We start from the raw sequence: 57,045 nt of genomic DNA on the forward strand, positions 1-57,045 counted from the left end.
TATTTTTGTCTTTTATAATCATTTTTTTGAGAACAGAAGAAGAAACTCCAAAATCTGCAACGGGATTATATTTAGAAGTATTGATGCCAAGTTGTGTTCCGAAATTCAAATAAATATGATGTTTTTTATTCATTTCAAGTTTCGGATAATAGTTATAATTGATTTCGATTCCGGGAATTATAAAATCATTATTTTCCATTGTAATCACTTTGCCGTTTTCATCTTTATAAGATATTCCAGCTTGATTTATTCCATAATGATATCTGGAAAAGGGATCTTTTCCGCCGGCAATATTGCGATGAAACCATTCAATTGTTTCGTCAGAAGTAAAAACCGAAAAAGGATACTTTCCCCGATCCAGTGAATTGGCACGAAGATTAAAATTAAGTTCGTGATGTGTGTTAATTGGTAAAGAAAAAGTAAATCGATAAGAGCGAATAACACCGTCTGCTGTAAATTCCTTAGTTTTAGAAGGAACCTTATCCAAATCAAATGCAAATTCACGGGTGTGCCAGGGAATGCTTTTAGAATAAGCACGATTTGCCGGATCCGTTAGTTCGTATGATTTTACATAGGGAAGTACAACATTTCCGCTTGAAACTTCAAATCCAAAAGAATATTTCTCAGGTGAACGAACATTAAAATTGTGATTTAATCTCGATATATATATTCCGAGAGGATGTGTTGAAAGAAGGTAAGGTTTTATGATATCTGAAGAATTTTCTATTTCTTCATCCCAAAAATCGTTTTGATTGGATTGTGCCGAGGAAAAGGCGGTAAAAATTAAAAAGATAAAAAAGACTAAGCGATATTTCATTTCAGAATTTAAAATTTGGATAAATCTAATGAATTTTAAGATTAGATAAATTCTGAAATGAAATATTATACGATTACTTTTTATAATTGTTATGTAAGCTGTTCCTGTAGTTTTTTAATTTCGTCACGAAGTTTAGCAGCTTGTAAAAAGTCTAATTCTTTAGCTGCTTTTTCCATTGTTTTGCGCTTTTCGCGAATCATTTTCTCCAATTCTCCTTTAGATAAATAAGCTGTTTCAGGTTCTGCAGCGACAGGAATTGGATGTCCTAGTTCATATTCCACCAACGGATTTTTTGTAAAGGCACTGTCTATTTTTTTGTTTAAAGCCTGTGGCGTAATGTTATTTTGAACGTTGAAATTAATCTGTTTTGTTCTTCGGTATTCGGTTTCGTCAATAGTTCGCTGCATACTTGCCGTTATTTTATCAGCATACATAATCGCTTTACCATTTAAGTTCCTTGCCGCGCGGCCAATAGTTTGTGTTAAAGATCTGTGATTTCTTAAGAAACCTTCTTTATCAGCATCTAAAATCGCAACAAGAGAAACTTCAGGTAAATCCAAACCTTCACGAAGTAAGTTCACTCCGATTAGAACATCAAAAAGACCTTTTCTTAAATCCTGCATAATTTCTATACGTTCTAAAGTATCAACTTCAGAATGTATGTAGCGACAACGAATATTTACTTTTGTCAAATATTTCGCCAATTCTTCCGCCATTCTTTTGGTTAAAGTCGTTACCAAAACCCTTTCGTCCAATTCGCATCGAACCTGAATTTCTTCAATCAAATCATCAATCTGATTTAAGCTTGGTCTCACTTCAATAACCGGATCTAACAAACCAGTCGGACGAATAATCTGCTCTACATAAACCCCGTCAGTTTTTTGTAATTCATAATCAGCAGGCGTTGCAGAAACATAAATAACCTGATTTTGCAAAGCTTCAAACTCTTCAAATTTTAAAGGTCTGTTGTCCATTGCGGCAGGTAAACGGAAACCATATTCCACCAAATTTTCTTTACGGCTGCGATCGCCTCCGTACATAGCATGAACTTGAGAAACCGTTACGTGACTTTCGTCAATAATCATTAAATAATCACTTGGAAAATAATCTAATAAGCAGAAAGGTCTTGTTCCAGCTTCACGTCCGTCAAGGTAGCGCGAGTAATTTTCAATTCCAGAACAATAGCCTAGTTCGCGAATCATTTCTAAGTCAAAATTGGTTCTTTCTTCCAGACGTTTCGCTTCAAGATGTTTTCCGATTTCTTTAAAATAATCAACTTGTTTCACCAAATCCTGCTGAATCTGCCAAATCGCGCCTTGTAAAACTTCCGGAGAAGTCACAAACATATTGGCTGGATAAATGGTTAATCTTTTGAATTTTTCAATAACCTGAGATGTTTTTGCATCAAATGCTTCGATCTCTTCAATTTCATCTCCAAAAAAGTGAATTCTGTATGCGTCATCGGCATAACTTGGATAAACTTCTACTGTGTCACCTTTTATTCTAAAAGTTCCCGGATTAAAGTCGGCTTCAGTTCTGGCATATAAACTTTGTACCAGACTATGAAGTAATTTGGTTCTCGAAATAAGCTGATCCCGTGTTATTTCAATTACGTTTTTTTGAAATTCAACAGGGTTTCCAATACCATACAAACAAGAAACAGATGCGACAACCAAAACATCACGACGTCCCGAAAGTAGGGAAGATGTGGTGCTTAAACGCATTTTTTCTAATTCTTCGTTGATAGATAAATCTTTTTCAATGAAAACTCCTGTTACCGGCATGAAAGCTTCCGGCTGGTAATAGTCGTAATAAGAAACGAAGTACTCAACTGCATTATTCGGGAAAAATTGTTTGAATTCGGAGTACAATTGCGCCGCCAAAGTTTTGTTATGAGCCAAAACCAAAGTCGGTCGTTGTACTTCTTGTATAACATTAGCAACGGTAAATGTTTTTCCGGAACCCGTAACTCCTAATAAAGTTTGATATTTTTCTCCGTCGACTACGCCTTGCGCCAATTTCTGTATGGCTTGAGGCTGATCTCCTTTTGGACTGTATTCTGAAGTTACGTGGAAATTCATTTGTTACTGATGAAAATTAGGTTTGTAAAGATACGAAGTTTGTATGCTAATCTAAAAAATTAATAACCGCATCATTAATGATTTTAGGCTGATCGATGGTTAAAAAATGTCCGGCATCTTTTACCGTTTTGGTTTTACAATTGACAAGATATTTTTGTGCCCTTTCTAAACTTTCTTCTGAGTTAATTACATCTTTATCGCCAATTAAGACCAAAACCGGATTTTGAATGGATTCTAATTCTTTTTGAGAAAAAGGCATCATTTTTAGCATGCTCGAATTCGATTTGGAATATTTATTGGCCAAATAAAACTGTCTTTTATAAATAACACTGATGTTTTCCGGATGAGTAGAAAAAGTCTTTAATGTTTTTCCGAATTTCTTTTCGCTTGGGAAAAGTTTCAACATTAAAGCAGAAGATGTTTTTCCGACTTTATCAATAAATTTAAAAGTCTGCGCGGGACTTAGTAAAACTATTTTGTCTATCGAATTAGGTTTTTCTGTAGCTAATAAAGTAGCAATCCAGCCGCCTCTTGAAGCTCCAATTAGATCAAATTTCTTTAATTTATAATGATCAAAAACTTCATTATAAAAAGCAAGAATATCTTTTGATGAAAGCGATTTTGCTGTTAAATTGGATTTATTGGGTTCCATTATAAAGTCAATGGCATAAACCCGATGATTTTTGGCCAAAGCCTTAATATTTGGATACCACATCGTAGAGCTGGCGTCCATTCCGTGGAGTAAAACCAGATCTTTTCCGTTTTTTGGACCGGCCATAACGACATGTGCGGTTCCAAAGCTGGTTTTTACATCTTCTTCTGAATAGGGAATATTCCAAAGCTTTAAAGCCTTATCGTATGCGGCTTGATATTTTTGTTCTTCATTTTTGGTTTTAAAAACATAATCTTCAAATTTTGCTTTTTTAGAAGCACAACTTGTGATTAAAAATAATACGATAATTAGGCGGGAATATGGTTTTAGCATTTTAAATAAAATTCAATTTTGAACCTAAAGTTACGATTATCGTAAACAGAAAGCATATCAGAATTTTATTTTAAAATATCATAATTTTAAGATTTTTCGTTTTTGGAAGTCAGATAATAAATCTGTACAAAAGCTAAAATGGCATTTGGAATAATTACCGGCCAAAGCCATTGATTGAAATCTCGATAATCGTTTAGAAAGATGCCATAAATTACAAAGCAGATACAGCCAAACATATTAATAAATCGGATTGTTCTAAGGTTTTTCAATAAAAAACCGCCGACAATAAAAACAGATGCGAGATAACCAATGTATTCTGCCATAATATTGATTTTAAATAGTTTACAATAAATGTAGCAAAAGCTAATTATAAAATCAAGGTTTTGTTTTGGAAATCAGATTATTAGTTGATTGATTTTTTTTATGAACGATTACAATGTTTTAGGATTGCGGCTTGTATGTCGAATTCTTAAAATATGAATTTCTTTTGAGGTTATTTTATAAGATATTCTATAGCTGTAAATTTCATACGCACGATAATCTCCATTGTTTGAAATTTTCATTTCATCCAATTCATAAATTTCCCAGTTTGTTCTTAAGATTGTAACAGAGTTGTAAATTGTTTCTATTACCTTGTTAGAAATATTTTTGCTCTTCGATTCTTTAAATATATGAAAGTAGATTTTTTCAAGTTGATTTTGAGCTGTTTTAGACCAAATTATTTCTTTTTCCATTGCTCAATTTGATCCTTAATTTCATTATGAGAATAATAATTACCGTTTTGGATATCTTCTTCGGCAACTTTTAAATCTTCATTATATCTTTCAGAATAATTAATTGGAGTTTTACGACTGTCTAAAATTGTTTTTAATGCTGATAGGAATTGATTATCATCAATTTTTTCAATTTCAGAAATCAAAATAGTTTTAAGTTCAAGAGTGTTCATAATTGAATAATTTTATCGAAGTTACAAAAGAAAAACGTATCAATACTTTTGAAAATCTTAAAATTTCCATGACTTTTGTTCAGCATTACTTAAAAAACTCCAAGCCACAATACGACTCGTTTTTTGTCCCTGCGACATTTCGATTGTTTTAATCGAAACTGCATTTACTTTTTTTAACGTTTTATAAATAGCCGAAAGATTTTCTTTTTTAGAAACCAAAGTCGTAAACCATAAAACCTGCGAAGTGTATTTGGCACTTTCGTAAATCATTTGGGTTATAAATCCGATTTCGCCGCCATTGCACCATAATTCTGCATTTTGACCGCCAAAATTTAAAACGGGATTTGAATTTCTTTTTTCTTTTGGATTCAGATTAGAAACTTTTCTGGATGTACTTTTATTTGCTTCTTCGGCTGAAGCATGAAAAGGCGGATTGCACATCGTAAAAGCAAAACGATCTTCGGGTGTGATAATATTTTTGAAAATAAATCGAGATTCTGTTTGTTGTTGTAAACTTATTGAATCTATAAGTTTAGGATTGGCTTCGATAATTTTACTGCAATTTTTAATCGCTTTTTGATCAATATCAGTTCCAACAAAACTCCAGTTGTAAATTGAATTCCCTAATATCGGATAGATTAAATTTGCACCTGTTCCGATGTCTAAACCTAAAACATGAGAAGTTTCAGGAATTTGGTTATTGTTGGTTTCCGCTAATAAATCGGCTATATAATGAATATAATCTGCTCGTCCTGGAATGGGCGGACATAGATAATTTTTAGGAATATCCCAGTTTTCAATTCCGTAGTAAGTTTGAAGTAAAGCTTTATTCAATGTTTTTACTGCAAGCGGATTGCTGAAATCAATCGTTTCGATTCCGTGTTTATTGATGGAAACAAAAGCTTTTAATTCAGGACAATTAGAAATAAGTAATTCAAAGTCATAACGAGAACGGTGAAGATTTCTTGGGTGTAAATTGTCTTTTTGGGAATTGTTTTCTGCTTTCATTTTTATTGATTTCGGTGCAAAGATAGGTATTCCATTTTTTAGAAAATTGTATTATGAAAACGATTGCCCTAGCCCTGATGGAAGCGGTATCCTTTTTCTTGCTTCTTTAGCAAGAAAAAGATATAGCGGACAGCAGGAAATAGCTCCTAATCAAAACACTCCATTAAAAGCAGATCGCCTTCACGATGTGTTATCGTTATATTGCCATCTTTTTCTACAGAGTTGCTGCTTCCGGTTCTGTAGCCCATTGTTAGCGTATCGTTGTTTAATTCGTATTTTAAATTTGTCGAATAAATTCCGTTTACCACACCAATTGGAATTAATGAAATTGGCGTTTTGGCGGTGTACCACTTCTCAAATTTTGATGGTAACAGGAATATTTTAGAATGATCGTCAAGAATTACGATTTTTAGTAAATTTCTATAACGAACAATATTTGTTAGGTTTGTTATAGTATGATCAGCACGTTTTCCGGTTGCCCAGACTACATTTACGGCAGGAATTTTTCTTTCAATTAAATAATCAAAAGCTTTTTCTAAATCGGTTTTATCTTGATCTGGCGTGTGGACAATTTCGATAGGGAATTGTGAAGTTTTGTAAATTTCAGGATCAAATCCGCGATCAAAATCACCTAATAACACATCGACTTTTATGCCTAATTCAATCACTCTTTCTATAGCCGAGTCTAAAACAACAACCAAAGGAGACCATTCAAGTAATTGTCCTAATAATTCAGGATCGCAAGCGGCTCCGTTGGCAATTATTAAAGCAGGTTCCTGATCGTCGCGTACAATATGGTGTGAAGACATTTAGAGTTTATTTTAAATATGCCGCAAATGTACGAAAGTTATGGGCTTTGACTGGTCATCAGTTTATTTAATTGACTTTAAAAGCAACAGCATCAACTTCTATTAACATTTTGTCGAGTGCTAATCTTGGAACAGGAATTAAAGTACTGGCAGGAAAAGGTTTGTTTTTCCATGTTTTACTAATTTCTTCTTCCCATATTTTTAGTTTTTCGGCGGAATGATCTACTATTAGAACTGTAATTTTCAGGACATTTTCCGGTTTTAGGCGATAACTGTCTAAAATGGTTGTCAGGTTTTTTAAAGCCGTCTGAACCTGTTCCCTAAAGTCTGAGCTTAAAATATGTTCTTTGCCTAATCCGCCACTTTGACCGGAAATATAAACCAGTTCTCCGGGTGTTTTTACAGAAGCTGCATGACTAAAACCATATGGAGCAGGATTAAATAAAGAATCAGGATTTTTGAAAGTTTGCGCTTTTGCTTGAAATGCATAAAGACATAATGCATATACAATTAAATGTTTCATGTTTTAAAAATTAGAATTAAAAGCACAAAGGTTTCGCAATTCTAATTTTTAAAACATTTACATATGTTGAGGCTTTACTGTTTTAACCGTTTTTTGGTTAATCGAGTAATCTTCTATGGTAATTAATTTGTCCTAAATGATACGCTAAATGGGTTGAAAGGTGAACTAAAAAAAATCCAGTTGTCATTTCTTTTTCAAAAACAATCTGAGGATAAATTTTTTCTAAATCGGTTTCACTTAAAGAGTCCAGGGCATTATTTACTACAATGATTGTATTTTCAATTTTTTCAATTAACTCTGATCTTGGAATATCTTTTAAAGAAAACTCTAAGGGACGATTTCTGATATATGCTGTTTTTCCAATTTCGGCACCAATATAGGTATTTAGATTTCCCATTAAATGAAGGCAGAGATTTCCTGCTGAATTTGCTATGCTTTTGTCAATAATCCAAATAGAATTCTCATTTTCATAAGATTCAATTTCGAATTTTAGTTTATCCAAATCTCGATTGAAAAGTATTTTAAGTGTTTGAATTATCATAATCAATCTCTATTTTTTATAGGAATCCAGATTTCTTCTTCAGAATTAGGATCGTCTTTTTTGTACTTTTCGTCCATTACTGCAAAATGAGGTCTTTCATCTACAGTATAATCTGAATTTGGGAGCCATTCTGCAAAAATAGTGTGATAGGTTTTGTGTCCTTCACTTGCCGGACCTTTATGAATAAAAACAGCATATAATCCGTTTGGGATTAGTAAAGTCTCCATTTCATCCGGAACACTATCAAAATCTGTAACTTCTACAGCAGCCCATTTTTGAAAGGTTCTGCCAGAATCAAAATTATCAAAATAGTTTACAGGAAATACTTCAAGCGAATATAAGCAGGCGTCAATTTTATTTGTTATAACTTTTAGCTTTGGCATAAAACCGCTCCACAATTGAAAAGTTTTATTTTCAAGAAAAGACATTTCAATGTGCTTGCCAATTAGTTTTTTTTCAGTTGCGATTTTAATTTGTGCTTCCATTTTTTATTGTGCAGTTATTTTATATTTAACGGTGTAAGTTTCGCAAAGAGAAAAATAACCTAAAGGATAATTTTCTTTATTCGTCACATTAACAATATTTCCTTTTACAGTTGCCGGAGGAGATTGAAAAGGACCTCCAACATTGCTTCCGGCAACACTAACTAAAATATTCATATAATTGTAGTATTGCTTTGAGATTCCGAAATGAGTTATTTCGATTTCATTTCCAATTACTAAATCTTCATCATCAGAAAGACTGAAAAATTCATTACCATTAAAAAATTTATCCTCATCTGCGTAAAAGGTTGATTTCACTTTATTTGGATATACATATTTATACAAATAGAAATTATCCACATCGGCAGGATCATTATAGAATGCTTTTATTTCAATATCTTTTCCTGTAAAACCGCCTTTGTTATTTTGTTCTATTCGGGTAATAGGCGCTACTGATTTTAAAGTTTCAGTTGCAATGTATCGGTTTCCTCTGCTAATTACAGTTAAGGTGTATTGTTCTCCAATAACGGGTTTGAAGTTTGTGCATAAATATTGACCGGTTTTTTTGACTTCTATAAAATTAAATTGCTCGTCATGACTGTTTTTTATGTAAACAATTGCATTGGATATAGTTGGAATTACATTCTCAAAATAACCGGTAGTTGTAGTTAGTTTTATTCGTTGTTCATTTCCCTTTTCTCCTTTTTCCCAATTGATAGGTGCTTCAATTACTAATCTTGGTGGTGCTGTATCCAGATCAACATCAACAACTTCTTCGCAACTTGTAGCGAAAAAGGATATGAAAAACACGATAATTAAGGTTGTTTTTTTCATAACATATTTTTTTATTTCTTTTGAAAAGAGTGTTTTTCTTAGAATTTGAAATTATAACTTACTGCCGGAACAATTCCAAAAATAGACAATTGTACCGCTTCATTGACACCTGTATCAACATTTTGTCGAAAATTAATAGAGGCAGCATTCATTCGGTTATACAGGTTGTAAATACTAAAAACCCATTCCCCTTTCCAGTTTCGGTCTTTGTTTTTTCTTGGAGTCAGAGTTGCCGAAACATCTAAATGATGATATGCAGGAAGCCTGTTTTCGTTTCTTAATCCGTAACTTGGAACAGTAATTCCGAGATATTCATATTGTCCGTTCGGATACGAAGCCGGCTGTCCTGATTGTAAAGCAAAATTAGCCCCAAATGACCATTTTTCATTTAAATTATAAGCCGAGGTAATAGCTAAATTATGGGTTTTATCATAAGCCGAAGCATACCATTGTCCGTTGTTAATTCCCGTTTCTTCAGGCGTTCTGCCCGGAGTTTGCTGTTCTGATTTTGATAAAGTATAAGCAATCCAGCCGTTAAATTTGCCTTTATTCTTCTTTAGCATAATTTCCAGACCATAAGATCTCATTTTTCCATTCAAAATAACCTGCTCAATTGCATTATTAGCAATTAAATCGGCTCCATCAATGTAGTCGAGTCTGTTTTGAATTTCTTTATAGTAAGTTTCTATTTCAAAAGAATAATTGCCATTATGAATGTTTTTAAAATAACCAAGAGCAACCTGATCTGCAAGCTGCGGTTTTATATAATTATCGCTTGGCATCCAGACATCCAACGGAGTAGGAGAAGATGTGTTTGAAACTAACTGAAGATACTGCGCCATTCGGTTATAGCTCGCTTTTATGGCCTGATCATCATATAATTGATAAGAGATAGAAAATCGTGGTTCGAGATTGTGGTAATCCTGAATTACTTTGTTTTTTCCAAAGTATTTGGTCGAAATTGGAGTGCCTTTCTCATAAATCTGCATATCAGTGTTAAAAGTTACGGCCTGATTGTTTTCGTAATAATTAATTGTTGAGGCGCCCAATCTGTAAAACAAACTATAGCGTAACCCGTAAGAAATATTGATTTTGTTGGAAAGCTGACTTTCGGCATCTAAATAAACAGAAGGTTCGAAAGCATATTTTTTGTCCAATTGATCAGGATTAATTCCTGAATCTTCTCCGGTGGGTTTTATAGTTCCGGGATTAAATTGATAGTAAGTTCCGTTTATTCCGTAATTCAGTTTTAATTTATCAGAGAGATAATGCTTAAAATCATATTTGATATTGTAATTTTTAATTCCGGAATCCCAGTTGAAACCTATGAAATTCAGATCAAGTCCGTAATAATAATCGCTGTATATTAGAGATAAATTTGCAAATAGCTTATCAGAATACAAATGATTCCATCTTAGATTAAGAATGGAGTTTCCATAAGTATTGGTGAAACTTTTATTTAAACTGAAAACGTCACGTCCGAAATAGCCTGATAAATATAAATTGTTATTATTGTTAAGTTTGTAACTCAATTTAGTATTCAGGTCATAAAAATAAGCGGAGTTATCTTTGTTTTCTTCGGAGAATTTTAAAAATAAATGAGCATAAGAAGCTCTACCCCCAATTAAGAAAGAGCCTTTATCTTTTACGATAGGACCTTCGGCAAGAATACGGCTTGAAATTAATCCGATTCCTCCGTTCATATGAAATTCTTTACTGTTTCCGTCTTTTTGATAAATATCCAAAACAGAAGAAGCTCTTCCTCCGTATCGCGCAGGAATGCCGCCTTTGTATAATTTTAGATCTTTAATGGCATCCGGATTAAAAACAGAAAAGAACCCAAAAACGTGAGAAGAATTAAATATTGTAGCTTCATCCAAAAGAATCAGGTTTTGATCTGCACCGCCTCCGCGGACATTAAATCCGGAAGCACCTTCGCCTGCATTGGTTACACCCGGAAGTAATAAGATAGATTTTATAACATCTACTTCGCCTAAAACTACCGGCATTTTTTTGATCGTCGAAATGGAGAGTTTGTTCACGCTCATTTCGGGCGACTTGATATTTATTTTTTCTTTGTTGTCTGTAATCACGACTTCCTGAAGTTCTTCACCCGAACTAATAGAAAAGTTGCTCTTGGTATTTTGATTTAAAAGGATATTTTTCTGAATGGTTTGGTAGCCAACATAACTGATTTCAATTTCATATTCGCCCTTTGGAGCCGAAAGAGAATAAAAACCATATTCGTTTGTAGTAGTTCCAATTTTTAGACTTGGTATGTAAATATTAACTCCAATTAGAGTTTCGTTGTTTTTGCTGTCAATGATTGTACCGCTTAAAGTAAATTTTTCCTGAGAGAAAGAACTGAAAATCGTTAAAATAAAAAGAAAAAATGTGCAGGTATTTTTTGTAATCATTACATTGATTTTGATTTACATAGATAACAATTCTTGCTAAAAGTTTTTTCGAAACTACTGTTAAAGATAAGTTAAGATAAAAAAAGGACAACTTTAGAGCTGTCCTTTTTTGTTTATTCAAGAGATGCACTGCAGTGCTTCTAAATTATTTGATTTTAGCAATAATAGCGTTGAATGTTTCGCTTGGACGCATTGCTTTGCTTACCAACTCAGGAGTTGGCTGGTAGTAACCGCCAATACTTTGAGCTTTTCCTTGTGCACCAATTAATTCTGCATCGATTTTAGCTTCGTTAGCTTCAAATTCTGCTGCAATAGGAGCAAAGATTGCTTGTAATTCAGCATCTTTGGTTTGAGACGCTAAAGCCTGAGCCCAGTAGAATGCTAAATAGAAGTGAGATCCACGGTTATCAATCTGACCCACTTTACGAGCAGGAGATTTATCATTTGCTAAGAATTTATCATTAGCCTGATCTAAAGTTTCAGATAAAACAATTGCTTTAGAGTTGTCTAAAGTTTGTCCTAAATGCTCTAATGAAGCACCAAGAGCTAAAAATTCTCCAAGAGAATCCCAACGTAAGTATCCTTCTTCTGTAAATTGTTCAACGTGTTTAGGAGCAGAACCTCCTGCGCCAGTTTCGAACAATCCACCACCATTCATCAAAGGAACGATAGATAACATTTTTGCAGAAGTTCCTAATTCTAAAATTGGGAATAAATCTGTTAAGTAGTCACGTAAAACGTTTCCTGTTACAGAAATAGTGTCTAAACCTTTGATGATTCTGTCTAAAGTAAATTCAGTAGCAGCAATTGGGTTTAAAATACGGATATCTAAGTTTGTAGTATCGTAGTCTTTAAGGTATTTTTGAACTTTTACGATCAATTCTCTATCGTGTGCTCTGTTTTCGTCTAACCAGAAAACAGCAGGAGTATCAGATAAACGAGCTCTGTTTACAGCCAATTTAACCCAGTCCTGAATAGGAGCATCTTTAGCCTGACACATTCTGAAAATATCGTTTGCTTCAACGTTTTGTTCCATTAAAACAGTTCCGTTTGCATCAACCACACGAACAACACCATCACCTTTAATTTGGAAAGTTTTGTCGTGAGATCCATATTCTTCAGCTTTTTGAGCCATTAATCCAACGTTAGGAACACTTCCCATTGTTTTTGGATCAAAAGCGCCGTGTTTTTTACAGAAATCGATAGTTGCAGTATAAACTCCAGCATAAGAACGGTCTGGAATAACAGCGAATGTATCTTGTGCTTTTCCTTCTTTGTTCCACATCTGTCCGGAAGTACGGATCATTGCCGGCATAGAAGCATCAACAATTACGTCAGATGGAACGTGTAAGTTAGTAATTCCTTTGTCAGAATTAACCATTGCTAAAGCTGGTCCGTTTGCGATTGCCTGATCGATAGCAGCTTCAACTTCTGCCTGCTCAGGTCTTCCGGCAATTTTAGCGTAAATATCGCCTAAACCGTTTCTTGTGTCAACGTTTAATTCAGCAAATAAAGATTCGTATTTTTTGAAAACATCTGCAAAATATACTTCAACGATAGCGCCAAAGATAATCGGGTCAGAAACTTTCATCATGGTAGCTTTTAAGTGTACAGAAAGTAAAACTCCTGCAGCTTTAGCTTCAGCGATCACATCAGCAGCGAAAGCTTTTAATTTGCTTACACTTAAAACAGAACTATCAATAATTTCTCCGGCTTTTAATGGAGTACTTGCTTTAAGAACAGTTGTAGTTCCGTCTTTAGCAACGAATTCGATTTTTACATCATTTGCTTCAGCAACAGTTAATGATTTTTCACTTCCGTAAAAATCACCGCCTGACATAGAAGCCACTTTAGTTTTTGAGTCAGAAGACCATGCACCCATTGAGTGCGGGTTTGCTTTTGCAAAGTTTTTAACTGCTCTTGGAGCTCTACGGTCAGAGTTTCCTTCGCGTAAAACCGGGTTAACAGCAGAACCTAAAACTTTAGCATATTTTGCTTTAATTTCCTTTTCAGCATCATTTTGTGGGTCTTCCGGGAAATTTGGTACATTGTATCCGTGCGATTGTAATTCAGCAATAGCCGCTTTTAATTGCGGTACAGATGCTGAAATGTTTGGTAATTTAATAATGTTAGCTTCTGGCTGAGTTGCTAATTGGCCAAGTTCTGCCAATGCATCTCCAGTTTTTTGAGCATCAGTCAAAGATTCCGGGAAATTTGATAAAATTCTTCCTGCCAGCGAAATATCTCTGGTCTCGATTTCAATTCCAGCTGTAGCTGTAAATGCTTGAACAATTGGTAACAAAGAGTAAGTTGCCAATAACGGCGCCTCATCAGTTAAGGTGTAAAAAATTTTTGATTTTGTCATTTTCTTTTTTTTTTATAATCGTATCGTCAGGAGTTAACGATGGCAAAGATATATTCGGCTCAAAATGAGCGGAGCAAATATAATAAAATCACAACGAAATCGGTTGAGTTTTCCTGAGAAAAGGCGAAATTAACAGATTGTTATTTCATGTTCAATATATTGCTAAATCGATGATTTTGATATTAAAAAATTACGGTTTTGATATTGGTTAAAAATAAGGCATAAAAAAAACTCGTTTCAAATGATCTGAAACGAGTTTTTTTATAACAATTAGATAAATGATTATCTTCTTTTATCTTTAATCTTAGCTTTTTTACCAGTAAGTTGTCTGAAGTAGAAAATTCTAGCTCTACGTACAGCTCCTTTTTTGTTCACTTCGATTTTTTGCAAAGCTGGTAAGTTTACTGGGAAGATACGCTCAACACCAACTGAACCAGACATTTTACGAATAGTAAAAGTTTCTGTAATACCAGAACCTCTTCTTTGAATTACAACTCCTTTGAAAAACTGAGTTCTAGTTTTTTCACCCTCTTTAATTTCGTAGAAAACAGTGATTGTGTCTCCAGCTCCGAAATCAGGAAAATCTTTTTTAGCAACGAATTCGTCTTGAACGAATTTTAATAAATCTGCCATGATAATTTAAATTATGGTTTTTATATTAGAGCAACATTCACGGATCTCGCCAGAGGTTGGTCAAATTTGGGTGCAAATGTAAAAAATAATTATAAATTATGAATTATAAATTGCATTTTTTTTTTAGTTTATTTTGTTTCAGGTTTCAGGTTTCAAGTTGTTGCTATCGAGAGTTTTAACTTGAAACAAAAACAACCTTAAACTTGAAACTAAATTTTAATGTTCTTCCAACAAATCCGGGCGTCTGTTTTTAGTATGTTCGTATGCCATATCTTCGCGCCATTTGTCAATTTTTGCGGCATGTCCGCTGGTTAAAACTTCAGGAACTTTCCAGCCTTTATAATCTGCGGGTCTTGTATAAATTGGTCCGGATAATAAATTATCCTGAAAACTATCCGTTAAAGCTGAGGTTTCATCACTCAAAACTCCCGGGATTAAACGGATTAAAGCGTCAGATAGCACAATAGCTCCCAATTCTCCTCCTGATAAAACATAATCGCCAATGGAGATTTCTTTTGTAATAAAATGATCTCTTACTCTTTGATCAACGCCTTTATAATGCCCGCATAAAATAATAATGTTTTCATACATCGACATTTTATTGGCCATTTTTTGATTTAGCGTTTCGCCATCCGGTGACATATAAATTATTTCATCATATTCGCGCTGACTTTTCAAATTTGTAATACAATCATCAATAGGCTGAATTGTCATTACCATTCCGGCTCCACCACCAAAAGGATAATCATCAACGCTTTTCTGGCGATTTGTACTGTAATCACGCAAGTTGTGAAAGTGAACTTCGACTAGTCCTTTGTCAATAGCGCGTTTCATAATCGAAGCTTCAAAAGGGCTTCTTAGTAATTCAGGCAAAAGTGTAATAATGTCAATTCGCATTTTTGATTCAATAGTTTTCTTGTCGGCAAAGATACAAAGTTAATTTTTGTCAATTTTCAAAGATTTATAACCGACTTTTTATCAACGGAATATAAGATTATACCTCTTTCAGTGCATTTCATCGTATAAATCGTGCACTTTATCGAATTTAATGTTATGATAAAGTTTTAGCGTGTTTATTTGATAAAATAGTGTTAAATTTATAAGAATTTACTACTTAAACTAAAAACTACCAGATTTGCTTATGAAAAAAACTTTACTCTTACTTGTTATTGCAATTTTGCAGACCTCGTGCTCCAATACCAGTAAAGCCAATGAGAAATGGCTTGGAGAGACCAAACAGAAATTAATGAAAAGTTGGGGGCCACCCGTTAGAATCCTTCATGATGATCAGGATAATGAAATACTTCTTTATGCAGATCAGGTTTTTACTAAGGATGATACTGATGACTCGGGAATTGCCGGACCTTCTTATTGGAAATACAACTATATGTATGTCAATAAAGAAGGGAAAATTTATTTATGGCAAAATGAAAAGCAAAAATTCCCACCACAGTCTGTGGATTCTAAGAGTTTAATTGGTTTGAGCTCAAAAACGGGCAGATAATCTTTTATATTTCATTTAAGATTTATGTAAACAAAATAAATAGTATTTTTAAAGTATCACTTTAGAAATACTATTTATATTTTAAACTAATGCCTTCAACCGTAATAAAAATACTTGCTATAACGGGCAGTACCAGAAAAAATTCAAGCAATTTTAAAATTCTGAAATATATTTCGAATCATTTAAATGCAGCATTTGAGGTAGAAATTTTTGACGATTTAGCAACACTTCCACATTTTAATCCAGATTTGGATACAGAAACTCCACCAGAGGAAATAATTTCATTTAGAAATAAAATTTTAAATGCCAATGGTATTTTGATTTGTACACCGGAATATGTCTTCAGTCTTCCAGGAAGTCTTAAAAATGCGTTGGAATGGTGTGTTTCTACCATAGTCTTTTCAAATAAAAGAACAGGTTTGATAACAGCTTCGGCTTCAGGAGAAATGGGACACGAACAACTATTGCTGGTTATGAAAACCCTCGAAGCTAAATTTGACGAAACGACACAACTTTTAATTCAGGGAGTTCGCGGTAAAGTCAATGCTGAAGGAGAAATCATTGGAGAAGAGACGAAAGAAGCACTTCAAAACTTTATAAAAAATTTTGAGAATCATTTTTTATGATAAATTTACTTTCTGAAACTTATCTAACCAAATGATTACAAGAAGAAATTTTATAGTAACCACAGGACTTGCCACAACAGCAGTTTTGGCACGACCGTCATTAGCATTTTCTATGAAAAAGAAAGAAATAGGAATTCAGTTGTACACACTTCGCGAAGAGCTACCAAAAGATGTAAAAGCGACTTTAGAGAAAGTAGCAAAGTCAGGATATACAACAGTTGAAACGTATGGTTTTTCAATTAAAGATCAATTTTGGGGGTTAACACCAAAAGAACTTAAAAAGATTTTAGACGACAATAATCTAAAAGCGGTAAGCGGACATTATAATTTGGGAAGCTTTTTATACGATGGAAATACTACAGAATTAACCGCTTCAATTGAAGCAGCAAAAGTTTTAAAAAGTGAGTTTTTGACCATTCCATGGGTTGATGAACCTTTTAGACGAAATATTGAAGATTATAAAAAGATCGCTGCCCGTGTAAATGAAGCTGCAGTTATGTGTAAAAAAGTAGGTCTAAAACTGGCTTATCACAATCATGATTTTGAATTTCAAAAACACGATGGAATTACGGGTTACGAAATTTTGTTAAATGAAACGGATAAAGATTTAGTTTACTTTGAATTGGATTTATATTGGGTAATTCATTCCGGAAATGATCCTTTAAAATTATTCAAAGAAAATCCAGGTCGTTTTAAACTGTGGCACGTAAAAGACAAGGATGAAAAGAATAATGATTTAAATACAGAAATTGGTTCCGGAACAATAGATTTTAAGCCTTTATTTGCAGCGGAAAAACAAGCTGGATTGATTCATTTTTTTGTTGAACAGGAGAATAATTTTGCTGAAAATTCTTTTGAATCAATTAAACAGAGCAGTGATTTTATTGCTAAAAATATACTCTAATTAAATTTTTATTTATGAAGAAAATTTTTTTGTTGCTTTTTGTGATTTTTTGTTCCTGCCACTCTGATAAAAAAGAAAAAACAAATTCAAAATCACAATTAAATTCGCAGCAAATTTTACCGCCTCAGCCTTATTTTACAGATATTCAGGTTAATGATGTTAAGTTAGGAAAACCTGCTTATGGCGAATGGTTATTTTTTCATAAAGAAAAAGGGCAGAGTTTTGAGCAATTTGTTCGTACTAAACATGTTGTTCCAACTAAAGAAGAGAATATTGTTTATTTGAAACCAATTGGAAAATTTAATTCTTCACAATTAAAACAGATCGAATTGGTTCGTGAGTATTTACAAATATTCTTTCAGCTTGACACCAGGGTTTTAAAAAGTGTTTCAAATGATATTATTCCCAATCATGCCAGGCGAATTGGAGATGTTGGACAAGAGCAGTTTTTGGCAGGATATATTTTGACGGATGTTTTAAAAAAAGAGAGTCCAGAGAAAAGAATTGCATTAATGGCCATAACTGAAAAAGATTTGTATCCTAAACCGGAATGGAATTATGTTTTTGGACTGGCCTCTTATAGCGAAAAAATTGCAGTAAGTTCTATTTACAGAATGCAAAAAGAAGCCGATTTTAATTTAGCCTTAGAACGATTGCTCAAAGTTTGTTCACACGAAATAGGTCATATGTTTGGTTTGCGTCATTGCATTGAAGCCAATTGTGTAATGAACGGCTCCAATAGTCTGTCAGAAACAGATTCTCATTCTATCAGATTATGTTCGCTTTGCCAAAGAAAATTAAATTCAGGGTTTAACTACGATAATGTAAAAAGATTAAAAGAATTAGAAAAATACTTTAAAGAGAATAATTTGACTGATGGGTTGTCTCTAATGGAAAAAGATCTCGAAAAAATTAAAAATAAATAAAAATGAAAACCAGTAAAGAATTTATAAAAGGAGAAGAAATAGAGTGGGAAGTAGTTGGAGAAGGAATCAAACGTAAAATTTTGGCTTTTGACGAAAGGGTAATGCTTGTCAATGTTCATTTTGAAAAAGGAGCAATCGGTGTCTTGCATGAGCATTATCACACGCAGGTCACTTATATAGCGAGCGGAAAATTTGATGTTACTATAAATGGTATAACAGAAACGTTGAAAGAAGGCGATAGTTTTTATATTCCACCACATGCAATTCACGGTGTTTTATGTCAGGAAACAGGAATGCTGACAGATGTTTTTAGCCCTGCCAGAGAAGATTTTTTGAACTATTAAACGGTTTAAAATCAATCAAATTTTGATTTCAAAATCCTGGTCTAATCTTAAAATTAAAAATTTTATAACTTTTTTAAACTTTTGATTAAGATTAGATCGGTATTTTTGCACCATGAATTTATCCAAAACAAATGTACTTTTTATGGCAGTTTGCACTGGTCTCATAGTTGCAAATCTTTACTACTGCCAGCCTTTGATTGTTTTAATTGCTAACGAATTTAAAATTCCCGAAGCCAGCGCCGGAACGATAACGTATCTTACTCAGGCAGGTTACGCGATTGGTTTGTTTTTTATGGTACCGCTTGGCGATAAAATAGAACGAAAAAGGCAAATCCTGATGACTACTTTTGCAACAGTATTGGCGCTATTGATTGCAGCAACAGCCAAAAGCTTTCTGGTTTTACAGATCGCTTCCTTGTTAATTGGAATCACTTCTATTGTCCCGCAGCTTATTTTACCATTGGCAGCTTCATTAAGTGCACCTGAACAAAGAGGAAAAGTTGTTGGAACAATTATGAGCGGTCTCTTGGTAGGAATTTTGCTTTCAAGAACTTTAAGCGGTTTTATAGGTCAGGTTTTAGGCTGGAGATCGATGTTTTATATTGCTGCAGGAATCTGTCTGTTAATCTTTTTTGTAATTCAGAGTAAATTCCCGGTTAATAAACCACAATTTCAGGGGACTTACGGACAGTTAATCCAATCCTTATTTACACTTATAAAAACGGAGCCGGTTTTGCGTGAAGCAACAGCAATCAATGTTTTCAGTTTCGCTCAGTTTGGAGCTTTCTGGACCACTATGGTTTTACTGCTTTCCGGAGAGCCATTTAACTTTAATAGTGCTACAATCGGTTTGTTCGGAATTGTTGGTGCTTCCGGAGCTTTGGCGGCGCCTTTAGTTGGAAAACTTGGAGATAAAGGAAACTCAAGAATTGCCGTTGGTTATGGGGTCTTATTGGTACTAATTAGCTTTTTGATTTTTTATTTTGCAATAGAAAGTGTAATCGGAATTGCAATTGGAATTGTATTTATTGATATAGGAATTCAAGGTGTTCACATTTCAAACCAAACACGTGTTTATTCTTTATTGCCAGAAGCCAGAAATAGATTAAATACGGTATTTATGTCGCTAACCTTTTTAGGAACTGCAGCGGGATCTGCTTATGGATTATTGCTTTGGAAACTGGGAGGATGGCATGCTGTAACTATTGGTTGCATGGTCTTGTCTTTATTGTCATTAACAGTTTACGGACTAACTTATAAATCAAAATCTAAAAAACAAAAAGCACAAATTGATTAAAAAATTAATTTGTAAATTTGCGTTCAAATTAAAAATAACAACATGGAAAACGGAATATACGCTAAATTCAACACTAGCAAAGGTTCGATTTTAGTAAAACTAACACACGATTTAACGCCTGGAACTGTAGGAAACTTTGTGGCTCTTGCAGAAGGAAATATGGAAAATAAAGTTAAACCTCAGGGACAAAAATTCTATGATGGTTTAAACTTCCACAGAGTAATTGCAGATTTCATGATTCAGGGTGGATGTCCGAAAGGAACAGGAACAGGAGATCCAGGTTATAAATTTGATGATGAATTTGTACCAAGTTTAAAACACGATCGTCCGGGAGTTTTATCTATGGCAAATTCAGGACCGGGAAGTAACGGTTCTCAATTTTTTATAACACACGTTCCAACACCTTGGTTAGACGGAAAACACACTGTTTTTGGTCACGTTATTGAAGGTCAGGATGTTGTTGATGCAGTAGCTCAGGGTGATGCATTAGAGACTTTAGAAATAATCAGAGTAGGTGAAGAAGCTCAAAAATGGAATGCAATTGAAGCTTTTATTGGTTTAAAAGGTGCCCGTCTAAAAAGAGAAGCAGCTTTAAAAGCAGAATCTGAAGCGAAAATGGAACAATTAGCTGCTGGTTTTGATAAAACAGAAAGTGGTTTACGTTACAAAATGATTCAAAAAGGTGAAGGTAAAAGAGCTGAAGCAGGAAAAACAGTTTCTGTTCACTACGAGGGATCTTTAGAAAACGGAAAAGTTTTTGATTCATCTTACCCACGTAAAAAACCAATCGAATTCAAATTAGGAATTGGACAGGTTATCGAAGGATGGGACGAAGGTATTGCTTTATTACAAGTTGGAGACAAAGCTCGTTTTGTAATTCCATCTGATTTAGCTTATGGACCATCTGGTGCAGGTGGAGTTATTCCTCCGCACGCTACTTTGATTTTTGACGTTGAATTAATGGACGTAAAATAAGAATTTCAGAAGCAATTTAGTATTGTTTTAAATAACAATCCCATGCGCCGCGGCGTATGGGATTTTTTTATATTTACTATAAAAAACAAAGCTGATGAAAAATATTTTAATCCTTGCAGGACTTGCATTATTTGTAGTTTCCTGTGGTTCTCAAAAAATGGCTGCAGTTGCCACGACGCCTGCTGAGCCTTCAAAAACGGTGGCGTTGACACCTGAGTTAGAAGCTGGCAGAAACTTGTACGAAAACAGCTGTGCAAAATGCCACAAGCTGTACGATCCTAAAAAATTCACAAAAGAAGAATGGTCTCCAATTTTAGTGAGAATGGGTAAAAAAGCGAAATTGGATGAAACACAATTAGCATCTGTTACAGATTACATTCACTCGCAATTGTAATTTTAGAAAAAAGCATAAAAAAACTGTTCGATCGAACAGTTTTTTTATTTTCAGATAGATATAAAAAAAACACCGTCACAGAATGAGGTGTTTAAAAAGTTATGAATGGTGCACAGCCGAGTTATCTACAGCTACTACTTTTAAAGTTTTGATTCCAGCCGGCAATTCCCAATCAACTTCGTCGTTTTCTTTAAAGCCAATAATAGCAACGCTTAAAGGAGCCAGAATTGAGATTTTAGATTGTTTTACATCTGCTGCAGAAGGTAAAACGATTTGAATTTTCATTTGTTTCCTGGCTTGTACATCTTCAATCGTTACTATAGAATTGATTCGGATTACAGTGCTGTCCAGTTCGCTCTCTTTACTTATTACAGCTCGGTCTAATTCCTGTGAAAGTTGATTAGCTTCTTTAGTGTTTGTTGAGTTTTTACTTTTTAAAATCAATTCTCTTAAAAATTGATAATCCGATTTACAAAATGTGGGTGTTGGTTTCATATCTATATTGAATTTATTGTTATAAAATTTAAATGGTTTTTCTTTTTTGGAATTAACAATCAAATGATTTTCCAATCTTTAAAAAAAGAACAATTGTTTAAAATGTTTAAATTGGAAAAACAAAAAAATATCTGATCAAAAAATGATTTTTGTCAAATAAATAAATGCTTAAGCTTGATGTAAATCCCCCGTCAAAAAGAAGAAAACTGAAGTAGACGGAGGCCTAATTAATAAAGGCCTTATTATGTGAAATAATTACAGCAGCGAGCGGTTTTGCAAAGCAAAACGACTTTTTAGAAGCTGTAAATGGTATTATATTTCCCATAAGGTTGATAAAATTGATTGACAAAGATAGGGAATCTTTTTGGATTTAGTGCGTATTTACTTCCATTTTATGCCACAACCTAAACTTGGTTTCTGTGGTTCTTTCAAACTTCTGTTGTAAATTAAGGCATCTATGGCACCTCTTAGATCGCTTCCGCTAAGTGTAATTCCGTTGCCTGGCCTGGAATCATCAAGTTGTCCGCGATAAAATAATTTATCCTGATTGTCAAATAAATAAAAATCGGGAGTACAAGCTGCCTGATAAGCTTTCGCGGTTTCCTGAGTTTCATCATACAAATATGGAAAATCGATTTTGTTTTCCATTGCAAATTCTGTCATCAACTCTGGAGAATCCTGCGGATATTTTACAACATCGTTACTCGAAATAGCGATAACACCAATTCCCTGTACACGATAATCATTGGCAATCATTACAACTTCCTGAATAACGTGGTGAACAAACGGACAATGATTGCATATAAACATAACCAATGTTCCTTTTGATCCTTTTAAATCTTCAAAATGAAAAGTGTCATTAGAATTGGTGTCTTTTAAATAAAAATCAGGTGCAATTGTTCCTAGAGGAAGCATTGTCGATTCAGTCCGTGCCATTTTACTAGAATTAGATTTTCAAAAATAGCTTTAAAAATCTGTAAATAAAAGAGCACAAGAATAAAAAAAATATCCAAAGAAGCAGTTAGCATTATTAGCTTGCTCTTTGGATGTTTTTTAATTTTTTTTCTAAGAATTTAAAAATTGCAATAAATCCTCATTTAGTTTTTCTCTATCTGTGTAAAATAAGCCGTGTGGAGCACCTTCATATTCTATAAAAGTATTGTTTCCGATTGCTTTTGCAGCTTTTCTTGAAGTCAGTTCAATTGGTACAATTTTATCGTCATCACCATGAATAATTAAAGTGGGAACTTTTATAAAATCCAGTTCGTCCCTAAAATCCGTGTATGAAAAAGATTCAGCACATTTTAAAGTAGCTCGCGGAGAAGCAAGGGAGCATAATGTTCGGTAATATTCTAATAATGGAGTGCTTATCGGTTTGTTGATAATATTGATGCCAAAGAAGGTTTTTCCGAAATTGTCGACAAATCCAATTCGGTCTTCTTTGATTGCAGCAGCTGTATTTTCACTTTTTTCCTTTGGATGTCCGTCCGGATTATCATCTGTTTTTAAAAGGAACGGAATAATAGATGAAATTAAAGCAGCTTTAATAACGCCTTTTCCGCCATGACGACTGAAATAACGAACAACTTCGCCACCACCCATTGAAAATCCAACCAGAGTTACGTTTTCTAGTTCCAATTGTTCGATAATTTCTTTCAAATCATCCGTCAACGTATCATAATCGTAACCATTCCAAGGTTGTGAAGATTTACCAAATCCGCGTCGGTCATAGGCAATAACCCTGTAATTATTTTGAACAAGATGATCTATTTGATATTCCCACATTTCATTAGAAAGCGGCCATCCATGAATAAGAATTACGGGTTTTCCCTGACCATAATCTTTTACATATAATCTTACGTTTTGGGCTGTTTCAATGTATTTATCGGTATGAATTTGTTTTAAATTCGATTCAAAATCTTTAAGTGACATGCATGCATTTGGTTCAGTATGTTCCATGTTATATCTTTTTACGTGAGTATTTTTCGTTTTTCTTCTCGTAAAATTAGAATCTTAATAAAAGAAACAGGTTATAGAATTAGGTGGATTAATTACAAAATTTATAGGTTTGTAAATAATATTATTTAAAAAATGGATTTAACTTGGAATGAATTTGAGCGCACCGACATGCGTGTAGGAACTATAGTAGAGGTAAACGATTTTCCTGAAGCAAGAAAACCCGCTTACCAATTAACAATAGATTTTGGTTCAGAAATCGGAATTAGAAAATCATCGGCGCAAATTACCAAAAGATATAAAAAAGAGGATTTAATCCATCGCCAAATTGTGGCGGTTGTCAATTTTCCTAAAAAGCAAATTGGAAAATTTATGAGCGAATGCCTTGTTTTAGGCGCAGTAGGAGAGGAAGGCGATGTAATCTTATTAGCTCCGGATTTTAAGATTCCGAACGGACTGCGAATAGGATAGTGTTCACAGTGCTCAGGTTTTTAGTGTTCAGTTTACTAAAGTTTAATCATCGTTACTGAACACTAAAAATCTGAAGACTGACTACTTTTTTATACTTTCAATAAACTGTCTCAGAATCAACTGTCCGTCTTCCCAATATTTTAAGTCAGAATCGGAATTGATATGTCCTTGCTGTCCGATATTCACAAAATCGCTTCCCCAATTTTCTGCAAAATATTTTTTTCTTTCGAAAGAAGCATAAGGATCATTTTCACTTGCCACAACTACAGATGGAAATGGTAGTTTATAAAGTGGAATTGGTGAGAAATTTCTCGTGCATTCTGGTGTGTGTTGAGGTGAATCAACATCTGCAGGAGCAACTAAAAAGGCACCGATTATATTCGGATTATTATATTTTTCTGCCCAATGTAAAACCAATGAAACAGCCAGACTATGCGCCACTAAAATGGTTGGTTTGTCTAGTTTTAAGATATTCTCGTTTAATCTTTCAAGCCATTCTTCTAGGATAGGCTCGTCCCAATTGTCTTGTACAACGCGAATTGAATTATCGAATTTTTGATGCCAAAAGGTCTGCCAGTGTTTTTCTCCGGAATCTCCAAGTCCCGGTATAATTAATAATTGTGTCTCCATTGCCGTGGAATTTTATTTAGTGATTATTTCTTAGTTTCTTTTAGAATTCGGTTTACTTCATTGACCAAAAGTGGAAAACCAGGTTCTGTCATACCGTGACCATAACCGCCTAATTCATAAAGTTTGGTTTGTGTGTGTCCAATCAATTTCATCATTCTGGCCATGTATGCATTTTCTTCATAACGCCCAAGCATTTCCAGTTCGCGGTCTCCTGTGATTAATAGCAAAGGCGGAGCATCAGCACGAACATAATATAAGGGCGCAAAAGCGTCAATGGTAGGTTGTTTTTCCGGAATTCCGTTTTCTCTTCTAATTTCAAAATGCGTGATGCATTGTCCGCTGAAAGGAATAAGTCCTGCAATTTGATTCGCATCAATGTTTTCTTTTTGAAGCCATTTTTTATCTAAACCAATCATCATTCCTAAATAGCCTCCTGCAGAATGTCCGGAAACAAAAATCTTTGATTTGTCTCCTCCGTAATTGGCGATATTATTAAAAGTCCAGGCAACAGCCGCTGCTGCGTCTTCAATACTTTTTGCTGCTTTTGCTTTTGGAGACAATCGGTAATTTACTCCAATAATCGCAAAACCTTTGTTTTTTAAAGCTTCAGGAATTTCTTTACTACCACCTGTTAACCCGCCGCCGTGAAACCACACAATAGTTGCGAAATCTTTTCTGTTTTTAGGATAGTAAATATCGAGTACACATCTTTCGTTAATGTACTTATCCGATTTATTTACAGCTGTATTATAATATTGAATATTGTTTTTCGTTTCATATTCTATATTCTGTGCAGAAAGAGAAATTCCAAAGAAGAAGAAACTTAAAAGAATTATTAATTTTTTCATTTTTACTTTATTAGAAGTTATATGTTAAATGTTAGAAGTTAAAAATGATTAAGAAAAAAAACATATTTGAATTATTTTGCATCTCACATTTCATTTTTCACTTCATACAAGTTATAAAAAAAGTCCAAAATGCAGAACAATTTGGACTCGTACTTTGTATAAAGTTTATTTTGAATTAAATATCATCAAAATCAATATCTGTAAAGCTGGATCTTGGGCTTTCAGATTTATCTGAACTATATTCTTTTTTGAAATCTTTTTGATGTCTTTCAGAAATTACTTCTTCGCCTTTGTGGTTCAAAACATAAGAAGTCATTTCTTCTAAAATTTCTGCGAAAGCACTAAAATCTTCTTTGTATAAGTAAATTTTGTGTTTTTTGAAGTGAAATGAACCATCTTCCTCAGTAAACTTTTTGCTTTCGGTAATAGTAATGTAGTAATCATCGGCTTTGGTAGCTCTCACATCAAAGAAATAAGTTCTTCTTCCTGCTCGTAATACTTTAGAAAAAATCTCTTCTTTTTCTAACATGTCATTTTCTCTCATAATACGTTCTATCATTTTTGGAATTAATAGTACTCAAAAATCATAAAAAATTATCTATTACGCAACAATTAAAGTAATTCTTTTTCCGAAAGTTGTTTTAAATATAACGATGCATAATAACCTTCCTGATTTATTAATTGATTATGAGAACCTTGTTGAATAATCTTACCATCTTCAAGTATAATAATTTTGTCTGCATTCTTTGCGGATGACACCCGATGGCTTACAATTATGGTCGTTTTGTCTTTAGAAATCTCAAATAAATTGTTTAAAATCATTTCTTCTGTTTCGGTATCAACGGCAGATAAACAATCGTCAAAAAGTAGAATAGCAGGTTTTTTAATAATGGCTCTTGCAATAGAAACACGCTGCTTCTGACCTCCGGAAAGAGTAATTCCTCTTTCGCCTAAAATAGTGTCGTACTGTTTGTTAAAGGTAATGATGTTGTCATGAACCACTGCGTTTTTAGCAGCTTCAAATACTTCTTCATCAGTTGCGTTCTGATTTCCGAATTTTATATTGTTCTTAATAGTATCAGAAAACAAGAAAGCATCCTGAGGTACAATTCCTATATTGTTTCTAAGATCATTTAAGTTTAAAGTACTGATTTCGTTTTCGTCAATTTTAACTTCTCCTTCAGTTACGTCGTACAATCTGGAAATCAAAGAAAGAATGGTTGATTTTCCTGAACCTGTTTTTCCCAGAATCGCCAGAGTTTCACCTTTTTTGACTGTAAAAGAAACATTTTTTAACGCTTCAATATTAGTGTCTTTATAAGTGAAAGAAACATTATTGAAATTGATTGTCCCTTGAATATCTGATGAATCTTCGTTATTATTTTTGATTTCAGGTTCAATTTTTAAAAATTCATTTAAACGCTTTTGAGAAGCCTCTGCTTCCTGAACCATAGAAGAAACCCATCCTAATGAAGCAACAGGCCAGGTCAGCATGTTTACGTATAAAATAAACTCGGCAATAGTTCCGATGTTTGGAATACTTCCGTTGATATACATAACGCCTCCAAAATAAATTACAACCAAATTACTGATTCCGATAAGTGCAATCATTAAAGGTCCAAATAAGGATTGAACTCTTGCCAGACTTAAACTTTTACGTTTGCTTTCTTCGGCAAGATCGACCATATTATTCTGATGCTGATTTTCTAAAGAATAGGCTTTGATTACGCGAATTCCTGAAAAAATTTCCTGAGTAAAACTAGAAACTTTGGAAAGGTATTGCTGGAAAGTAGTACTTCGTTTATTGATTTCAGAACTTAGTTTGAAAATGCAGTACGAAAGAATCGGAAGCGGTAATATAGTATATAGCGTTAATAGGGGAGAAACATTATACATATATAATATAACGATAGCAAAACGGATCACAGTATTAATAGTATACATAACGGCTGGTCCAACGTACATCCGGACTTTTGAAACGTCTTCGCTGATACGGTTCATTAAATCCCCAGTTCGGTTTTGTTTGTAAAAAGTCTGCGAAAGATTTTCATATTGTCTGAAAACCTCATTTTTCAAGTCAAATTCGATATGGCGCGACATAACGATTAAGGTTTGGCGCGTTAGAAAAAGGAAAAAACCTGAAACAATTGCCGTTGCAATAATTAGTAACACATTATGAACCAAGCCTTCATAATAAGAATCAATAATTAATTGAGAAGATTGTTCTACTTTTGAAAGTTTATCAAATCTTTCGATCGAATCCAAAGACTTACTGATTAATTTGGGAGTAAAGAGTGCGAAAATTTGTGAGATTATAGTTATTAAAATACCAAGCGAAAAACTGTATTTATATTTAATGAAATATTTGTTTAAATAGCTTAATTCTTTCATTTTTTTAAGAAATCTGATAATGATTTGATTTGAATTTATGAATTATTATGATTTAAAATTATAATAAATTGCAATTTAATCAAAACAATTATATTGTAAAATTGTTATTTTATAGATAAAAAATTAGCACATGTGTATTTTTTAATTATGTTTGAGTTGTCTTTTTGACAAATTCATAATTTTAACCTAATTAATACTAGCGCTATGGATGCAACTTTCGCAACTGGAAAGGAACTTGAAAAAATGGATCCTGTTTTTGGTCAATTATCTTTTGACGATCACGAACAAATTGTATTTTGCAATGACAAAGATACAGGTTTAAAAGCAATTATTGGTATTCATAATTCGGTTATGGGGCCAGCTTTGGGAGGAACCAGAATGTGGAATTATAACACAGAATGGGAAGCTTTAAACGATGTTTTACGTCTTTCAAGAGGGATGACGTTTAAATCTGCCATTACTGGACTTAATATTGGTGGAGGTAAAGCCGTAATTATCGGTGATGCTAAAACACAAAAAACGCCTGAATTAATGCGTAAGTTTGGTGAATTCGTTCATTCACTAAGCGGAAGATATATTACTGCAGAAGATGTTGGAATGGAAACTAAAGACATGGATACGGTAAGAGATGTTACGCCTTATGTTACAGGTATTTCTGAAGAAAGAGGTGGTTCCGGAAACCCTTCTCCTGTAACTGCTTACGGTGTTTATTTAGGAATGAAAGCGGCTGCTAAAAGTCAGTTTGGTACTGATGTTTTAGATGGTAAAAAAGTTTTGGTACAAGGTATTGGACACGTAGGAGAAACTTTAGTAGAGTATTTAACTAAAGAAGGAGCTCAGGTAACGATTACTGATATTAATGAAGAAAAATTATATCAGGTTGCTTCAAAATATAACGCAACTATTTACACTGGCGAAGATTTATATACTGCAGATGTTGATATCTATGCGCCTTGTGCAATGGGAGCAACAATCAATGATAATACGGTAAATAAAATTAAAGCTAAAGTTATTGCTGGTGCAGCGAACAATCAATTAGCCGATGAAAATGTTCACGGAGCAATTTTACAGGAAAGAGGGATTTTATATGCTCCGGATTTCTTAATCAACGCTGGTGGAATTATCAATGTTTACGCTGAATTAGCAAACTACGGTAAAGCTGAAATCATGAGTAAAACAGAAAATATCTATAATACAACTTTAGAAATTATAGATTTTGCTGCTAAAAACAATATTACAACACATAAAGCGGCACTTACAATTGCTCAAAACCGTATCGATCAAAGAAGAATCGAGAACACGGCGAAGTAATTAAGTGTTCAGTGTTCACTTTTTTAGTGTTCAGTTTAAAGTCTCAATTTACAGTTTGATTTGTAAATTGAGACTTTTTTGTGTATGTTTTGGTACTGCTCACTAAACACTGATTACTGACCACTATAAGAGACAGACCACTAAATTCTGAAAACTGACCACCAAAAGGACCACTTTTTTGCGAATTAATTTTAAAATACGCATCAAAAGTTATACTTTTGCAGACTAATTTTTAAATGTTCTTACGAGGTGGTAAATAGAAGACACATACGCGTTAAAGTAATGCAATCCATTTATGCAATGCATCAAAGCGGTTCTGATAATATGGAAAAAGAAGAGAAATTTCTTTTTTACAGCATTGATAATATTCAGGACTTATATCTTATAATGCTTTCTTCATTGATAGAAATTTGTAAAAAAGAAGCCGTTTATTTACATCTGTCAAGTAAAAAACACCTTGCTACTGCAGCAGAACGTAATCCGAATGAAAAATTTGTTAAGAACAAGATTTTTCAACTTCTTGCCGAAAGCAACTCTCTTAGTATCGCTTTAGAAAATCGTAAAATCAATAACTGGTCATTAAATGATGATTATATTATTTTGCTTTTAAATGATGTAAAAGCAAGCGATTTGTACAAAAAATACATGAGTAATAATGTGAATACATTTGAAGAAGACAGACAATTTGTAATTGATTTGTTTGAAAATGTAATTGTTCCAAATGAAAAATTATACGAATATTTAGAGGATGATAAATTGACCTGGGTTGATGATATTCCGGTTGTAAATACTCATATTATTAAGCAATTGAAAGCAATTAAAACGGAAGATCCGGATGATTTTAGAGTGCCTAAATTGTACAAAGATGTTGAGGATAAGGATTTTGCTAAAGATTTATTTAGAAGAACAATTTTAAATGAGACTGCTTTTGCAAAAGAATACGAAGATAAAACTCCAAACTGGGATAGTGATCGTATTGCAGAAATCGATACTATTATCTTAAAAATGGCGATTTGCGAGTTTCTTAAATTCCCATCGATTCCGGTAAAAGTAACTCTTAACGAATATTTAGAAATTGCAAAAGAGTATTCTACTCCAAAAAGCAGTATTTTTATCAACGGAATTTTAGATAATCTGGTAAAAGAGCTTACAGCAAATAAAAAAATGCTGAAAACAGGAAGAGGATTAATGTAAGATTTTTAAAATTTCAATTTTTGAAATAACAAATTCCAAAAAAAATATTAATTATAAATCAAAAACAAATTTAAATTATGGGACAATTATCTCAATTTGCGCCATTCCTTTTAATGTTCGTGGTACTTTATTTTTTCATGATCAGACCACAGCAAAAAAAAGCTAAAAACGAAAAAGAATTTGAAAGCAACCTGAAAGTAGGTGATAAAATAGTTACAAAAAGCGGTTTTCACGGTAAAATTGCTGAATTAGCAGAAACTACTGTTGTAATCGAAACAATGTCTGGAAAATTAAAATTAGAGCGTTCTGCTATTTCTTTAGAATTGAGCGCTGCTTTGAATAAGAAAGCATAAATTTAAAAATTGCAATATTTTAAATCTCAAATTCCAAATAGGAGTTTGAGATTTTTTTTGCGCCTTGTTTTGTCATCCTGACGAAGGAAGGATCACACTAGAAACTCCGCAAAGTATGACGGACAATCTTTGTCGATTCTTGAGTGTGATCCTTCCTTCGATAGGATGACAAAAAAAGAAAAACCTTAGTCAAAGTTTTAAACTTTAACTAAGGTTTCGTTTTGTATAGATTGGAATTTAAAATATTGAAATTTTCAAATTCTACCTATATTTATCATTCAGTCCAACATTAGCCAAAATCATCGGAATCACTTTTTCGATTCGCGCAAGTTTTGTTTTTTCCTGTTTAGCCGACTCAATATATTCTAAAAACTCATATTGTTTGTACGGTTTGAAATTCTCAAAAGCTTGTTTTAAAGCTGGGTTTTGCACCATTTCTTGATTTAGCAATTCAGAAATAATGGTTTCTTTCTTAGCAGGTTTTATCGCTTTTCCTTGTTTTTCGTTTTCAATGGCTTCGTGAATATAATCTAAAATGACTGCTTCGTTTATTTCTTCTTTGGATTTAAAACGCCATTGTCGTAAGGACTTTGTAATTTCTTCCTGAGCGTTGATAAGTTTTTTCTTTTCATCTTTCAGAAAAACGCCATTATAAAACCAAATGGTAAAATAATCTTTAAAACCGCCCAGTCCAATAACGTTTTTTTTATTGAAAACATAAACAGGAGCTCCCCATTTTACAGTTTCGATCAGTTCAGTTTTATCAATAATTGATTTTAGAATAAGAATTTCTTCTTCCCACTGATTCATTTTGTCCCAAACGTGTTTTTTCTCAGACATTCCTTTGATTATTTTCTTCCTTTAGGTTTTTCAACTGGATCAAAGATTCCCGGAATCGCAGTCAGTTCAGCAATTTTTACGATTACATCAGTTGCTTTTTGAATGCTTTCTGCCGGTACATATTCGTATTTTCCATGGAAATTATGTCCGCCCGCAAAAATGTTTGGACAAGGCAATCCCATAAAAGATAATTGAGAGCCATCAGTTCCGCCTCGAATAGGTTTAATGATTGGTTTGATGTTTAGTTCTTTCATTGCTTTTTCTGCAATATCTACAATATGTTTTACAGGAAGAACCTTTTCTTTCATGTTGTAATATTGGTCTTTTACAACGGCAATTACAATATCTTCGCCGAATTTCTTTGCGAATTTTTTATTGAATTGTTTTGCGATTTTATGAATTAGTTCTTTTCGTTTTTCGAATTTCTTTTTGTTATGATCACGGATAATCAATTCTAAAACTGTTTCCTCAATGTTTCCTTTGATATGATGGACATGAAAGAAACCTTCGTATCCTTTTGTTTCTTCAGGAGTTTCTCCTTTAGGAAGTTCGTTGATAAAATCATTTGCCAAAAGCATAGAGTTGATCATTTTTCCCTTTGCATAACCTGGATGAACGCTTTTTCCTTTGAAAGTGATTTTTGCTCCGGCAGCATTAAAGTTTTCATATTCCAATTCGCCAATTTGGCTTCCGTCCATTGTATAAGCCCATTGCGCTCCGAATTTTTCAACATCAAAATGATGAGCGCCACGTCCGATTTCTTCGTCGGGAGTAAAACCAATTCTGATTTTTCCGTGTTTAATTTCCGGATGCTGGATTAAATATTCCATTGCCGAAACAATTTCTGTAATTCCAGCTTTATCATCGGCACCTAGCAGCGTTGTTCCGTCAGTGGTAATGATAGTTTGTCCTTTATATTGTAATAGATCTTTAAAGTAATTTGGAGATAAAATAATGTTTTTTTCAGCGTTTAAAACGATATCCTTTCCGTCGTAATTTTCAACAATTTGTGGTTTTACATTAGCGCCGCTGAAGTCCGGAGAAGTGTCAAAGTGAGAAACAAAACCAATGGTTGGAACTTCATGGTCAACATTGCTTGGAAGAGTCGCCATGATATATGCTTTGTCGTCAATGGTTACTTCTTCAAGTCCGATTGCTTTTAGTTCTTCTACTAATTTATTGGCAAGATTCCATTGTTTTTGAGTACTTGGTGTTGTTTGTGAATTTGGATCTGATTCAGTATCAATTGTTACATAACTGATAAAACGATCTATGATATGTTGCATTTTTTTGGATTTTTAGCAAATATAGAAAAAAAATCTGTGGAGAAATTTAGCTTTAATTATCTGATTTAATAAAAAAAGGGATTCTTTGCAGAACCCCTTTCGATTATTTTTAAGCTGTTATATACTTTTTACGCATCTAAAGCCAACGTGGTTTGCAGCAGATCTGATTTCACCTTTTCCTCTTGTACCAACCATATATCGGGTGCAATATTGATCAGTACATAAAAACGAACCGCCACGATGTACTCTTTTTATTTCAGTTGGATCATTTGGGTCATTGTAAGCATCAGGACCTTGTGGATTTTTGACAGTTTTGCCACTTTCAGCGAGTGATTTATAATAGTCTACGCTATACCAATCATTTACCCATTCCCACACATTTCCTGCCATATCGTATAAACCGTAAGCATTCGGAGCAAATTGGGCTGTTGGAGCAATTCCTTTAAATCCATCTTCGCCAGTGTCGCCATCTTTTATTGGAAAATGTCCCTGATAAATATTAGCCTGAAATTTTCCGTTCGGTTTTAAAGTATTTCCCCAGGCATAAAGATTCCCGGTTTTTCCACCTCGCGCTGCAAATTCCCATTCCGCTTCTGTTGGAAGTCTCTTTCCTGCCCATTTTGCATAAGCAGCAGCGTCTTCGTAAACAACATGAACTACAGGATATTTTTCTTTTCCTTTAATAGTGCTTTGTGGTCCTTCCGGATGTCTCCAGTCTGCTCCTGGTTCGTAGCGCCACCATTGTAGAAAGTTGTTCAGGTTAACTGCAGATGGAGTAGGAGTAAAGACAACAGAGCCTGTAACCAAATCTTCCTCGCTCGCACTTGGAAACTCTTCTTTTGTTGGTTTTTGTTCTGCGACGGTTACATAACCGGTTGCTTTTACAAACTTTTCAAATTCTTCGTTAGTTACTTCCGTTTTATCCATATAATAACCATCTACATACACACGGTGAATAGGAGCAGCGTCTTTGGTAACTCCTTTAATGCTGCATAAACTTTCATCTTCAACATTGCTTCCCATAGAAAATTCTCCCCCGGGAATCCAAACCATTCCTTCAGGAGCTTTGCCGGCGGGTTTGTTTTTGTTTTCAATGGTCGGTTTAAAGACCGACGGTTCAGAAAAATTTGGAGTTTCGTGACATTCTGCAACTTCTTTTGTTTCTTTTTTAGGTACAATTAATTTAGTATAACCGTATGCAAGTGAAATGATCGAAATTGTCAGTATTGCAAAAAGCCAAAAAGTTTTATTTTTCATGGTAAATGGTTTTGATCAGAAATAATGGTTGTCAAATAGATGGGATAAAATTATGAATATAATTTTTAATAGTATAGTAATTTTATAGAATTAATAAAATTAATTATTCTTTCTCAACCTGAACTACTTCATATTTGTCTTTTCCATCTATTTGTACGGGTTGATAATAGGTTTCGCCAAATTTTACATATTTAGCATCTCCAATAGTTACTTCTTCGCCGCCTTCAGGTAATTTCTCTACAATGGTTCCGGCAGTAGGAGCAACAACGGTGTATTTACCACCGTCTTTTTCGTAATAGGTTCCTCCATAGTAATAATTATTTACCGTTCCTGTATTAACCGTTTCTGCTCCGCTCGGAATATTGTTTACTGTACCGCCAACTGGTGCCGGCACTGCCGTATAGCCACCGCTTGTTGAACTGTACCAAACGCCCTGATCATAATGATATTGTGTGCTTTCTACACTGACCACGATTGCTGTAACTGCTAAAGTTGCAACAAAGAAGCCCCATGGATGCCAAACAGGTCCCCAATAAAAAGGAACATAAGGACGAGGATAATAGGGATGATAACAATTGTATCGGTAACCACCATATACATAAGGCGGACGTACGTAAGGTCTTGGTCCGGGTCTAACAATAGTGTTGCGATTGTTGCGAACATGAACACTATTGTTAACATTAATATTTACGTTATTTCGGTTTCTGTTAACGGTATTGCCGCTTATGTTTGTGTTTCTGTTGCCGGTTCTATTGTTATTGTTTCTATTCCCGGCTGTTGCAGGTCTAGCCGTTTTATTATTGGAGTTGGCTGGTCTTGTTATTTTATTATTAGAATTAGCCGGTCTGGTTACCTTATTGGCAGAATTAGTTGGTCGTTGTATACCTCCTCCATTTGAGCCAGGTCTTGTTGTCTGTGCCGGTCTTGTGGTTTGTGCCGGTCTTGTATGTGTGGCACCGCCAATATTCCCACTTCTGTGCGCGCCACCGCCGCCGCCTCGATGAGCAGCGCCCCCTCCTCCGAAACGTTGTGCAAAACTATCTATTGAAATAAGGAAAAATGTTCCAATCAAACACATGAGTGCTGATTTTTTTACTGTTTTGGATATGTTTTTCATTTTCAGTGTTTTATGTGAATTAAAGTTATGAAAAAAAATGTATTGTTTGTCGAAATAAAGGAAAAGTTTGATTGTCCTTTTTTTAGTTTTAAAGCGAAATATCCCACTGAATTCTAAAGCGCCAGCCTTGTTCCAACGGTAATGTTTTGTCCTGGAAACTAAAATAGCTGACTTCAGAAGTAAGTTTGTTTTTATGTCCTTTAAAAAACCAGTTAAAAGCCAGGGTCGATTCATCTTGTCGATTTTGTCTAATGGAATAATCGGGTCTGTATGATGCGTGTCTTCCTGCCATTTCCAAATGTTTGGGCCACCAATTAAAAACGTTATGAAAAAAATAGCCAGCCTGAACATAATATCCTTTCATAACAGTCATTTCATTATTATTGAATTTATCTATAATTTCCTTGGTGTGCCATTCGCTTTGCCATGAAAAACCGCGATACATAAATGCTGTTTCCAGATTCCATTGATTTACACGATATTGTCCTGGCAAACCGTCTTCAAATCCGTCTAAAGAACCTCCTCCGGCTTGAGAAAAACGCGTGTAAGGACTACGGTTGGTAATGGCTGAAAAAGCAATAATAGGAGTTGGTTTTTCGTGAAATTCCAGATCACAACCTTCAAAATCAAGGAATCTTCCCAGAAAATTCCATTGTGCTCTTCCAAAATACATTAAATTATTATCGTCATTTGAAGTACTTCCACGTCCTGTTCCGGTTAAGGCGGCAAACCAATAATTAAAATCTGCGATACCTTTTCCCTTTAAATGACCGTAAACTTCGGCTCCTAATTGTCTGTCAACAGTAAATGGTCTGTTGATAAGAGATCGTTCTACCATTTGTTGTTCGCCACTGCTGATGAAACGCTCACGGGTAAATTCTGTTTTCCATTGTCCTACTTTAAAACTCAGAAAATCCCATTTTTCGATCATTATTCTAAAATCCAGTAAGTTGGATTGACTTAATTCGTATTCCCAATAATATTTAAGCCAGGGTTCAAAAGCATGACCGCCTATTTTTAATCTGGCACGGTTTATTTTAAAAGTGGTTTTTGCATCCTGACTGTAATCATCATAAGTAAGTGGATCGGTATCATAAGGCGTAGAAAAACGAAATTGTAAACGGCTTTGAAGTTGAAATAAAAATTTGTCGTCTTTGGTTTGTAATTCAATTCCTTTGCTTCCATATCGAACATTCATCAGCTTTGTTGTATCTTTTTCCTGCTGGGATATTCCTTTCAAACTAAAAAGAAGGATGACAAGCAAAAGAAGCGTTTTGATCTGAATTATTTTTATTACGTTGAACATAAGCTTACCGAATTGTATAATTTCTTGACTAATTGTATAAATTTATTTTCCTCCAAAGTTTTTTGCAATTCCTAAACCAATTCCCCAGCTGTCATAAGCATTCCATTTAAAATCATAACTGAAAGTGCCGAAAATTTCCCATTCTTTTGGTAATTCGTACCCATATTCTACACCTGCACGGGTCAAAAAGAAATCTTCTTCTTCTTTGGCAAATTCGCCTCCAAAACCCAGAAGAAAACTCCAGTGTTCATTTGGTTTATAAATTCCCATTATGGCAGGAGCAATTGGATAACTTCTTTCAACTGTTTCTTTATCTTCTCCGCCGGCAAGATTTTTTTCGACTTTAAATTTTTCAATAATAAAGTCAGTATGAAGCCCGATTGCCCATTTTTCGTGAAATTGAAAAGTATAATCCAATCCCCAGGCGGGAAGGCTCAAAACTTCTCTGTTTCCCTCGTCATCACGGCCTTCAAAAACGTGAACATGATTAATAGAAAGCCCAATTTGATGATGTGGATGAAAAGCTTTTTCCTTGTCTTCCTGTGCTGTGATTTTGTTAAAACTGGTCAAAATGAAAAACGTAATAAAGAAAATTGTTTTTCCAGACAGGATGTTGATTCTTGCTTTCGTTTCATTTTGCATAACTTCCAGATTTTTGAAATGAAAAATTGTAACAAGATTTTTTATAATTGTCTCAAAATTAAGTAATAAATAATCCTGTGAAGTTTTTAGACAGGCTTTAAGTGGTTTCATTTTATAATTTGCAACATCAAAAAAAGCTTTTTAATCGTTTTTAAGCTATTTAAAGAATTGAACAAAATTGAAAAGATTTGTTTCTGGAAAAAAGCACCTTTTTAAACTATAATATTTAAATTTGCATCCGAAAAAAATAACAACACAACTCTTATGTATAAATTGATAATTCGTCCGATACTTTTTTGGTTTGATCCTGAAGAAGTGCATTACTTTACTTTTTCATTCGTTAAATTCATTTCAAAAATTCCTGGAGTTTCGTCAATTATAAAATCAATTTATGAGGTAAAAGATGCTCGACTAGAAAGAGAAGTGTTTGGAATTAAATTTAAAAATCCGGTTGGACTTGCTGCGGGATTTGATAAAGATGCCAAGCTTTACAAAGAGTTAGGTGATTTTGGTTTTGGTTTTATCGAAATTGGAACTGTAACCCCGGTTGGACAGGAAGGAAATCCAAAGAAACGTTTATTCCGTTTAAAAGAAGATCAGGCGATTATCAACCGAATGGGATTTAATAATGGTGGTGTTTTGGAAGCTGTTGAACGTTTGAAGAAAAATTCGGGAGTTTTAATTGGAGGAAATATCGGAAAGAATAAAGTAACTGATAATGAAGATGCGGTTAAAGACTACATTATTTGTTTTGATGCTTTGTACGATCATGTTGATTATTTTGTTGTGAATGTAAGTTCACCAAATACGCCAAATTTAAGAGCGCTACAGGATAAAGAGCCTTTAACAGCTTTATTACAGACTTTGCAGGACAGAAATGTTGAAAAACAAAAAACAAGTACTCAGAAAGCAAAACCAATTTTATTGAAAATTGCTCCAGATCTTACAGATGAGCAGTTATTGGATATTATTGATATTGTAAAAACAACTCAGATTGCGGGTGTAATTGCTACCAATACTACAATTTCAAGAGAAGGTCTACAGTCTTCAAACCAAACAGAAACAGGAGGTTTGTCCGGAAAACCATTGACAAAGCGTTCTACAGAAGTAATTCGTTTTCTTTCAGAAAAAAGCAACAAAGCTTTCCCGATTATTGGAGTAGGAGGAATTCATTCTGCCGATGATGCAATTGAAAAATTAAATGCAGGAGCAAGTTTAGTGCAGTTGTACACAGGATTTATTTACGAAGGACCGGCTTTGATAAAAGCAATCAATAAAAAAGTTTTAGGGCAATTGTAAAAGAAGGAACTGTACAATTAAGCCGGCGAGTATTGCAATTCCGAAACTGATTAAAGTGCCAATCAAAACATATTCGGTCAGTTTTCGGTCTTTGGCTTCTTTTAAATCTCCAAACCTAAAAATAGATTTAGCAGCTAAAAGAAATCCGATGGCTTCAAAATGATTGGTCAGAATAAATCCGAAAACAAATAAACGTTCCAGTATACCAATATAATTTCCGGCGGCAATTAGTGAGTTATCCTGATTGTCGATTTTGCTCTCTGGAGCCCAGATTGAAATTATCGTTTTGATAAAGATTGATGTTGGTTTGGTAAGCAGTAAAATTCCAGTCAGGAAAATCCAGAATTCGTTGTTTTTCCAAAAATCAGGGATGTTTTTATTTTCATATAAAAGTACGACGCCAATTAGAATTAAAATATGCGCAATTTGGTCTGCAACAAACCAACTTCGTTTATTTTTCTTTTTCTGAAAATTTAATTTGATCCAATCTATTAGTCCGTGTGTTACAGCAATTAAAAAAGCGTAGGGAATAAAACGGATTTCTCCCGCCAGAATTGCTGCTAAAAGGCCATGAAGAATAATATGAACATATAGGTAAATACTTTTATGTTTTTTAATTTCCTTGTCGGCTACCCATGAACCAGGTTGCCATATAAAATCACCTAACAAATGAGCTAAAAGTAGTTTTACGAATAAAATCATAATGCTAAAAGTTGTTTTATTTGGGTTCTAAAATATTGGTCTAAATTCAAAATCAGTTCAAATTGGGCACGTTTTTGTCTTCGGCTTACAGCAGCCTGATTGATGCCTAATTTTTGTCCTATTTCTTCTTGGGACAAATCAGGATTTTCTATTGCAATAGCAACAAATTCTGCCGATTGTACCAGCCAGCTGTCCATAAAAGTTAAGGCCAATTGCAGCATTAAATTGAGTTTTTCGTCAAAATTTGTATCACCTGTTCGCAGCGCCAGAGTTACCTTTTGTTTTTTTAAGGTTTCAAAAAGTTCTCCGGAATGTATAAAAGCAGAGCCGTTACTTTCAGATATTCTTTCTGCATTATGCGTTTTGTCTCCAAAACCAATACTCATTCTGGCATCTGATTTTATGGCTCGTAAACGGGCTTTGATTAAAATAGCGGCTAGCAATGCCTGTTCAGGATTTGAAACTTCAATCTGAAATTCATCACCGCGATATACTTCCCACTGGCTTGGTGTTGATCCAAAAGGCGCTAAAATCTTTTTAAGATCCTCTACCCAATGTTCTGATTTTTGCTGTCTTGAACCAATTATGTCGCCGGTAATTACACTAGTCATAACCAAATATAATTAAAAAATAATAAACTTTCTATTACAAATATAAGTAATAATATTTATTATTACGTTTTTTGGTAATATTTTAAATTATTACAATTTTGTGTAATAATTAAGGCTATTACGATATTAAGTAATAATTGGTTTCAACTAAAATTCTCTTTTATTTCATTAAAAAAGAAACTAACTTAGCCTTTACAAATGAATAAGCTTTGAATAAAGAAATCAAAATCATTGAATGTCCCAGAGATGCCATGCAAGGCATAAGAGATTTTGTTCCAACTAAAAATAAAGTTTCCTATATACAGTCTTTACTAAGAGTTGGTTTCGATACTATTGATTTCGGAAGTTTTGTTTCTCCAAAAGCTATTCCGCAGATGCAAGATACTGCTGCCGTTTTAGAACAGCTCGATTTATCTCAAACCACTAGTAAACTGCTTTCGATTATTGCTAATACGCAAGGAGCGGTAACCGCTTCAGAATATGAACAGATTCAGTATTTAGGTTTTCCGTTTTCTATTTCAGAGAATTTTCAGATGCGTAATACCCATAAAACTATTGCCGAATCTTTGGTTACTTTAAGAGAAATTCTGGAAGTTGCTGATAAGAAAAATAAAGAAGTCGTAACGTATCTTTCAATGGGTTTTGGGAATCCATATGGAGATCCGTGGAATGTAGAAATTGTTTCGGAATGGACAGAAAAACTTGCAGGAATGGGAGTGAAAATTCTATCGCTTTCTGATACAGTTGGAACTTCTACTCCGGAAGTAATTACGTATTTGTTTTCTCATTTAATTCCAAAATATCAGGAAATCGAATTTGGCGCTCATTTGCATACCACGCCCGACACGTGGTTCGAGAAAATCGATGCAGCAGCCAAAGCTGGTTGTACCCGTTTTGATGGGGCAATTCAGGGTTTTGGTGGCTGTCCGATGGCAACTGATAAATTGACAGGAAACATGCCTACAGAAAAACTGGTTTCTTATTTTACAGCAAACAAAAAATATACAGGTTTAAATTCGTTAAGCTTTGAGAGTGCTTACAATGAAGCTTCGAAATTGTTTGGAAAGTTTCATTAATTAATAGTTATATTTACCTACCTTAGATAAGGATTATAAACATTAAGCGTTATATTTAATGTTGAAATAATATTAGCCATGATACCAAATTCTAAACGCAGCCTCTTAAGTACAATTCTTTGTGCTTTTCTATTTTTTTCCTGTTCAAGTGAATTAGATTTCGATCAGATAAAAGACTTAAAGTTAGAGCCTGTTGTTGTGGCAAATCTTGCTTATTTTGATATTCCTGCAAATCAGCTTATAGACGATGGCGGAACCAATATCGTTTACGATGTACGAAACTTTACCGTTTTTCGTGATAAGTTTTTTAATGAAAGATTAAAGAAAGCGGAATTCGATTTTGAAATTGAAAATACTATTGAACGCACTTTTGCTCTGAATATGCTTTTAATGAATGACCAAAATGAAATTCTGCAGACTATATCTTTTACAGTTCCTGCTTATACAGGAAGTTCTAATGTTATAAAATATCCAACAGAAGTTTTTGAAAATGAACGTTTAGATCTTCTAAAACAAACTACTAAAATCGGATTTGTAGTTTTAATTGCTGCCGGAGACCCATTAAATAGTCAAAGTTTAGGAAGTCTGAAATTGAGATCAAGTGCAACAGCTTATTTAGTAATCGAATGAGAAAGTTAAGTTTGATTTTCTTTGTCGTTTTTCAGTTTTCTTGTTTTGCTCAAAATAAAGAACTGCTGTATAATTTTACTCAAATTCCACAGTCTTCTCTTGTCAATCCTGGAGCAGATGTTTCGTATAAATATTATTTTGGTTTTCCTGTCTTATCCGGAATTTCGGCAAATGTAGGTTCGAAAGGTTTTACGGCCTATGATTTATTTGCAGACAATGGTGTAGATTTTAATCAAAAAGTTCGAAACGTACTTAATAATACATCGAGAAACGATAAAGTAATGACCAATCAGCAGTTGGAAATCTTTTCAGGTGGTTTTAGAGTCGGAGGCAGAGAAAGCAAATCGTATGTTTCATTTGGATTGTATCAGGAATTTGACTTTTTTATGTACGTTCCTAAAGATCCCGCTCTGCTGGCTTTAAACGGAAATAGAGACTATATTGGAAAATCTTTTAATCTGGGAGATTTAACAGCAAAGGCGGAAGTTCTTTCTGTGTTGCATATCGGATATCATAAAAAAGTAAACGATAAGTTTGTGTATGGCGGACGTGCAAAAATCTACTCCAGTGGTGCAAATGCCACTTCAACAAAAAATTCCGGATATATTTATACAGGACAAAATTCCGGAACTCCGAATGTTTACAATCAGATTATTTCGTCTAATTTAGAATTAAAAACATCTGGGATTTCTAAATTTACCAAAGACGAATATGAAGGAAATGTAGCTCGTGATTTAGTAAATAATACTTTTTTTGGCGGAAGTTTAGGATTGGGAGTAGATGCCGGAATTACCTATTATATAAAAGATAATCTGCAGCTTACAGCAAGTATAATTGATTTGGGGTTTATCAGACAATCTAAAGATATCGAAACACTTACTTATAAAGGAACCTATCAATATAATGGTGTAAATCCTGATTTTATGGGAAATGACGATCCTGAAGATGTTTTTGATGAGTTTGAAAAAGCCATTCCGAGAGATACACTTTATAATAAATACACGACCTGGCGTCCGACTAAATTTTATTCCTCCATTCAATATTCATTTGGTGAAGCACGCCCGGATGATGAATGTAATTGTCGAGGACAAGTCAATAAATACTATAAAAATGCAGTAGGAGCACAGGTTTTTGCAATGACTACTCCAAGACAGCCTATAGCAGCATTGACAGCTTTTTACAGAAGGAATATTTTTAGGAAATTAGATGTAAAGGCAACTTATACTTTTGATTCGTTTTCTAATAAAAACATTGGTTTAGGACTTGCCGGTACAATCGGAAAAGTCAATGTTTATGCACTAGTAAATAATATTCTGGAATATAAAGATATTTCTAAAGCCAATGGTGTAGCATTCCAGTTCGGGATAAATTTCATTGTTCCGGATGAGGTTGATTGATTAGGAGCAATTTCCAGCTGTACATTTCAAGCACTCGACCCAAAAAACTTTTTTTCAGGATTTAAAAAGAGCTTCCGTTGGTCGCTTTTTTAAATCAGAAAAAAATATTTTTTGGCTTTTCGTGGCTTTCCATTTCCATCTGGGCTAGGCAACACGATTTTGTAGGATGATTCGTGTAAGGATAAATTTATGAATAAGTTAGTATTCAAGTTAGCAATTTATTCACTATATTTGCACGCAATTCAACTAGAAATTGCACCATGATAGCACACAACTCCAAGATTATCGGCGAAGGTTTAACTTACGACGATGTATTATTAGTACCTAACTACTCGAATGTGCTTCCCCGCGAAGTGAGTATCAAATCAAAATTCTCAAGAAACATCACATTAAACGTTCCAATTGTATCTGCTGCTATGGATACAGTTACAGAAAGTGCAATGGCAATTGCTATGGCACAAGAAGGCGGAATTGGTGTTTTACATAAAAATATGACTATCGAACAACAAGCAGGAAAAGTTCGAAAAGTAAAACGTGCAGAAGCAGGTATGATTATCGATCCGGTAACTTTGCCAATGAATTCTACTATTGCTGACGCTAAAAGTGCTATGAAAGAATTCGGAATTGGTGGTATTCCAATCGTTGACGAAAACAGAATCTTAAAAGGTATTGTTACCAATCGTGACTTACGTTTCGAAAAAAATGGAGCAAGACCAATCGCTGAGGTTATGACAAGCCAAAACTTAGTAACGGTTTCTGAAGGAACTTCTTTAGAACAAGCTGAAGTAGTTTTACAAGGTCATAAAATCGAAAAATTACCGGTTGTAAACGATAAAAACGAATTAGTAGGTTTAATTACGTTTAGAGATATTACAAAACTGACTCAAAAACCAATCGCAAATAAAGATTCTTTTGGTCGTTTGAGAGTTGCTGCTGCAATTGGAGTTACCGGAGATGCAGTTCAAAGAGCGGAAGCTTTAGTAAATGCAGGTGTAGATGCCATTATTATCGATACAGCGCATGGGCACACAGAAGGTGTTGTAAATACCTTAAAAGAAGTAAAATCAAAATTCCCTCAAATAGATGTAATCGTCGGAAACATTGCAACACCGGAAGCTGCTAAATATTTAGTAGAAAATGGTGCAGACGGTGTAAAAGTAGGAATCGGACCTGGTTCTATCTGTACTACACGTATCGTTGCAGGTGTTGGTTTTCCTCAGTTCTCAGCAGTTTTAGAGGTTGCTGCAGCTATTAAAGGAACTGGAGTTCCGGTAATTGCTGATGGTGGAATTCGTTACACGGGAGATATTCCTAAAGCAATTGCGGCAGGGGCTGACTGTGTAATGTTAGGTTCATTATTAGCAGGAACAAAAGAATCTCCGGGAGAAACGATCATTTTTGAAGGAAGAAAATTCAAATCGTATCGCGGAATGGGATCTGTTGAAGCCATGCAGACAGGGTCTAAAGACCGTTATTTCCAGGATGTTGAAGACGATGTTAAAAAACTAGTTCCGGAAGGAATCGTTGGACGTGTTCCTTATAAAGGAGAATTAAACGAAAGCATGCTTCAGTTTATTGGTGGTCTTCGTGCAGGTATGGGATACTGTGGTTCAAAAGATATTCCTACTTTACAGGAAACAGGACGTTTCGTGAGAATTACTTCAAGCGGAATTACTGAAAGTCATCCACATAACGTAACAATTACGAAAGAAGCTCCAAATTATTCAAGATAATTGGAGAGTTTTTAATATAAAACGAAAGGCGTAAGATTTAATTCTTACGCCTTTTTTGATTTATTACTTTGTAAACTTAAAATCTACTGTTCAAAATATCTTCCGCAACGATATCAGAATGCAGTAAATCTTCCATTTTCTTCGTCATACGTTGCGCTTCTAAAGCATAACCAAACATTTTTTGTTCATAATCAGCGATAGCTTCGTCAATAGTTTCGAATTTTCCATTGGTTAAGTTTTGAGTTAAATGAAAAGCATCAAAAAGGCCCATATTTACTCCTTCTCCGGCAAATGGAGGCATTAAATGTGCTGCGTCTCCCACAAGTGTAATATTAGAATGTTCTTTCCAAGATTCTTCCAAAGAAAATAGTCGTAAAGGTAAACCGGAGAATTCTGTAGAAGCAGCAAAGAATTTTTTGTAATCGTCGCCCCAGTTTTTAAAAGTTTCGTTTAGAAAAGAAATTACAGCTTTATCATCTTCAAAGTTAATTCCGTGGTTTGAAATCCAATTCTCATGAGCTTTAAAAGAAACTCCAAAATGTACAGAACCATCACGCATGGTATGAGTATAAAACATTTTATGTTCGCCCATAGCCATTACATTTCCGTTACCGTATTTCGGCTTAAATTCGGGATAATCCTGATCCGGATTAACAATTTCACCCTGAATAATATAGGTTCCCGAAAGCTGCGGTTCCTGATCGCTCACAAATTTTCTGGCATTAGATCTTCCGCCATTTGCTACGATAACAAAGTCAGCAGTCGCTGTTTTGCCATTTTTGAATTCTAAAATATATTGATTTTCTTTTTTTTCAAGATTGATCAATTGACTATCCCAAACAACAGTGTCCTCTTGGAGATTATCCAGTATAATTTTTCTAAGATCATTGCGGTCAATTTCAGGACGAGAAAAAGCATTGGTTTCATCCGGCATTTCATCAAAAGTAATATTTCCATCTATATCAGCCATTTTTTCGCCAGTTGGTCTTGCATATTTATAAAACTCGTCCATTAAATCTGCTTTCTGAATCGCATATTGGCCGGAGTCAGAATGAATGTCCAGAGTTCCGCCAGAAATTCTGGCCTGAGCATTACTATCTCTTTCATAAACTGTAACGTCAGCACCGTTTAGTTGTAAAATTCGAGCAGTTGTCAATCCAACAGGGCCACCGCCTATAATGGCAATTTTTTTATTTTCTATAATTGAAGTTTTCATTTTTATTGAAATTAATATTACAATTGTATTTTGAATTTGCTCTTCGACTTCGCTCAGAGTGACAAATCATTGAAATTTGTGGTTGATATTGAATTAAGGAGTCAGCGCTTTTAAAACCAGATTGAAAGTTTCGTTTTTAAGTTCTTCGGTAAACACAAAAGGTTTTCCCGACATAGATTTTCCTTCTCTGTGAAGTTCTAAAAGAGAGTATAATGAACCATAAGCAATGCTCCAAAAAACTTCGAAAGTAATCGGAATAAGTTCTTTTCTTTCGATAGCAGAAAGTATAAAATGAGACATAGTTTGTTTAAAATCACCTGTAATTTCTTCTACAATAGCATCGCCATAAGTAGATTGTTTTAGGATTTCAAAACAAGTAGCTTCCTGTGTAAAATGGAGAGTGAAGTAAATACGATTTTCCCATTGATTTTTAAGTCCGTCCTTAAAAGACATTTCAGGAGAAAAACCATCCAGTATTTTGTCAAAGAGTTTTCGGCCAATTTCGATTCCGATTTTTCGAATCAAATCTTCTTTATCCGAATAATAAATATAAAGAGTCGCAACAGAGATACCGCATTCTTTAGCAAGGCGATTCATTCCAAAACCTTCTACACCTTGTGTAACGATCATTCCTATTGCTTTTTGTTTTACAATTTCTTCTTTATTGGTATCTCGTGTTCTCATAATTCTAATTAATTACGGTACAAAGGTATAAAAAAAATAATAAATGAACGATCGCTTATTTGTGTTTTTTTAAGATTCTAAGGTGCTGAGGTTCTGAGATAGTAAGTTTTTAGTTGCAAAGGTTCAAAGTTGCAAAGAAACAAAGACTTGAAAGTGAATTGCCTCCAGCTTTAGCTGGAGGGTTGTAAAAATTAAAGCTGAGGGCTTTAGCCAAAAAAACTATGTTTTTTATTAAAAGTGAAACGCCTTTGAGCGGCATGAAAAACTATGTTTCTATGTGTTTAAACAAAAAAGCTGAAACAATCGAAATCATCTCAGCTTATTTTATATTAGGAATATATTTTATAAAGTGTTTTTAGGTTCAGCTTCTCTAAGATTTTGATTTTCTAAAATCTCTTTTAAGAATGGTTTTGTCTGTGTTTCAATTTCAGATTCTGGAATATTTAAAGCTTTTGGGTCTGATGCGAGTTGTAACCATGGTTTTGGTCCGTCAAAATCATAACTTCCAAAAACAACAACAGGCGTTCCTTTCACTTTTACGTTTTCTTTATCTTTTAAAATCCATTCATCTGCAAATTTGTAAAGGAATTTAGCGTCCTTTTCTAATAATCGTAAGCAAGAATGTGAAGCTGGGTATCCTGGTAGTTCATATTGATGAAAACCAACTCCCAATTTATTTTCAATGTTAAAATTCCATTTCAATTCCCACTCGTCATTAAATGTGCTGGTTGTTTTTTCGGCTTTCCAGTTAGTGAAAAACAATCCTGTTGGAGTAGGGTCTTTTTTTCTTCCCATATTAGTTGGTCCTGTACGAACTAATTCGCCATTTTCATAGGCGGCAAAAGTCTGTGTTGGATAAGAAAATAAGATGATTTTTGAAACTTCCTGTAATGCCGCAACGTGTATTGGGAAAGGAAGATAATAAACTAAATCACCACTAAAATCTGCCGGAATTACGATCGAATCCTGTTTTTTTAAATTGGCTTTATCGGTTCTGTTTATAGCATAAACAATATTCATTTTAGTGCTGTCAGCTTCATTTGCTTTCAGCCAGTCTTTCGTTTTTTGGAACTGAAAAGAAACTGCAGATTCAGGTTCTTTATATTCAACTACTTTTTTAGTGGTTTTATTTTCGGTTATTTCAATAGTATCTGTTTTTTTACATGAAACCATTAAAACCAATATCAATACAAGTAAGGCGTTTGCTGTGTAATATAACTTTTTCATAGGTCGTTAATTTTATGAAAATAAAGTTATAAATCTGATAGCCAAAAAGGGTTACATAATTTTTTGAATTGTTTTCGGGATTTTCATTTTTAAATCGATGATAAAAAGGAATTGATATCCTGACTCCATTGAATCTTATTTTTTATTAGATAATTTTCATGTCCGGTATTTTTGTAAACATGAAGTTCTTTAAAGCCTTTTAGATTTTTATAAATTTCATCTATTTCTAATCTGCTGACACTTTTATCTTTTTCTCCATAAAGTAATAATGTTGGACAGTTTATTTTTTCTGCATATTCTGATGGATTATGACTAAACCCCCAAAAACCATTTTGTATACCTCCCCAAAAAAGCAAAATTCCGGCCATTGGAAAAGTTGGAGCATGCATTTTATTAAATCTGGCACAAACAGTTTGATACATGGAGCCATACGGGCATTCTATAATTATACCTTTTGGCTTTATTTGAGTATCATCAATACATTTCATTATGGCAACAGCTCCCATAGAAGTACCAAATAAATAAATATTTTTTTCGCCTGTAGATGAGATATAGTCAAAGCAAGTTTTTACTTCTTCAGCCTCTTTAAAACCAATTGTTGTTTGATTTCCTTCGGAGTTACCGCTTCCCATAAAATCAACTAGCATAGTGTTAAAACCTAATTTTAAAAATTCATTTGATTTGTCTAGCATTGAAGATTTCTCGCCACCATAACCATGAAATAGAATAACTGTTCCTCGAAAGTTTTGATTTTTAATTAGCCAGCATTCTATTTCTTTGTTGCTTTTTAATTTTATGGTTTCATATTTCTGAGTTGGGAATTTTTTATTCTGCGGTTTTGGATTATTTACGCCAAATAATAATGTTTTTACTTTTTCAAGAGAGGTGAGCTTTTCTGGACTCTCCGTTTTTTGGGACTCAGATTTTGTAAAATGAGTAAATTTATAAGCATGGATAAATGCTATTACATTTAAACATATAAAAAGAAATGTAATTATTTTAAAATATTTGTTGCGGAATAATTTCATTTCAATTGATTTGAAAAGTAGACCAATTATCTGTTGCCATTTTGTATAAATCGTGTTTTGATTTTATTATTTATAATTAAAGAAATTATATTTCTATTTTTAAAGTTTCACCCTCTACAAAAAAACCTTGTGAAGCAGTTATTTTTACTCTGTGGTCTTCTGTATGTCCTAAAGTTTCTCCATTTCGTAATGTAATATCACTATTAATTACGTATGCAATAATGCTGGAAAAGAAATTAAAGAGTTTTTCTAAATCTACAGGAGATTTTAAGATTTCCATTTCCTGTTTTTCAAATTCAGGTAATCCATAGGTATACATATAATTCCCTTCCGGAGAAGTTTTAATGCCAATATAAATCCATAAATGAACGGGAGATTTTAGCTGCAGTAAATCATTAATGCATTCAAGATATTGATTTCTGGGAGTTAATAGTGTCTGTTTTGCTTGGTACACACCTATTGAATCTGAAGTAGAAAGAATAGAACACAATAATTTACTTAAAAGTGTATATCTTTCTACTTGGCTTCCCTCTGCAGACATAACAGAAACGATTGCATGTCCAGTATAATTTTTTAAATCTTCTCTGGCCGTATGCCAATTGTATGCATATTGAATAGTGGTTGAAATTTCTTCCCCAGGAATTTGTGCCGGGACGTAAGCTACGGCTACTAATTCATTATTTAGTTTAAAAACAGCTGAATTGTCATCTCCTGCAAAATTAACAATAGATAATCCCCAAAAATCTTTCAGGTTTTCAATTACACTATTTATTTTGTAACGTTCGCCGTTATTAAACAGGGGCATCGCAAGTATTACCTTGTTTTCAGTTTTTTCAGTTTCTTTGGTTGTTTCGTTTTTTGGAGTTTCTTTTTTCTTGAAAAAGTCAAATAATCCCATTTAAGTTGTTATTAGATTAGTGTTTATTAAATCATTTTTTAACACTAAAATACATAAAAACTATTTAAATCAAACCTTTAATTTTTGCATGCTGTAACAACATAATAGTTTTAGCATCCGTAATTTCTTGTGATTCAATCATAGCGTAAGCCTGATCAAAAGTAAATTCTAAAACTTCAATATTTTCCTGTTCAGCATCCAGTCCGCCGCCTTCACTTACTTTCATGCTTTCGTCATATTCTCCAACAAAAAGATATAAAATTTCTGTTACGGCGCCTGGAGACATATAGGTTTCAAATACTTTCTGAACTTTAGAAATACGATAACCAGTTTCTTCTTCCGTTTCACGAATAATGGCAGTTTCCGGATTGTCTTTGTCTAAAAGTCCGGCACAAACTTCAATCATCATTCCGTCTTTATTTCCGTTAAGGAAAGTCGGAAGGCGGAATTGACGTGTCAGGATAACCGTTTTTTTTGCTGAATTATATAATAAAATTCCGGCGCCATTACCACGGTCATAAACTTCACGAGTATGGATTTCAGATACACCATTTTCTTTTTGGTAATCAAAAGTAACCCGGTTTAAGATATACCAATTGTCTGATAATAATTTAGTTTCTTTAATTTCAACTTTTGGATTTTTCATAAATGAAATGATTTGTATAAAAAAAACGCTCTGATTATCAGAGCGTTTAAGTGTATTATTTTGTTATTGTTTGCTTTCTGTCTGGTCCAACCGATACAATTTTGATTGGTACTTCGATTTCTTTCTCAATAAACTCAATATATTCTTTTAGCTCAACTGGCAATTGATCGTAAGTTGTCAATCCAGTTAAATCTTGTTTCCATCCTTTAAATTCTTTGTAAACCGGAGTAACATTTTCCGGCTCGATGTTGTAAGGGAAGTGAGAAATGTTTTGTCCTTTGTAGTTGTACTCAGTACAAACTTTTAAAGTTTCAAATCCAGAAAGAACATCACCTTTCATCATCATTAACTGCGTAACTCCGTTAACCTGAACAGCATATTTTAAAGCTACTAAGTCTAACCATCCGCAACGTCTTTGTCTTCCTGTTACAGAACCAAATTCGTTACCAACTCTTGCCATAGTTGCACCCACTTCGTCAAAAAGTTCAGTTGGGAAAGGTCCGCTACCAACACGAGTCACGTAAGCTTTGAAAATTCCGTAAACTTCTTTGATTTTGTTAGGAGCAATTCCTAATCCTGTACAAGCTCCGGCAGCGGTAGTATTTGATGAAGTTACAAAAGGATAAGTTCCAAAATCAACATCTAATAAAGATCCCTGAGCTCCTTCGCAAAGAATAGATTTACCTGCTTTTTGAGCCTGGTGCATGTATTCTTCACTGTCAATAAAATCTAATTTTTTTAATTCTTCAATAGCTTCAAAGAATTCTTTTTCAAGTTCAGCTAAATTGTATTGAATATTAACATCGTAAAAAGCAATCATCGCTTCGTGCTTGTCAGCTAAAGCTCTGTAACGCTCTTTAAAATCTTCTAATTCAATATCTCCAACACGTAAACCATTTCTACCTGTTTTGTCCATATAAGTTGGTCCAATTCCTTTAAGAGTAGAACCAATTTTAGCTTTACCTTTTGAAGCTTCAGAAGCTGCATCAAGTAAACGGTGAGTTGGTAAAATTAAGTGTGCTTTTCTAGAAATGATTAATTTACTTTTGATATCAAGATTGAATTTCTCCAGACCTTCGATTTCTTTTTGAAAAACTACCGGGTCAATTACAACACCATTTCCGATGATATTTACTGAATTTTTATGAAAAATTCCAGAAGGAATTGTTCTTAGTACGTGTTTAATTCCGTCAAATTCTAATGTATGTCCTGCATTTGGTCCTCCTTGAAAACGTGCAATAATATCATAATTTGAGGTAAGAACGTCAACAATTTTTCCTTTACCTTCATCTCCCCATTGTAATCCTAGTAATAAATCTACGGTCATTCTGTTTTAATTTGCGTTGGGACAATCTAAGTTGTCCTACTGATTATGTAGTTAATTTTTCTTTTTTTTTATTTTTTGAATAATTCCTTTCTGGATTATTGTTTTTGCTTTTTGTTTCCGTAGAAATATAACGAGTGATTTGTAATCTCGATATCAAATATTTCTTCGATTGTTTTTTTGATGGTCTGAATTCTTGGGTCACAAAATTCAATTACTTCGCCAGAATCAGTCATGATAATGTGATCGTGCTGTTTGTCGAAATAAGACTTTTCGTAGTAAGCCTGATTTTGCCCAAATTGATGTTTTCTAACCAAAGCGCAGTCTAACAATAACTCAATCGTGTTGTATAAAGTAGCTCTACTCACACGATAGTTTTTGTTTTTCATTTTGATGTACAAATTTTCGATATCAAAATGTTCCTCGCTGTCGTAAATTTCCTGAAGTATAGCATAACGCTCAGGAGTTTTGCGATGCCCTTTTTGTTCAAGATACATTGTAAAAACGTTTTTTACAATTTCTTGATTTCTAGTGTTGTCAGTTGAAATGAGTGTCATATCCGGCAAAGATAAATTTTTATTTTTAATCAATAAAAGTTTCGGGTTTAAAGTTTAGTTATAAATCCCTTATAGATAGGTTAAAAAGTTAGGTTCTGTACTCTCTTGTGACTTTATCAACACCGTCAATTTTTTTAATGGCATTGATCATTTTCTTCAAAATGGTATTGTTTTTTACAATTACAGCGATTTGACCGTGGAAAATTCCCGCATCGGTACTCAAAGAAATACTTTGAATATTCACACTCATATTGTTCGAGATTACCCTTGTCAATTGGTTGGTAAGTCCAAGAACATCCATTCCTGTAATATTGATAATGGCTTTAAATTCTTCTTGCGAAGAGTCAATCCATTTGGCGCTCATAATGCGGTAAGCATAATTAGACTGCATTCCGATGGCGTTCGGACAATCTTTTTTATGCACTTTGATCCCTTCGTTAATCGTCACAAAACCAAATACATCATCACCCGGAATTGGGTTGCAACATTGCGATAATTTATAATCTAGTTTGTCATGCTCTGTTCCAAAAACCAGCATGTCATAATTACTGCTGATAACTGGTTTATGAATATCTTCTGAAGCGGTTGTATCTTTATTTCTTTTGATTTTATTTTTAAAGAAATTGATAAACGAATTGCTTTTCTGCGCAGCATAATCTTTTAACTGCTGATTTTCAATCGCACCAATTCCAACTCTGTAAAATAAATCTAAACTTGTTTTTAATTTAAAAAAGTTGACTAATTCGTTGGTTACTTGTTCGTTAAATGTAATTTTTAAATGTTTTAATTTTCTAACAAGTAATTCTTTCCCTTCTTCGGCAATCTTTTTAGTGTTCTCATTAAGAACGTTTTTAATTTTGTTTTTCGCTCTCGAAGTGGTTACATATTCCAACCAGTTTACGGTTGGTTTCTGATTTGGAGAAGTAATAACTTCAACCTGATCACCACTTTTCAGTTCGTAATTTAAAGGAACTAAACGTCCGTTTACGCGTGTTCCTCTAGTTTTAATTCCTATTTCAGAGTGAATACTGAAAGCAAAATCAAGAGAAGTAGCGCCTTTTGGTAATGATTTGATTTCTCCTTTTGGGGTAAAGACAAAGATTTCCTTTGAATATAAATTCATTTTAAAATCTTCGACAAAATCAACTGCATTGGTTTCCGGATTTTCTAATGCTTCACGAAGAAGATTCAGCCAGACATCTAAACCGCTTTCTTCAGTTGCGCCGTTTTTATATTTGTAGTGGGCCGCATAACCTTTTTCCGCAATTTCGTCCATACGTTCGCTTCGAACCTGAACTTCAACCCAGCGTCCTTTTGGACCCATCACAGTTATGTGAAGCGCTTCATAACCAGTTGATTTCGGAGAAGAAATCCAGTCACGAAGACGGCTAGGGCTCGGTCTGTAGTGATCTGTTACAATCGAATAGATTTTCCAGGCCACAAATTTTTCGTCATGCGGGTCTGCTTTATAAACAATTCTAAGTGCAAACTTGTCGTAAACTTCATCGAAGGTTACGTTTTGAGCACGCATTTTTCTACGGATTGAATAAATAGATTTTGGTCGGCCTTTGATAATATAATCAACGCCTTCATTGTCCAGAGATTTTTTTAAGACATCCGAAATATCTTTAATGTAAGCATCCTGCTCTTCTTTCGTTTCACGAATTTTACTTACAATGTCATTATAAATGGCAGGTTCTGTATATTTTAAACCTAAATCTTCCAGCTTGGTTTTAATGTTGTAAAGTCCTAAACGGTGGGCTAGAGGCGCATAAATGTATAAAGTTTCAGAAGCAATTTTGGTTTGCTTATATTCTGCCATCGAATCCATGGTTTGCATGTTATGAAGACGATCGGCTAGTTTGATCAAAATTACACGAACATCATCATTCAGTGTCAGAATCATTTTTCTGAAATTCTCTGCCTGCATCGAAGCATTTAAGTCTTTTTGAACTAACGAAATCTTAGTAAGACCTTCAACCAACTGAGCGACTTTCGGATTAAACAAGCGCTCAATATCTTCAACCGTAATTGGAGTATCTTCTACAACATCGTGTAATAAAGCCGCAGCAATAGAAGTCGCGCCCAGACCAATTTCTGAGGCAACAATTTTGGCAACTGCAATAGGATGAAAGATATAGGCTTCTCCCGATTTCCGTCTTTGTTCTTTGTGTGCATCAACAGCAACATCAAATGCTTTTCGAATTAATTTTTTGTCAGTTGGGCTTAAAGTTTGGTAACTTATTCGAAGTAATTCCTTGTATTCCTGCGCAATAGCTTTATTTTCTTTTTCAATATCTATTTCTGTCATAACGGCATAGTTCAAGTACTAAAAATACATATTAGTGCTGAGATACGCAAAAAAACAATTCCAATTATGAATTAAATTTAAATCATTTTCTGCTGAAAGGGTAAACGTTTCTATGAGAGCTGTTTTTTATGAGAATTTAGAGTGCTTTTTTATGATTTTAGGTAGGCAGTTTCAGTAAAAAACGGCATTTATTGCCATCTTGCCTGAATTGAACCTAATGTTTCTAAATAAGCTTCAGGCATTCTGTCTTTTAAATTGTCAATTTGTTCTTCTGAAAGCTTATTGAGTGTTTCATTATCCTGGCTGGCAAGCTTAAATGTTTCTCTAAAGATTATAGGTTGAATTTTATTAATCCAGTTGTATTCAAAATCGTTTAAGACTGCTTCTAAAATAAAAGAACAGTTTACATCGCTATTGATTTCCTGAATTCCAATTTTTCCTGAAGTATACATTCCAAATAGGACACTATGAGCTAAAACATCATTAAGATTAAATTCTATTATAATCTTTTTATTTTTTGATACTAATGTAAGAAGTACGGAGTTGGTGATTTTTATGTATTGAAGTATTGAGGTAGAATCATTTTGATTTTTGTTGTCTGAGATGAATGCTCTTAGTAATTCTGGGTAATCTTTAGCTTTTAATACAATTAACGGAAATTTTTTTTCATTATCGTTTAATTTTGCCACATGTACTTCAACAATAGAGGCATAAGGAGTTTTTCCAAAAACGGCAGAAAGTCTGTCAAATAATTTCATTTAGATAAAAATTAAAAAAGAATTACAATAGTTAAATTAATATCCTAAAAGTATTATTTTTTTTCAAATTCTTTACAGAATAAAATCAGGATTTTGACTAAAAACCTCGCTGTCTTTTCGCTTCAAAAATTAAAATTGCAGCAGCAACAGAAACATTCATGCTGTCAATTTCTCCCTGCATTGGAATAATGATGTTTTGTGTTGCTTCATCGCGCCATTGCTGTGTTAAGCCGGTGGCTTCTGTGCCTACAACTAATGCAGTTGGAGTAGTGAAATTTTGGGTATGATAAGAAGTTGAATTTTGCAAAGTAGCACTGTAGAAATTAATCTTTTTTTCTTTTAAAAAAGTAATAATTTCTTCTGATGTTCCAGTTGCAATTTGATTCGTAAAAAGACATCCAACGCTGGAACGGACAATGTTCGGATTGTATAAATCACTTTTTGGATTGGCGATTAAAACGGCATCCAGGTTAGCGGCATCGGCAGTTCGTAAAACAGCTCCAATATTTCCCGGTTTTTCCAAAGATTCAACCACCAGAATTAATGGATTATCGGATAACTTTAAATCCGATAATTTTAAAGATTTGGTTTTGGCTACAGCCAAAATGCCTTCTGTAGTATCACGATAAGCCAGTTTTTGATAAACTTCTTTATTGATTTCTATAAGTTGAAATGGTTTTTGAATTAGTTTATTGATTTCAGTTTCGGTAACTAATTCGGGTAAAAATAAAACCGTTTCAATTTCGTAACCGCCTTTAATGGCTAATGAAATTTCGCGTTGTCCTTCAATCAAAAATGTTCCGGTTTGTTTTCTGGCTTTGGATTTTTCCTGAAGTAAAACCAAAGATTTTATAAACGGATTTTGAACTGAAGTGATTTGTTTCATTTTTTTTAAGCGACTAAGATTCTAAGGCGCTAAGGTACTGAGTTTTTTTCTTCCTGCAAGATTTTTAAAACTTTGCAGGTTTATCAAAAAAGGTTTACCACGAATTTCACAAATTTCTACCAATTAATTTTTAACCATTAATACAAGAAAAAGTTTGTGAAAATTTGTGAAATTCGTGGCTAAAAAACTATTTCTCAAAAACTTCTTTAACTTCAGTTTCAACGGGATGATCAGTTTTAAAATCATATCCCATTAATTTAGCTAAAGTTTGAGCAAATTGTTTTTGATAAAGTTGAGATTCAGTTTTGATTTCACCTTTTGGCGCAATTTCCGGTCCCATTGCGGCAAACCAGATTTCAGAGGCACCCGGAACATCAGAACCATGGTCAGTCCATTGTGCTTTTACTTTATCACCTCGACCGTGATCTACGGTTATAAAAAGAGTCGTTTTGTTTTTATATTGTGGATCATTTTGAATGAAATTCCAAATTTCCTGAATCCATTTGTCTACTTGGTTTGCTGCATCCAAATAGGAACGATATTGTGCATGATGT

At 33.9% G+C, this 57,045-nt stretch carries 60 protein-coding genes (2 of these 60 running past the window's edge); 17 read left to right on the plus strand and 43 right to left on the minus strand.

Going from position 1 to position 57,045, the window contains the following annotated elements:
- The 16 genes from ACFS3A_RS01280 to trmD form a co-directional block, all read right to left on the minus strand.
- Positions 1-817, minus strand: partial view of a hypothetical protein gene (locus tag ACFS3A_RS01280; RefSeq protein ID WP_379823418.1) — the 5' portion only. The gene continues 413 nt to the left of window position 1, outside the view; 817 of the gene's 1,230 nt are visible here — the first part of the coding sequence; its start codon is at positions 815-817; its stop codon lies beyond the left edge, outside the window.
- 89 nt (positions 818-906) lie between these two features.
- On the minus strand, positions 907-2,898 hold the full coding sequence (uvrB, locus tag ACFS3A_RS01285) for an excinuclease ABC subunit UvrB (protein WP_379823419.1): 1,992 nt from the start codon (positions 2,896-2,898) through the stop codon (positions 907-909).
- Positions 2,899-2,944: 46 nt separating this feature from the next.
- Complete coding sequence (locus tag ACFS3A_RS01290) at positions 2,945-3,883, minus strand: alpha/beta fold hydrolase (RefSeq protein ID WP_379823421.1); 939 nt, start codon at positions 3,881-3,883, stop codon at positions 2,945-2,947.
- A gap of 86 nt (positions 3,884-3,969) precedes the next feature.
- A complete protein-coding gene (locus ACFS3A_RS01295) occupies positions 3,970-4,206 on the minus strand; it encodes a uroporphyrinogen decarboxylase (RefSeq protein WP_260673023.1) in 237 nt (78 codons plus the stop codon).
- 108 nt (positions 4,207-4,314) lie between these two features.
- Positions 4,315-4,617, minus strand: a complete 303-nt coding sequence (locus ACFS3A_RS01300; protein WP_379823423.1) for a type II toxin-antitoxin system RelE/ParE family toxin — start codon at positions 4,615-4,617, stop codon at positions 4,315-4,317.
- Positions 4,602-4,829 carry a hypothetical protein gene (locus ACFS3A_RS01305; RefSeq protein WP_379823425.1) on the minus strand — a complete coding sequence of 76 codons (228 nt, stop codon included), beginning with the start codon at positions 4,827-4,829 and terminating at the stop codon, positions 4,602-4,604. The genes ACFS3A_RS01300 and ACFS3A_RS01305 overlap by 16 nt, the downstream gene beginning before the upstream one ends.
- Before the next feature lie 57 nt (positions 4,830-4,886).
- A complete protein-coding gene (gene rlmF / locus ACFS3A_RS01310; protein WP_379823427.1) occupies positions 4,887-5,837 on the minus strand; it encodes a 23S rRNA (adenine(1618)-N(6))-methyltransferase RlmF in 951 nt (316 codons plus the stop codon).
- Between the two features lie 146 nt (positions 5,838-5,983).
- On the minus strand, positions 5,984-6,646 hold the full coding sequence (locus tag ACFS3A_RS01315; RefSeq protein ID WP_379823429.1) for a thiamine diphosphokinase: 663 nt from the start codon (positions 6,644-6,646) through the stop codon (positions 5,984-5,986).
- Positions 6,647-6,713: 67 nt separating this feature from the next.
- Positions 6,714-7,169, minus strand: a complete 456-nt coding sequence (locus ACFS3A_RS01320) for a RidA family protein (protein ID WP_379823430.1) — start codon at positions 7,167-7,169, stop codon at positions 6,714-6,716.
- A gap of 97 nt (positions 7,170-7,266) precedes the next feature.
- Positions 7,267-7,710, minus strand: coding sequence for a DinB family protein (locus ACFS3A_RS01325; RefSeq protein ID WP_379823431.1), 444 nt, complete (start codon positions 7,708-7,710; stop codon positions 7,267-7,269).
- A gap of 2 nt (positions 7,711-7,712) precedes the next feature.
- Positions 7,713-8,195 (minus strand): GyrI-like domain-containing protein, encoded by a 483-nt coding sequence (locus ACFS3A_RS01330; protein WP_379823432.1) that lies wholly within the window; start codon positions 8,193-8,195, stop codon positions 7,713-7,715.
- Positions 8,196-8,198: 3 nt separating this feature from the next.
- Positions 8,199-9,026, minus strand: coding sequence for a DUF4249 domain-containing protein (locus tag ACFS3A_RS01335; protein WP_379823434.1), 828 nt, complete (start codon positions 9,024-9,026; stop codon positions 8,199-8,201).
- Between the two features lie 38 nt (positions 9,027-9,064).
- Positions 9,065-11,443, minus strand: coding sequence for a TonB-dependent receptor (locus ACFS3A_RS01340; RefSeq protein ID WP_379823435.1), 2,379 nt, complete (start codon positions 11,441-11,443; stop codon positions 9,065-9,067).
- Positions 11,444-11,588: 145 nt separating this feature from the next.
- Positions 11,589-13,808, minus strand: coding sequence for an NADP-dependent isocitrate dehydrogenase (locus tag ACFS3A_RS01345; RefSeq protein WP_379823437.1), 2,220 nt, complete (start codon positions 13,806-13,808; stop codon positions 11,589-11,591).
- Between the two features lie 282 nt (positions 13,809-14,090).
- Complete coding sequence (gene rplS, locus ACFS3A_RS01350) at positions 14,091-14,441, minus strand: 50S ribosomal protein L19 (RefSeq protein ID WP_379823438.1); 351 nt, start codon at positions 14,439-14,441, stop codon at positions 14,091-14,093.
- 216 nt (positions 14,442-14,657) lie between these two features.
- Positions 14,658-15,338, minus strand: coding sequence for a tRNA (guanosine(37)-N1)-methyltransferase TrmD (trmD, locus tag ACFS3A_RS01355; protein WP_379823439.1), 681 nt, complete (start codon positions 15,336-15,338; stop codon positions 14,658-14,660).
- A gap of 244 nt (positions 15,339-15,582) precedes the next feature.
- Between trmD and ACFS3A_RS01360 the strand changes: the two genes are divergently transcribed.
- The 8 genes from ACFS3A_RS01360 to ACFS3A_RS01395 all read left to right on the plus strand — a co-directional run bounded on the left by ACFS3A_RS01360 (position 15,583) and on the right by ACFS3A_RS01395 (position 21,411).
- Positions 15,583-15,945: a hypothetical protein gene (locus ACFS3A_RS01360; RefSeq protein WP_379823441.1), complete on the plus strand. Its 363-nt coding sequence runs from the start codon at positions 15,583-15,585 to the stop codon at positions 15,943-15,945.
- Positions 15,946-16,034: 89 nt separating this feature from the next.
- Positions 16,035-16,571 (plus strand): NADPH-dependent FMN reductase, encoded by a 537-nt coding sequence (locus tag ACFS3A_RS01365; RefSeq protein WP_379823443.1) that lies wholly within the window; start codon positions 16,035-16,037, stop codon positions 16,569-16,571.
- A gap of 31 nt (positions 16,572-16,602) precedes the next feature.
- A complete protein-coding gene (locus ACFS3A_RS01370) occupies positions 16,603-17,475 on the plus strand; it encodes a sugar phosphate isomerase/epimerase family protein (RefSeq protein WP_379823444.1) in 873 nt (290 codons plus the stop codon).
- A 14-nt stretch (positions 17,476-17,489) separates the two neighbouring features.
- Entirely contained in the window at positions 17,490-18,401 is a 912-nt protein-coding gene (locus ACFS3A_RS01375; protein WP_379823446.1) for an archaemetzincin family Zn-dependent metalloprotease, read from the plus strand.
- A gap of 2 nt (positions 18,402-18,403) precedes the next feature.
- A complete protein-coding gene (locus ACFS3A_RS01380) occupies positions 18,404-18,745 on the plus strand; it encodes a cupin domain-containing protein (RefSeq protein ID WP_379823447.1) in 342 nt (113 codons plus the stop codon).
- Between the two features lie 142 nt (positions 18,746-18,887).
- The gene (locus ACFS3A_RS01385; RefSeq protein WP_379823450.1) at positions 18,888-20,042 is read left to right on the plus strand and encodes an MFS transporter; all 1,155 of its coding nucleotides are present in this window, start codon (positions 18,888-18,890) and stop codon (positions 20,040-20,042) included.
- A 42-nt stretch (positions 20,043-20,084) separates the two neighbouring features.
- Positions 20,085-21,017, plus strand: a complete 933-nt coding sequence (locus tag ACFS3A_RS01390) for a peptidylprolyl isomerase (RefSeq protein ID WP_379823451.1) — start codon at positions 20,085-20,087, stop codon at positions 21,015-21,017.
- Positions 21,018-21,111: 94 nt separating this feature from the next.
- Positions 21,112-21,411: a c-type cytochrome gene (locus ACFS3A_RS01395; RefSeq protein ID WP_379823453.1), complete on the plus strand. Its 300-nt coding sequence runs from the start codon at positions 21,112-21,114 to the stop codon at positions 21,409-21,411.
- A 99-nt stretch (positions 21,412-21,510) separates the two neighbouring features.
- Here the strand turns inward: ACFS3A_RS01395 and ACFS3A_RS01400 are convergent, their stop codons facing one another.
- The 3 genes from ACFS3A_RS01400 to ACFS3A_RS01410 all read right to left on the minus strand — a co-directional run bounded on the left by ACFS3A_RS01400 (position 21,511) and on the right by ACFS3A_RS01410 (position 23,865).
- Entirely contained in the window at positions 21,511-21,906 is a 396-nt protein-coding gene (locus ACFS3A_RS01400; protein ID WP_379823455.1) for a GreA/GreB family elongation factor, read from the minus strand.
- Between the two features lie 381 nt (positions 21,907-22,287).
- Complete coding sequence (locus ACFS3A_RS01405; RefSeq protein ID WP_379823457.1) at positions 22,288-22,842, minus strand: thioredoxin family protein; 555 nt, start codon at positions 22,840-22,842, stop codon at positions 22,288-22,290.
- Between the two features lie 129 nt (positions 22,843-22,971).
- Positions 22,972-23,865 (minus strand): alpha/beta fold hydrolase, encoded by an 894-nt coding sequence (locus ACFS3A_RS01410; protein WP_379823459.1) that lies wholly within the window; start codon positions 23,863-23,865, stop codon positions 22,972-22,974.
- A 132-nt stretch (positions 23,866-23,997) separates the two neighbouring features.
- Here ACFS3A_RS01410 and ACFS3A_RS01415 point away from each other — a divergent pair, with 132 nt between their 5' ends.
- Complete coding sequence (locus tag ACFS3A_RS01415; protein WP_379823461.1) at positions 23,998-24,333, plus strand: tRNA-binding protein; 336 nt, start codon at positions 23,998-24,000, stop codon at positions 24,331-24,333.
- An 81-nt stretch (positions 24,334-24,414) separates the two neighbouring features.
- On the opposite strand, the gene ACFS3A_RS01420 is transcribed toward ACFS3A_RS01415, so the two are convergent.
- From ACFS3A_RS01420 to ACFS3A_RS01435, 4 genes are all read right to left on the minus strand, one after another.
- Positions 24,415-24,963 (minus strand): RBBP9/YdeN family alpha/beta hydrolase, encoded by a 549-nt coding sequence (locus ACFS3A_RS01420; protein ID WP_379823463.1) that lies wholly within the window; start codon positions 24,961-24,963, stop codon positions 24,415-24,417.
- A gap of 23 nt (positions 24,964-24,986) precedes the next feature.
- Complete coding sequence (locus tag ACFS3A_RS01425; RefSeq protein ID WP_379823465.1) at positions 24,987-25,811, minus strand: alpha/beta hydrolase; 825 nt, start codon at positions 25,809-25,811, stop codon at positions 24,987-24,989.
- Positions 25,812-25,986: 175 nt separating this feature from the next.
- Positions 25,987-26,355: a PUR family DNA/RNA-binding protein gene (locus ACFS3A_RS01430; RefSeq protein ID WP_091496046.1), complete on the minus strand. Its 369-nt coding sequence runs from the start codon at positions 26,353-26,355 to the stop codon at positions 25,987-25,989.
- Between the two features lie 68 nt (positions 26,356-26,423).
- On the minus strand, positions 26,424-28,202 hold the full coding sequence (locus tag ACFS3A_RS01435; RefSeq protein WP_379823468.1) for an ABC transporter ATP-binding protein: 1,779 nt from the start codon (positions 28,200-28,202) through the stop codon (positions 26,424-26,426).
- 204 nt (positions 28,203-28,406) lie between these two features.
- On the opposite strand from ACFS3A_RS01435, the gene ACFS3A_RS01440 reads away from it, so the two are divergent.
- The 3 genes from ACFS3A_RS01440 (at position 28,407) to yajC (ending at position 31,060) form a co-directional block, all read left to right on the plus strand.
- Positions 28,407-29,513, plus strand: a complete 1,107-nt coding sequence (locus tag ACFS3A_RS01440; protein ID WP_379823470.1) for a Glu/Leu/Phe/Val family dehydrogenase — start codon at positions 28,407-28,409, stop codon at positions 29,511-29,513.
- 282 nt (positions 29,514-29,795) lie between these two features.
- Complete coding sequence (gene nusB, locus ACFS3A_RS01445; RefSeq protein WP_379823473.1) at positions 29,796-30,707, plus strand: transcription antitermination factor NusB; 912 nt, start codon at positions 29,796-29,798, stop codon at positions 30,705-30,707.
- A gap of 77 nt (positions 30,708-30,784) precedes the next feature.
- Complete coding sequence (gene yajC / locus ACFS3A_RS01450) at positions 30,785-31,060, plus strand: preprotein translocase subunit YajC (protein ID WP_379823475.1); 276 nt, start codon at positions 30,785-30,787, stop codon at positions 31,058-31,060.
- A gap of 261 nt (positions 31,061-31,321) precedes the next feature.
- Here the strand turns inward: yajC and ACFS3A_RS01455 are convergent, their stop codons facing one another.
- The 6 genes from ACFS3A_RS01455 to ACFS3A_RS01480 form a co-directional block, all read right to left on the minus strand.
- Complete coding sequence (locus ACFS3A_RS01455) at positions 31,322-31,900, minus strand: YdeI/OmpD-associated family protein (RefSeq protein WP_379823479.1); 579 nt, start codon at positions 31,898-31,900, stop codon at positions 31,322-31,324.
- Between the two features lie 8 nt (positions 31,901-31,908).
- Positions 31,909-33,186, minus strand: a complete 1,278-nt coding sequence (gene pepT / locus ACFS3A_RS01460; RefSeq protein ID WP_379823482.1) for a peptidase T — start codon at positions 33,184-33,186, stop codon at positions 31,909-31,911.
- Between the two features lie 117 nt (positions 33,187-33,303).
- On the minus strand, positions 33,304-34,443 hold the full coding sequence (locus ACFS3A_RS01465) for a formylglycine-generating enzyme family protein (protein ID WP_379823484.1): 1,140 nt from the start codon (positions 34,441-34,443) through the stop codon (positions 33,304-33,306).
- 103 nt (positions 34,444-34,546) lie between these two features.
- A complete protein-coding gene (locus ACFS3A_RS01470; protein ID WP_379823485.1) occupies positions 34,547-35,560 on the minus strand; it encodes a DUF6515 family protein in 1,014 nt (337 codons plus the stop codon).
- 88 nt (positions 35,561-35,648) lie between these two features.
- Positions 35,649-36,866: an OprO/OprP family phosphate-selective porin gene (locus ACFS3A_RS01475; RefSeq protein WP_379823486.1), complete on the minus strand. Its 1,218-nt coding sequence runs from the start codon at positions 36,864-36,866 to the stop codon at positions 35,649-35,651.
- 42 nt (positions 36,867-36,908) lie between these two features.
- Positions 36,909-37,508, minus strand: a complete 600-nt coding sequence (locus tag ACFS3A_RS01480; protein ID WP_379823487.1) for a hypothetical protein — start codon at positions 37,506-37,508, stop codon at positions 36,909-36,911.
- Between the two features lie 264 nt (positions 37,509-37,772).
- On the opposite strand from ACFS3A_RS01480, the gene ACFS3A_RS01485 reads away from it, so the two are divergent.
- On the plus strand, positions 37,773-38,807 hold the full coding sequence (locus ACFS3A_RS01485; protein WP_379823488.1) for a quinone-dependent dihydroorotate dehydrogenase: 1,035 nt from the start codon (positions 37,773-37,775) through the stop codon (positions 38,805-38,807).
- Here the strand turns inward: ACFS3A_RS01485 and ACFS3A_RS01490 are convergent.
- Together ACFS3A_RS01490 and ACFS3A_RS01495 are read right to left on the minus strand one after the other, a co-directional pair.
- Positions 38,793-39,509, minus strand: a complete 717-nt coding sequence (locus tag ACFS3A_RS01490) for a DUF3307 domain-containing protein (RefSeq protein WP_379823489.1) — start codon at positions 39,507-39,509, stop codon at positions 38,793-38,795. The two genes, ACFS3A_RS01485 and ACFS3A_RS01490, sit on opposite strands and share 15 nt — an antisense overlap.
- A complete protein-coding gene (locus ACFS3A_RS01495) occupies positions 39,506-40,120 on the minus strand; it encodes a SatD family protein (protein WP_379823490.1) in 615 nt (204 codons plus the stop codon). Before ACFS3A_RS01495 ends, ACFS3A_RS01490 begins: the two co-directional genes overlap by 4 nt.
- Positions 40,121-40,329: 209 nt before the next feature.
- On the opposite strand from ACFS3A_RS01495, the gene ACFS3A_RS01500 reads away from it, so the two are divergent.
- The 4 genes from ACFS3A_RS01500 to guaB all read left to right on the plus strand — a co-directional run bounded on the left by ACFS3A_RS01500 (position 40,330) and on the right by guaB (position 44,956).
- Entirely contained in the window at positions 40,330-41,196 is an 867-nt protein-coding gene (locus ACFS3A_RS01500; protein WP_379823492.1) for a hydroxymethylglutaryl-CoA lyase, read from the plus strand.
- A 78-nt stretch (positions 41,197-41,274) separates the two neighbouring features.
- A complete protein-coding gene (locus tag ACFS3A_RS01505) occupies positions 41,275-41,826 on the plus strand; it encodes a hypothetical protein (protein ID WP_379823493.1) in 552 nt (183 codons plus the stop codon).
- On the plus strand, positions 41,823-43,223 hold the full coding sequence (locus ACFS3A_RS01510; RefSeq protein ID WP_379823496.1) for a DUF5723 family protein: 1,401 nt from the start codon (positions 41,823-41,825) through the stop codon (positions 43,221-43,223). Before ACFS3A_RS01505 ends, ACFS3A_RS01510 begins: the two co-directional genes overlap by 4 nt.
- A 260-nt stretch (positions 43,224-43,483) precedes the next feature.
- Positions 43,484-44,956: an IMP dehydrogenase gene (gene guaB, locus ACFS3A_RS01515; RefSeq protein WP_379823497.1), complete on the plus strand. Its 1,473-nt coding sequence runs from the start codon at positions 43,484-43,486 to the stop codon at positions 44,954-44,956.
- 76 nt (positions 44,957-45,032) lie between these two features.
- Here guaB and ACFS3A_RS01520 read toward each other — a convergent pair whose 3' ends face one another.
- The 12 genes from ACFS3A_RS01520 to ACFS3A_RS01575 form a co-directional block, all read right to left on the minus strand.
- Positions 45,033-46,172, minus strand: a complete 1,140-nt coding sequence (locus ACFS3A_RS01520) for an FAD-dependent oxidoreductase (protein WP_379823498.1) — start codon at positions 46,170-46,172, stop codon at positions 45,033-45,035.
- A gap of 93 nt (positions 46,173-46,265) precedes the next feature.
- On the minus strand, positions 46,266-46,856 hold the full coding sequence (locus ACFS3A_RS01525; RefSeq protein WP_379823501.1) for a TetR/AcrR family transcriptional regulator: 591 nt from the start codon (positions 46,854-46,856) through the stop codon (positions 46,266-46,268).
- 342 nt (positions 46,857-47,198) lie between these two features.
- A complete protein-coding gene (locus tag ACFS3A_RS01530) occupies positions 47,199-48,083 on the minus strand; it encodes a L,D-transpeptidase (RefSeq protein WP_379823503.1) in 885 nt (294 codons plus the stop codon).
- 89 nt (positions 48,084-48,172) lie between these two features.
- A complete protein-coding gene (locus ACFS3A_RS01535) occupies positions 48,173-49,111 on the minus strand; it encodes an alpha/beta hydrolase (protein ID WP_379823504.1) in 939 nt (312 codons plus the stop codon).
- 85 nt (positions 49,112-49,196) lie between these two features.
- The gene (locus ACFS3A_RS01540; RefSeq protein WP_379823506.1) at positions 49,197-50,009 is read right to left on the minus strand and encodes a DUF4261 domain-containing protein; all 813 of its coding nucleotides are present in this window, start codon (positions 50,007-50,009) and stop codon (positions 49,197-49,199) included.
- 64 nt (positions 50,010-50,073) lie between these two features.
- A complete protein-coding gene (locus tag ACFS3A_RS01545; RefSeq protein WP_379823508.1) occupies positions 50,074-50,655 on the minus strand; it encodes an NUDIX domain-containing protein in 582 nt (193 codons plus the stop codon).
- 55 nt (positions 50,656-50,710) lie between these two features.
- On the minus strand, positions 50,711-51,982 hold the full coding sequence (locus ACFS3A_RS01550; RefSeq protein WP_379823510.1) for an adenylosuccinate synthase: 1,272 nt from the start codon (positions 51,980-51,982) through the stop codon (positions 50,711-50,713).
- A gap of 95 nt (positions 51,983-52,077) precedes the next feature.
- Complete coding sequence (locus tag ACFS3A_RS01555) at positions 52,078-52,536, minus strand: Fur family transcriptional regulator (protein ID WP_029268726.1); 459 nt, start codon at positions 52,534-52,536, stop codon at positions 52,078-52,080.
- Between the two features lie 88 nt (positions 52,537-52,624).
- Complete coding sequence (locus ACFS3A_RS01560) at positions 52,625-54,847, minus strand: RelA/SpoT family protein (protein WP_379823511.1); 2,223 nt, start codon at positions 54,845-54,847, stop codon at positions 52,625-52,627.
- Positions 54,848-55,035: 188 nt separating this feature from the next.
- The gene (locus tag ACFS3A_RS01565; RefSeq protein WP_379823513.1) at positions 55,036-55,605 is read right to left on the minus strand and encodes a hypothetical protein; all 570 of its coding nucleotides are present in this window, start codon (positions 55,603-55,605) and stop codon (positions 55,036-55,038) included.
- Positions 55,606-55,702: 97 nt separating this feature from the next.
- Entirely contained in the window at positions 55,703-56,491 is a 789-nt protein-coding gene (locus ACFS3A_RS01570; protein WP_379823515.1) for a TrmH family RNA methyltransferase, read from the minus strand.
- Between the two features lie 187 nt (positions 56,492-56,678).
- A protein-coding gene (locus tag ACFS3A_RS01575; protein ID WP_379823517.1) for a phosphoglyceromutase crosses the window boundary here: on the minus strand, positions 56,679-57,045 show its end. It continues 719 nt past the right edge of the window; the window shows 367 of its 1,086 coding nt (coding positions 720-1,086); the start codon falls outside the window, past its right edge; its stop codon occupies positions 56,679-56,681.

This window comes from Flavobacterium notoginsengisoli, assembly GCF_042686225.1.
In the GTDB taxonomy this organism is placed as follows: Bacteria; Bacteroidota; Bacteroidia; order Flavobacteriales; family Flavobacteriaceae; genus Flavobacterium; species Flavobacterium notoginsengisoli.

What these genes read in the sequence shown, in the direction of transcription:
- ACFS3A_RS01570 (WP_379823515.1), bottom strand. Translation starts at nt 56,491, where the DNA reads ATGAAACAAATCACTTCAGTTCAAAATCCGTTTATAAAATCTTTGGTT.
- ACFS3A_RS01335 (WP_379823434.1), bottom strand. Translation starts at nt 9,026, where the DNA reads ATGAAAAAAACAACCTTAATTATCGTGTTTTTCATATCCTTTTTCGCT.
- ACFS3A_RS01320 (WP_379823430.1), bottom strand. Translation starts at nt 7,169, where the DNA reads ATGAAACATTTAATTGTATATGCATTATGTCTTTATGCATTTCAAGCA.
- ACFS3A_RS01425 (WP_379823465.1), bottom strand. Translation starts at nt 25,811, where the DNA reads ATGAAAAAATTAATAATTCTTTTAAGTTTCTTCTTCTTTGGAATTTCT.
- ACFS3A_RS01520 (WP_379823498.1), bottom strand. Translation starts at nt 46,172, where the DNA reads ATGAAAACTTCAATTATAGAAAATAAAAAAATTGCCATTATAGGCGGT.
- ACFS3A_RS01530 (WP_379823503.1), bottom strand. Translation starts at nt 48,083, where the DNA reads ATGAAAAAGTTATATTACACAGCAAACGCCTTACTTGTATTGATATTG.
- ACFS3A_RS01395 (WP_379823453.1), top strand. Translation starts at nt 21,112, where the DNA reads ATGAAAAATATTTTAATCCTTGCAGGACTTGCATTATTTGTAGTTTCC.
- ACFS3A_RS01365 (WP_379823443.1), top strand. Translation starts at nt 16,035, where the DNA reads ATGCCTTCAACCGTAATAAAAATACTTGCTATAACGGGCAGTACCAGA.
- yajC (WP_379823475.1), top strand. Translation starts at nt 30,785, where the DNA reads ATGGGACAATTATCTCAATTTGCGCCATTCCTTTTAATGTTCGTGGTA.
- ACFS3A_RS01360 (WP_379823441.1), top strand. Translation starts at nt 15,583, where the DNA reads ATGAAAAAAACTTTACTCTTACTTGTTATTGCAATTTTGCAGACCTCG.
- ACFS3A_RS01375 (WP_379823446.1), top strand. Translation starts at nt 17,490, where the DNA reads ATGAAGAAAATTTTTTTGTTGCTTTTTGTGATTTTTTGTTCCTGCCAC.
- ACFS3A_RS01490 (WP_379823489.1), bottom strand. Translation starts at nt 39,509, where the DNA reads ATGATTTTATTCGTAAAACTACTTTTAGCTCATTTGTTAGGTGATTTT.
- rlmF (WP_379823427.1), bottom strand. Translation starts at nt 5,837, where the DNA reads ATGAAAGCAGAAAACAATTCCCAAAAAGACAATTTACACCCAAGAAAT.
- ACFS3A_RS01480 (WP_379823487.1), bottom strand. Translation starts at nt 37,508, where the DNA reads ATGCAAAATGAAACGAAAGCAAGAATCAACATCCTGTCTGGAAAAACA.
- ACFS3A_RS01340 (WP_379823435.1), bottom strand. Translation starts at nt 11,443, where the DNA reads ATGATTACAAAAAATACCTGCACATTTTTTCTTTTTATTTTAACGATT.
- ACFS3A_RS01345 (WP_379823437.1), bottom strand. Translation starts at nt 13,808, where the DNA reads ATGACAAAATCAAAAATTTTTTACACCTTAACTGATGAGGCGCCGTTA.
- ACFS3A_RS01305 (WP_379823425.1), bottom strand. Translation starts at nt 4,829, where the DNA reads ATGAACACTCTTGAACTTAAAACTATTTTGATTTCTGAAATTGAAAAA.
- rplS (WP_379823438.1), bottom strand. Translation starts at nt 14,441, where the DNA reads ATGGCAGATTTATTAAAATTCGTTCAAGACGAATTCGTTGCTAAAAAA.
- ACFS3A_RS01315 (WP_379823429.1), bottom strand. Translation starts at nt 6,646, where the DNA reads ATGTCTTCACACCATATTGTACGCGACGATCAGGAACCTGCTTTAATA.
- ACFS3A_RS01385 (WP_379823450.1), top strand. Translation starts at nt 18,888, where the DNA reads ATGGCAGTTTGCACTGGTCTCATAGTTGCAAATCTTTACTACTGCCAG.
- ACFS3A_RS01565 (WP_379823513.1), bottom strand. Translation starts at nt 55,605, where the DNA reads ATGAAATTATTTGACAGACTTTCTGCCGTTTTTGGAAAAACTCCTTAT.
- guaB (WP_379823497.1), top strand. Translation starts at nt 43,484, where the DNA reads ATGATAGCACACAACTCCAAGATTATCGGCGAAGGTTTAACTTACGAC.
- ACFS3A_RS01540 (WP_379823506.1), bottom strand. Translation starts at nt 50,009, where the DNA reads ATGGGATTATTTGACTTTTTCAAGAAAAAAGAAACTCCAAAAAACGAA.
- ACFS3A_RS01295 (WP_260673023.1), bottom strand. Translation starts at nt 4,206, where the DNA reads ATGGCAGAATACATTGGTTATCTCGCATCTGTTTTTATTGTCGGCGGT.
- ACFS3A_RS01465 (WP_379823484.1), bottom strand. Translation starts at nt 34,443, where the DNA reads ATGAAAAATAAAACTTTTTGGCTTTTTGCAATACTGACAATTTCGATC.
- ACFS3A_RS01380 (WP_379823447.1), top strand. Translation starts at nt 18,404, where the DNA reads ATGAAAACCAGTAAAGAATTTATAAAAGGAGAAGAAATAGAGTGGGAA.
- ACFS3A_RS01330 (WP_379823432.1), bottom strand. Translation starts at nt 8,195, where the DNA reads ATGGAAGCACAAATTAAAATCGCAACTGAAAAAAAACTAATTGGCAAG.
- ACFS3A_RS01440 (WP_379823470.1), top strand. Translation starts at nt 28,407, where the DNA reads ATGGATGCAACTTTCGCAACTGGAAAGGAACTTGAAAAAATGGATCCT.
- ACFS3A_RS01435 (WP_379823468.1), bottom strand. Translation starts at nt 28,202, where the DNA reads ATGAAAGAATTAAGCTATTTAAACAAATATTTCATTAAATATAAATAC.
- ACFS3A_RS01390 (WP_379823451.1), top strand. Translation starts at nt 20,085, where the DNA reads ATGGAAAACGGAATATACGCTAAATTCAACACTAGCAAAGGTTCGATT.
- ACFS3A_RS01485 (WP_379823488.1), top strand. Translation starts at nt 37,773, where the DNA reads ATGTATAAATTGATAATTCGTCCGATACTTTTTTGGTTTGATCCTGAA.
- ACFS3A_RS01535 (WP_379823504.1), bottom strand. Translation starts at nt 49,111, where the DNA reads ATGAAATTATTCCGCAACAAATATTTTAAAATAATTACATTTCTTTTT.
- ACFS3A_RS01505 (WP_379823493.1), top strand. Translation starts at nt 41,275, where the DNA reads ATGATACCAAATTCTAAACGCAGCCTCTTAAGTACAATTCTTTGTGCT.
- ACFS3A_RS01495 (WP_379823490.1), bottom strand. Translation starts at nt 40,120, where the DNA reads ATGACTAGTGTAATTACCGGCGACATAATTGGTTCAAGACAGCAAAAA.
- ACFS3A_RS01415 (WP_379823461.1), top strand. Translation starts at nt 23,998, where the DNA reads ATGGATTTAACTTGGAATGAATTTGAGCGCACCGACATGCGTGTAGGA.
- ACFS3A_RS01290 (WP_379823421.1), bottom strand. Translation starts at nt 3,883, where the DNA reads ATGCTAAAACCATATTCCCGCCTAATTATCGTATTATTTTTAATCACA.
- ACFS3A_RS01555 (WP_029268726.1), bottom strand. Translation starts at nt 52,536, where the DNA reads ATGACACTCATTTCAACTGACAACACTAGAAATCAAGAAATTGTAAAA.
- pepT (WP_379823482.1), bottom strand. Translation starts at nt 33,186, where the DNA reads ATGCAACATATCATAGATCGTTTTATCAGTTATGTAACAATTGATACT.
- ACFS3A_RS01400 (WP_379823455.1), bottom strand. Translation starts at nt 21,906, where the DNA reads ATGAAACCAACACCCACATTTTGTAAATCGGATTATCAATTTTTAAGA.
- ACFS3A_RS01455 (WP_379823479.1), bottom strand. Translation starts at nt 31,900, where the DNA reads ATGTCTGAGAAAAAACACGTTTGGGACAAAATGAATCAGTGGGAAGAA.
- trmD (WP_379823439.1), bottom strand. Translation starts at nt 15,338, where the DNA reads ATGCGAATTGACATTATTACACTTTTGCCTGAATTACTAAGAAGCCCT.
- ACFS3A_RS01475 (WP_379823486.1), bottom strand. Translation starts at nt 36,866, where the DNA reads ATGTTCAACGTAATAAAAATAATTCAGATCAAAACGCTTCTTTTGCTT.
- ACFS3A_RS01510 (WP_379823496.1), top strand. Translation starts at nt 41,823, where the DNA reads ATGAGAAAGTTAAGTTTGATTTTCTTTGTCGTTTTTCAGTTTTCTTGT.
- ACFS3A_RS01470 (WP_379823485.1), bottom strand. Translation starts at nt 35,560, where the DNA reads ATGAAAAACATATCCAAAACAGTAAAAAAATCAGCACTCATGTGTTTG.
- ACFS3A_RS01300 (WP_379823423.1), bottom strand. Translation starts at nt 4,617, where the DNA reads ATGGAAAAAGAAATAATTTGGTCTAAAACAGCTCAAAATCAACTTGAA.
- ACFS3A_RS01545 (WP_379823508.1), bottom strand. Translation starts at nt 50,655, where the DNA reads ATGAAAAATCCAAAAGTTGAAATTAAAGAAACTAAATTATTATCAGAC.
- uvrB (WP_379823419.1), bottom strand. Translation starts at nt 2,898, where the DNA reads ATGAATTTCCACGTAACTTCAGAATACAGTCCAAAAGGAGATCAGCCT.
- ACFS3A_RS01550 (WP_379823510.1), bottom strand. Translation starts at nt 51,982, where the DNA reads ATGACCGTAGATTTATTACTAGGATTACAATGGGGAGATGAAGGTAAA.
- ACFS3A_RS01525 (WP_379823501.1), bottom strand. Translation starts at nt 46,856, where the DNA reads ATGAGAACACGAGATACCAATAAAGAAGAAATTGTAAAACAAAAAGCA.
- ACFS3A_RS01325 (WP_379823431.1), bottom strand. Translation starts at nt 7,710, where the DNA reads ATGATAATTCAAACACTTAAAATACTTTTCAATCGAGATTTGGATAAA.
- ACFS3A_RS01420 (WP_379823463.1), bottom strand. Translation starts at nt 24,963, where the DNA reads ATGGAGACACAATTATTAATTATACCGGGACTTGGAGATTCCGGAGAA.
- ACFS3A_RS01410 (WP_379823459.1), bottom strand. Translation starts at nt 23,865, where the DNA reads ATGGAACATACTGAACCAAATGCATGCATGTCACTTAAAGATTTTGAA.
- nusB (WP_379823473.1), top strand. Translation starts at nt 29,796, where the DNA reads ATGCAATCCATTTATGCAATGCATCAAAGCGGTTCTGATAATATGGAA.
- ACFS3A_RS01370 (WP_379823444.1), top strand. Translation starts at nt 16,603, where the DNA reads ATGATTACAAGAAGAAATTTTATAGTAACCACAGGACTTGCCACAACA.
- ACFS3A_RS01430 (WP_091496046.1), bottom strand. Translation starts at nt 26,355, where the DNA reads ATGAGAGAAAATGACATGTTAGAAAAAGAAGAGATTTTTTCTAAAGTA.
- ACFS3A_RS01560 (WP_379823511.1), bottom strand. Translation starts at nt 54,847, where the DNA reads ATGACAGAAATAGATATTGAAAAAGAAAATAAAGCTATTGCGCAGGAA.
- ACFS3A_RS01405 (WP_379823457.1), bottom strand. Translation starts at nt 22,842, where the DNA reads ATGGCACGGACTGAATCGACAATGCTTCCTCTAGGAACAATTGCACCT.